The sequence below is a fragment of the Rhizobium sp. BK538 genome (genome assembly GCF_014197575.1).
Classification (GTDB): domain Bacteria; phylum Pseudomonadota; class Alphaproteobacteria; order Rhizobiales; family Rhizobiaceae; genus Rhizobium.
On sequence record NZ_JACIFT010000020.1, the window covers coordinates 57,672 to 114,430 of the forward strand.

A 56,759-nucleotide genomic window follows, 5' to 3' on the forward strand; every position below is an offset into this window, starting at 1 on the left:
ATCGTCGTCACCGTCACCGAGCGGGTGTCGACCGTGCTGTTGCCGTCCTCGTCGTCGGCGATGGTGATCGTCCTGTTGTCGGCGCTCGTCGTCGTCACTGTCTGAGAGAGCAACGTGCCGTTGATCGCCTTGGTGTCGACCATCTTCGTGCGGCTGCCGTCGGCGGCCACAACAGTCGTCGTCTCCGAGACGACCAGGTCGTTTGCACCGTCTCCGTTGATGTCGATGGTGCTGGTCTTGGAAAGACCGTCGGCTGTCGCCTCGACCACCACCTGCTGCTGCACCGTGCCGTTGAGGCTCAGCATCTCGGTCGTCGTCGTCGATGAGCCGTCGGCATGCTTCACAAACACCTGACGCTCATCGATCACGCCGTCGCCGTCCCTGTCGAGGCTCGTCGTCACCGTCTTCAGATCGGCGCTGGTCACTGTGGTCGTGCGGTCGGCCAGCGATCCGTCGGCATTGAAGTTGGAGATCGTCTTGGTCCGCACGCCATCGGCGGCAACCGAGACGACCACGCTCTGAGACCGGTCGAAGGTCCCGTTGCCGTCGTCGTCGAACTGCGTCGTCACCGTGTTTCCATCGGCACTTGTCGTCACCACCTCGTGAAAGGCCAGGCTACCGTCGGCGTTATATCCGAGGATGTCTTTCGAGATCGAGCCGTCCGCGCCAGTCGCACTCGTCGTGCGGATGATGTACTTGTTGCTGTCCACCGCCAACATTGCGTCGCCGGCAATCCCGGTCGTGCCGTTGGCCCGCGTGAATGTCGTCGTCCCCGTGATCGCCGACCCGTCGGCAAAGCTCTGGCCGCTGCCAGTTGGCGTCAGATCGATCGAGGTGATGCCGAGGCTGTCGAGCGAAACGAGTTGGCCATTCACTTCGACCTTGAACTCCGACCAGCGTGCATCGCCCGCGTCCAGCTTGCCGTTGCCATTGGTGTCGAAGACATGCTTGAGCGCTTCGAAGTCGGTCTTAGCCGTTTGGTCCCATTCGGTGAACACGAATTCGTTGGAGCGGCTAATTTTACCGTCGCCGTCAGCATCCAACACCAAGACGCCTACACCCCGCCCTGCCCACGCCGTGCGCGTCTCGTAGCCGCTGCCGTCGAGGTCCGCGAACCTCGATGACGAGGTAAGGTCGTCGAGGTCCAGGCCAGTGCCGGCAAGGTCAAGAAGGATAGGAGCACTTGGTCCTTTGCCGCTGGTACTTCTTGACGCCCCGCTCACCGCGCTCTTACCACTGGTGCTTCTTGACGCACCACTCAGGCTGCTTCCGCCCCAACTCCCATAGCCGCGTGTGTTTTGATTATCGCGAAGTCCGCCCGACGAGGATGAGGGATTGGATTTTGTCCCACCATTTGTGGAAGACGTGCTCTTGCCGCCGCTCGATGAGGATGTGTGACCACTGCCTCCTGAAGAGTAGCTCCCACCGCTCGAATATCCACCAGATGCCGAGCCGTGTCCACCGTCGTTGACTGAGCCACTCCGGCCAGACGAACTTGCTCCGGCGGAATCGTTCCACCGGGTTTGGGGGTCCTGGATCACTGGAACGGGAGCAGGAGAAGGAACAATGGGCGTTATCGTCGGAGTGGGAACGAACGTGTAGGGGGTTGCGATCGGCAAGTCCCACAGTTGGACCGATGGCGTCGTAGAAATATCGGCGGGAGTCGGGAGAGTCGGGGGAAGCGAGCCGGCATTGAGTTCACGCGGTGTGTCGAGGCCAGTATTAATTCCAGTATATCCGCTCGTAACGCTTCCAAAATCCGAATCGGTACGCCGATAAGAATTAAGATCACCTGCATCAGATAGTCGATCAAACGTCCATTTCTGTTCATAGAAATTTTGACGGAGATCGACAATGCCATGAAATACGTTGCCAATGGCGTAGCTAGCGACCCCATTTGCGATGACAACGCCATAAGGAACGGCCGGTGACATCGGCGGCACGGCAGTCCCCACAGCAGCTCCTCCAATCATTATTCCACCTTCGGTGAGTTTCGTCACGCCAAACTGCAGCGACGTAACGACACCGGAAGTAACTGGAGAGAGACCCTGCTGCCTATACTGATCGTAATCGTTGTACACGCCCAAAGCGGTCAGGGATCGGGAAAGATACGTTCCGAAGTTTGGAATAGCGTGCGGATCATCGCGCATCGCTTCTCGCGCCAAGTCGATAATCCCTTGGAAAAGTGAGATTCCATTCCCATTTTGCTCGTTTGTATTCACTTCATCATTGGCCATGATCGTCGTTATCCCCCATGTCTTCTGACCGGTTTAAATTGCTGTCAGTTTCGTCCTCGCTTCTCGTCCAGCGGGAAGTATAAATCTTGTCGGTTATCAGGGCCTGCCCGAGAACACCGAAGCCACAGACGAGTAGAATTATGAGCCACTCGGGAGGATTGAACGAAAAAACGATAAGCATCCCCAAGAAATAAATTAGTAACGTTATGTATATTCTAGGTTTTTTTAGCTCGTTTAAAATGAACGGCCTTTTGTCTGGATTTTTCAATTTCGCTCTGTCCTACATTTACTGCGAGTGCTTCACGTCCACATCGTATTGAAAAATGTCCCAGGGGAGTTTCAACTTTTCAAACAGATAGGTGAATCTCGCAAGGCTTGAATGCGCGTTAAATATCCACCGTTGTGTTTCTTGCAAAATAAAGGCGCGTACTTGGTAGTTTCGCGTACTATCAGCTGTCAATGAAAATTGACGCGCGCTATCAAAGAAATTCTCTTTTAAGGTGCATTTATTGCGTGATTTGGATACCTGCCCACCAGAATTAGTGCGTACTTTCGAAAATCGCTACGGAGCCTCTGCATGCCTGAATTGCGGTTACCGCGCCTCGCGGTTCTCATCGATGCTGACAATGCCTCGGCGAAGATCGTGGACGGTTTGTTTGAGGAGATAGCCAAAATTGGCGAAGCTAGCGTGCGGCGCATCTACGAGGACTTCGCGAGTGCTCGTTCGAAAGCATGGACCGACGTCCTCTCGAAGCACGCCATCATTCCGCAGCAGCAGTTCGCCTATACCACCGGCAAGAATGCTTCCGACATCACGCTCGTGATCGACGCAATGGATTTACTGCATAGTGGCCGCTTTGACGGCTTTTGCCTTGTGTCGTCCGACAGCGACTTCACCCGCCTCGCCTCACGCATCCGGGAGCAAGGCGTCGATGTGTTTGGTTTCGGCGAACAGAAGACGCCCGAGAGTTTTCGTCAGGCATGCCGACGCTTCATCTACACGGAGAACCTGCTCCCTTCTGTCGCTGCGAACGGCGCGGAGGCAGGACAAGCTGCCCCTTCACTAAAGCCGCCAAGCGCCGCCACGCCCATCATCAGAAAGGTGATTGCGCAGATGGAGACCGAGGATGGATGGGTGCCGCTTGGCGCAGTTGGAACGCAGCTCGCCAACCTGGCATCTGACTTCGATCCACGAACGTTCGGCTTCAAAAAACTAAGTGACTTGGTCAAGAAGACAAACTCGTTCCTATGCACAGGGGTTGCGATCACGCGACCACCAGGAGCGTAATTCATCCACCAAAGCACTCCCGTCGAAGGCAGCCAAGGCAATGGAAATTCCCCATCTCCGAAATCCAGGAACACCGAGCGGTTCCCTTCCCTCCAGCGTTCGATGATCGCGGAGGCACGATCAGACAGGAGCCACGCGCGTGCCTCGGTCTTAGCCGATGGAGCATAGAGCAACGCATCGCGGAATGAAGAAAGGTCGCGTTTCAGCCGATTGCCGTTCACGATCCACACCATGCGTCCGTAAAACGTGTCGCGAGACGGCCGCGATGGACCGCCCCTATAATCGTTCTATTGCGAGAGGCTGCTGATTTGAAGCTGGTACGGGTATCGAGCGAATCTGAATGGGAGGCGTATCATCAGATTCGACGGCATGTGCTGTTCGATCTGCGCGGATTGTCTGGATACGACGATCACCATCCTGACGACAGAAAGCCGGAGCATCTTCCGCTGGTTTTTGTCGATGGCAATGAGTGCATCCGTGCCGTCCGTCTTGATCTCACCGGGGACGGGAATGGGGTCGTTCGCACGGTTGCAATCGTTGCGGAGCGCCAGCGGCAAGGTATCGGCCGAGCCATGATGACCGCCGTTGAGAGACTAGCCGTGGCTCACGAGGCAGTCAGGCTAGAAGCCCACGCATCGCCCGACGCAGTGGGTTTCTATTGCAAAATTGGCTGGGAAATTGTCGATGCACACCGGCCTAATCCTCTTATGGCAAAGCTTTTGAAATGACCGCTTACGGGCCGACGGCGGCGAGGTTATCTTGACAGGTCCATTTGCTGAAACGTCACACCTAGACTGCGCCCGGTTCTGAACCGGGCTCAGGCATTGGGGGTTCCGACAGATAATCCAGGTCAACGGGCATGCTGAGTTCCCATTGCCTCGCAGTGATCTCGTCTCGGTTACTCGCGACGAAAAGAGGGGTCGCCTTGCTGAAAGCCGCAGGCCATTTGAACTTGGGAGCATCCTCCAAGGTCTTCAGCTCCGCGATGATCTCGGCTCTTGTCGCTTCCATGGCATCCTCGTCTTCGAGGACTGCGATGATCCGGATCGTAGGTTTCTCGACGTCGAAGTTCGGGCTGGCGGCGACACGGAAGCCGTAGATCGATCTGTAAATCCGGCCCTGGTCCGATTCCTTGTTATGTTTTGATTTGGACTGATCGCGGATTGCTCCCAGTGTCGGATTGAGTGCGCCAGGAAAGGCGAAGCGGCCGTACCTGCGCTCGAGACGACGGCCGAATTTCGCGCGCCCGATTTCCGTCCGGAAGCCGTCGTGGCGCTTGAGCTTCGCGAGGGTGGCTTTCTGGATGGTCGTAGCCATCGTGAGGTCTACGACATGTTGAGGCGACGGAGGATGCTCGAGCTGAGCCGTGGATGGGGTCGCGCCAACGTTGGTGTCTTCGAGCTTTTTCTCGTTTTCTAGTTTTACCAGTGGGGCTACCACAACATGATGACGGTCGCCTTTGCCGATATTAACGATGTCGCAGGTCTGGCTGATGACCACCCAGCCCGCGACTTCTTCCATCTCGGCGTCATAGCCCTTTTCGTCCAGTTGCCCTGACGGAAATGCGGGGAAATCTAAAGTATAATCCCCCTGTCTCCACTGGCGTACGGCCTCTATGGCTTCTTTCGAGAGACCGTTTTCAACTTCACTTTCCGCCATGCATCCTACTTCTTACGGTCTCTCAGCCTACCGACCACCTTACGGGCCGGAAAACCTTCGTTGTCTCCGAGTGGGCTGCCAGACAGCGCGTTGACGGTCTCGGTCCAATGGTCTTCTTGCCCCGGCAGCTTATTAACGACGCCCTTCCAGAAATTATCGATGTTGCCTGCCCCCTGTCCGGCCGTTTTCTTGGCCCTTTCGAAATCAAGGTTCTTTAGGAGCTTGAACACAGCACCGTCCTCTGCCTCGAGTACGGTTTTCGTGTCAGCCTGACTTCCTCTATCAATGTATGCAAGAGCGTCGTACATACGGCCGATATCTCGGATAGTCCTATCACCGGGCGCAACCCCGTTGATCCAGTTGTGAACCGATACTCGCGAGCAGCTCAACAGTTCGGAAATCCTAGTCCAGGAATAGCCCGTGATCCGCTTCAACTCGTGAAGCTGGGTGTAGGTACGCTTCTCTTCGGGGTTCGCCTGGCTCGGTACTATTTCCGAGCCCGTGCCCCCGCGCCAGAAGGATGCCGGAACTACGATGGTGTTTGTCGTACGAGAGTTTGCAAAGTTTCTCATCGGAAGCGTCATTGTTGTTCTTTCCCGTATTTGACAAGGAAGTCATCGGTCACCGACCACATGAAGATGGAGTAGGCCCGACCTGCAAGAGCGAGAACCTGCGACTTCACCGTCTCGGCACTATATTCCATCATTTCTGATTCCCGGAAGATGTAGGAATCCACATCTAGGAACCACGAAGGGTGTTGGATGGCCGGCATGATATCGGGATCGTGCGTGCCGTCCTTGGGCAGATGCCCCCATCGGACCTGCACCGCGCCCTCACGGGTATCGGCTTCGAATTCGGAAATGACGTGCTTCGTATTTCCGACTACGTCCTTGATCCCCGCCATTTCGGGACGCAGCATCCCTTTCATCGACTCACCGCCTTCTAGGGAGACCTGGTCGACATACCTGACGCCCACCCTGGCGATATGGCTTGGGTTAATCGTCTCTTCCAGCTGGGTGAGGATAAAGCCGAACCTCTCGACGAAATCCTTCCTCGAAACGTATTTCGTCGTTTCCAGGGAGAGAAACGTATCGGACATCGACACGCGCCAGTTCTTTTGCGGGTCGTAGTACCTCCATACGGTCGACGAGACCATTCGCTGCGGGCCGATTACGAACGTGTTGATTACGTCGCTTTGCGCCAGAGGATAGGTTCGCCTGATCCGCTCCTGAAACGGCGCGACAAATGCCTTGTCCTGCATAGACAGGATTTCGGGGAAGCGGATTTGCGCTACCACGCGGGCGAGCGGTGCATTCGCCAGAGGAACCTCGATGGGTTCATCTCCGTATAGCGGGTCGGTGACGTTTTGGCTCATGACGTACTCAAGTGATTGATGTGGCAATTGCTACTATAATAATGTAAAGCAAATCGTAAAGCGGCAAGTTCTAGCCGGCACGAAATTATATCCTGGACCATCGGAAGCGGTCACGATGCAGTCGGCGGCGTCGAGCCAGTGCGGGTGATCTCGACCAGTTTGCGCCGCGCGTATGCGCCGCAAGCCTGCCGCCGCATTGAATCAGGAATGGTAACAATTTACGCCTTCACGAACAGATGGGGACATTTCATGTATCAAAATTGGTTTTACGTCGGAGCGGTCATTGTTGCTGCTTCGATTGCTTGGTTGGCGTTGGAAGTCATCGGCAGCAGTCGGGCAAAGAAGTCCGGGGTACGAAAGACCGGCGTCGCCGTGCGTGTCGCTCTCATTGTTGTTCTCATCGCGACCGTCGGTACAACTTACTGCTATCTGAACATCTATCAGGACTACGGGCTGTCATCACGCGCTGAGCTTCCGGCCGCCATCAAGGCGATAGCCGACGCGAAAGCTGCCAAAATTGCCGCCGATGCCAAGGCAATGAAGGATGCCGAGGAAAAGGATGCTGCCGAAAGGGCTCGCCTTCTCGCGGAAGCGGATCGGCAGCAAAAGGTCGCCGCCGCGAAGAAGGAAGCTGAGGATAAGCGTTGCGGCATGGGCGCTGTTGTGTCAGCGAATTCTCGCTACGAACTGCGCCAGGAACCGAGGGACGACGCTGAAAAATTTCTGAACGTCGTGGCATAATTAAAGGTCAGTTGGTCCCGCTCTTCAGCGACGCGTCGAACTCGTCCATGTCTTCGCCAGCTAGAAACGCCCTTGCACGCATCATGTAGTATGATCGGACCGCATTTCTTGCTTCCGCGGAGATACCGTCGAAACCCGGGATTGTCGGGGTATTGCATGCGAAACATCATCAACGCGATCTCTTCGACCTGCTTCTCGTCAGGCGCTTCCTTCTTGATTGGCAGCTCCGCGTCCTGTCGAACTTTATCGCCCAGCTGAACGATCCAGCCATTCACCATCCTTTTGAACGATGGCACGAAAATGTAGAGCGCCCCAACGATGACGATCCAGCCGACAAGATTTTCCATTACGACCCCCCAGCCTGACAGAGATTCTCGTAGCAACCGAGAAACCCAACCGCAAGTAGATATCGAAATCGCGCCGGCAGCCGTGCCCTGTGAAGGAGGCCTTCCATTTTAACCGCATCACAGGCACCTTCGGCTCGTCATTGAAGATTCTACTTTCGGTACAGCTATGGACGTAAAATCGAACGAACACGCTACGTTAACCCAAACGTCGTTTTCTTTCTTATCGCGTAGAGTGCATAAAAATAGGCGCTAATAGCGGTTAGCATTAGCGGCAAAGGTCCTACCGCCAATGGCATTATCGCGCACCATTATCTGGTATTCTTCCGTCATACAGCCTCACCCCGCGTCTCTCCCGTCCTGTTCGCCACGGAACCCTTCCTGTTGCTAGTTTAACGCGAAAATGATTGTCAAGAGATGGATTGTAAGATTATTCTTATTCCCGTTTATATTGCACTTGCATGGATTTTGGTGCTCAATCCGCCCCGAGACCAACCCAGGGCCTGAGCATCTGCCCCCTTTGACCTTGTCTGCTGCATGCTGATGCGCCCGCACGATGCGCGACTGATAAGATGCGCGGCGCTGGCCAATTCTTGCTCAAACATTAGGCATTTGCCGCCGAGTGTACACAGTCGTGAATCGCCCTGGGCCCAGAAGTGATAAAAATCAATAATTTATAATTTGGCACACCTCTTGCTTCGAAAATGGTGAGTTGGTGGCTAGGGTTCCGGCGCTTCAAGAGCGTGCTGGTCCGAGAGCTGCCGTCGGCGGGGGAGAAATCCCGTCGGGTGCACGGCGGGACAAAAGCCCGGGAGACCTCGTAAGCCAAGGGATTGGCGGCACGATGGTCATTGCCGATCCCTTTTGAAGAAAAGCAAAAGGGGAATTTCAATGCAGACTTTTTCGAAGATCCTTTCCATCACCGCCCTCTCCGCTTCGTTGGCGCTGGGATTTGGCTCCATCGCCAAGGCCGCGCAGAAAACCGAATTCAAGGTGGCGTGGTCTATCTATGTCGGCTGGATGCCGTGGGGCTATGCCGCCGATCACGGCATCGTCAAGAAATGGGCCGACAAGTACGGCATCAAGATCGATGTCACGCAGTTCAACGACTACGTGGAGTCGATGAACCAGTATACGGCGGGCGCCTTTGATGCCGTGACGCTGACCAATATGGACGGACTGTCGATCCCGGCCGCCGGCGGCGTCGATACAACCGCCGTCATCGTCGGCGACTTCTCGAACGGCAATGACGCGGTCATCCTGAAGGACAAGGCAAGCCTTGCCGATATCAAGGGCCAGAACGTCAACCTCGTTGAATTCTCCGTCTCGCACTATCTCCTTGCCCGCGCACTCGAAGGCGTCAAGCTGACGGAGCGCGACGTGAAGGTGGTCAACACGTCCGATGCCGACATGGTTGCCGCCTACAAGACGCCCGATGTCACCGCCGTCGTCACCTGGAACCCGCTGGTGTCGACGATCCTGGAAGATCCGACCGCCAGGAAGGTCTTCGACAGCTCACAGGTGCCGGGCGAGATCATCGACCTGATGGTCGCCAATAGCGGCGTGCTGAAGGACAATCCGAATTTCGGCAAGGCGCTTGCCGGCATCTGGTATGAGACGGCCGCCCTACTGCGCGCCGATACCGCGGAAGGCAAGGCAGCCCGCGAGGCGATGGGCTCGGCGTCCGGCACCGATCTGGCCGGTTTCGAAACCCAGCTTGCCGCCACCAAGCTCTTCGACAAACCGGCTGACGCCGTTGCCTTCACCGCCTCGCCCAGCCTGCCGAAGACCATGGATCTGGTGCGCAACTTCCTCTTCGAGAAGGGCCTTCTCGGCAATGGCGCGCCGTCTGCCGACGTCATCGGCATCGAAATGCCCGACGGCAAGGTTCTGGGCGACAGCGGCAATGTGAAGCTGCGCTTCACGGAGACCTACATGAAGGCAGCCGCCGACGGTTCGCTCTGACCGCAACAGGAGGCGCGGTTTGCCGGCGCCTCCTCCCCTTTACCAGCGGAGCATTCCCATGCGTTGGATCAACACGAGGCCGAGCCGTGGCGCGCAGTTTGCCTTGATGCTGCTGCCCTTCGTGCTGCTGGCCCTTGCCTATGTCTTCGGCTCGGCCGCGCGACTGGCGCAAAACGCCAATGACAAGCTTTTGCCGAGCCTTGCCGGCTTTGCCGATGCGATCAACCGTCTGGCCTTCGTCGCCGACCAGCGCACCGGCGAATTTTTGCTATGGTCGGACACCGCAGCAAGCCTGATACGGCTGCTCTCAGGCCTCAGCATCTCGACGGCAATCGCGCTCCTGATTGGCATGCTGATCGGCATGCTTCCCTATCTCAGAGCACTGCTCGCGCCGTTCATCGCCGTCATTTCCATGGTACCGCCGCTCGCGCTCCTGCCGATCCTGTTCATCGTCCTGGGGCTCGGCGAAACGTCGAAGATCGCCCTGATCGTCATCGGTGTCGCGCCGACAATAATCCGCGATCTGGCGCTGAAGGCGCTGGAATTGCCTCGCGAGCAGATCGTCAAGGCCGAGACGCTCGGCGGCTCCTCGTGGCAGATCGGCCTGCGTGTCGTGCTGCCGCAGATCCTGCCGCGGCTGATCACCTGCCTCAGACTGCAGCTTGGTCCAGCCTGGCTCTTCCTGATCGCAGCCGAAGCGATCTCCTCGGATTCCGGCCTCGGCTACCGCATCTTCCTCGTCCGCCGCTATCTCTCGATGGACATCATCTTCCCTTATGTCGTCTGGATTACCCTGATTGCCGTTGTCATGAACGCGCTGCTCGATCGCCTGCGCATCGCCGTCTTCCCTTGGTCGGAACTGGAGAAGCAGGCATGAGCGAACTGAAGGTCGAAAGAGTCTGGAAGGAATACGGCGACCAGATCGTGCTCGAGGACGTATCCCTGACCGTCGCCTCGCGCGCCTTCGTTGCCCTTGTCGGCCCCTCCGGCTGCGGAAAGAGCACCTTCCTGCGCATGCTGCTCGGCCAGGAGCAGCCGACGAAGGGAAAAATCCTGCTCGACGGCGAGCCTCTACCAGCGGAACCGGGACCGGATCGTGGCGTCGTCTTCCAGCGCTATTCCGTCTTTCCGCATCTGACCGTGCTCGGCAATGTGTTGCTCGGCAAGGAATTTTCCGCCGCGCGATATAAGGCCAAACTCTTCGGCACCGCACGCCGCAACGTCATTGAGGAAGCACGCCAGCTGATCGCCGATGTCGGCCTCGCCGGCTGCGAAGGCAAATATCCAGCCCAGCTTTCCGGCGGTATGCAGCAGCGCCTCGCGCTTGCCCAGGCGCTCATCATGAAGCCGAAGGTGCTTTTGCTCGACGAGCCCTTCGGCGCACTCGATCCCGGCATCCGTCATGAAATCCACACGCTGATGAAGCGGCTCTGGCACGAAACGCAGATGACCGTGATCATGGTTACCCACGACATGCGCGAAGCCTTCACGCTTGCAAGCCGCGTCGTCGCCTTCGAGCGACGCCGCGACCGGCCGGAGGAGAAGGAGCGTTACGGCGCGACCATCACCAAAGATATTTCCATCTGGCCGCCGCGCCTTGCCGGACAGTCGCCAGTCTTCAGCCCCGACCGGGACGGCCCGGTCGCTTCCATGGGGCACCGCCGGGACGACCTGGCACCGCCAGGAGAGATGCAATGATGCATGTGAGACGCTCGCCCGTGGAAATCGCCGCAAATCGCGCGCGCTATGAGGAGCATCAGAAGAAGGGGCTGGAATTCGCCCCCAGGGCCCTGCCCGACCCGAGCCCGCTGCCGGCGCCGGCCATCGCCGCGGCCGCCGTTATCCACCAGGAGACTGTCCCGGGCGGCTGGTACTGGTCGACGAAGCTGTTGCGTGGGGAAGCGATCCGCATCGATCAGGCTGAAGGCAATTCCACAGTGGCGCTCGTCGCCTGGAATGCCGCCGACACCAGCGAGCGGATCAATCTCGTCGATACCGCCAAAGTCCAGTGGACGACGGCCCTCGGCAAGGGGCGTGTGATCTTCTCCGACATGGGCCGCGTCATGTTCTCGATCATAGAGGACAGTTCTGGCGCCCATGACTGCCTTATGGGCGGTTCGACGGCTGCCTCGAACGCGGCGAAATATCCGGGCGAAAAGACACGCAACACCCGCGATAACCTGATCCTCGCCGCCGTCAAGCTCGGCCTCGACCGCCGCGACATACCCGGCATCCTCAGTCTCTTCGCGCCGGTGCGCCTCGCCGAGGCCGGCGGCTTCGGCTGGCATGGCAAGCGCTCCAAGAGCGGCGACTATGTCGAGCTGCGCGCGGAGATGGACATGCTGGTCGGCTTTTCCAATTGCCCGCATCCGCTTGATCCCGATCTCACCTACCAGCCGAAGCCGGTTGTCATCACCCGCTACAAGGCCCCGGTCCCGGCTGCGGATGATCTTTGCCGCACGGCGACGGCCGAAGCCCTGCGCGGTTTTGAAAACAACGCCCTGATGCAGGCCTGAGGAGACGATGATGTCCGATTTCATCCAGACTTCTCCCGCCCGCAGCGTCGAAAGTGCCCTGCAGGATCACTTCATTGCGGCGGAAGCCCCATGGTCCGGCATCGTTCGCAAGGGTCAGACGATCCGGATCGAGGATAGCTACGGCCAACAGGCAATCGACACGCTCTTCTACCGGGCCGATGATTTCTCGGAGCGCTATTCCAACCAGGATACCATGCGCGTGCAGGGTAGCGCCTATGTCGGTATCGGCACGAAGATCATGTCGAATGAAGGTAATGTCATGCTGACCATGACGGCCGACAGCTGCGGCCGCCACGACACTTCGGCCGGTGCCTGCTCCTGCGAGAGCAACACCGTGCGCTTCGGTCACGGAACGAAATACCTGCATGCCTGCCGCGACAACTTCGTTCTCGAAGTCAGCAAACACGGGATGAGCAAGCGCGATATCGTACCGAACATCAACTTCTTCATGAATGTGCCGATCAAGCCCAATGGCGAGATGACGATCGTCGACGGCATTTCCGCACCGGGCGATCATGTCGAGCTCGTCGCCCAGATGGACGTGCTCTGCATCATCTCCAATTGCCCGCAGATCAACAACCCCTGTAACGGCTTCGATCCGACGCCGATCCGGGTCTTGATCTGGGATGGCGAGGACTGAGCATGTTCAAGAAAGTCCTGATTGCCAACCGGGGCGAAATCGCCATCCGGGTCATGAAGACCCTACGGCGGATGGGCATTGCCTCGGTCGCCGTCTATTCCGATGCCGACCGTTTCGCCAAGCCCGCGATGATGGCCGATGAAGCCGTTCGCCTCGGGCCGGCACCGGCCAGCGAAAGCTATCTCAATGTCGAGGCCGTCATCGCTGCCTGCAAGGCGACGGGGGCGGAGGCAGTGCATCCAGGCTACGGTTTCCTGTCGGAAAATATCGGCTTTGCCGAGCGCCTCGCCGCCGAAGGCATCGCCTTCATCGGCCCCCGACCCGAGCACCTTGCTGCTTTCGGTCTCAAGCATACAGCACGCGAACTCGCCGAAGCGAGCTGCGTACCGCTCCTGCCCGGCACCGGCCTACTCTCGAGCGCCGAAGAAGCGCTTTCGGCGGCAGAGACGATCGGCTATCCCGTCATGCTGAAGAGTACCGCTGGCGGCGGCGGCATCGGCATGCAGCTCTGCGCCGATCCAGCGGGCCTCAAGGCTTCGTTCGAAAGCGTGCAGCGCACCGCGCGGGCAAGCTTCGGCGATGCGCGCGTCTATATCGAACGCTTCGTGGCGAAGGCACGGCATGTCGAAGTACAGATCTTCGGCGATGGCAAGGGCAAGGTAATTGCACTTGGCGAGCGAGACTGCTCGTTGCAGCGGCGAAACCAGAAGGTGGTCGAGGAGACCCCTGCTCCCGGCCTTTCGGTCGAAACCCGCGCCAGTCTGCACAGGGCAGCCGTCAACCTTGGCACTGCCGTCTCCTACGAATCCGCGGGCACGGTCGAGTTCATCTACGATCCCCTGCGTGAGGAGTTCTATTTCCTCGAGGTCAATACCCGCCTGCAGGTCGAGCATCCCGTGACGGAGGCCGTTTTCGGTATCGACCTCGTCGAATGGATGATCCGCCAGGCCGCAGGCGAGGACCTGCTCTCGGGCGCCGAGGCTCTGCAGGCGAAGGGGGCGGCCATCGAAGTACGCGTCTATGCCGAGATGCCGCATGCCGATTTCCGCCCAAGTGCCGGCCTGCTAACCGAGGTCGCCTTTCCTGAGGATGCCCGCATCGACGCCTGGATCGAGACCGGGACGGAAGTGACGCCCTTCTACGATCCGATGCTCGCCAAGGTCATCGTCTGCGCCGAGGATCGTCGAACGGCAATCGAGAAGCTGAAGACGGCACTTGCCGGCACGTCGATATCGGGCATCGAGACCAATCTCGACTATCTTCGCGCCATTGCCAGCTCCGAGCTCCTCGCGAGCGGTAAGGTGGCGACGACGGCGCTGCGCGACTTTTCCTTCGTGCCTGACGTCGTCGAGGTGATCGCGCCCGGCGCACAGTCGAGCATTCAGGAACTGCCGGGCCGGCTTGGCCTCTGGCATGTCGGCGTGCCGCCGAGCGGCCCGATGGACGAGCGTTCGTTCCGTCATGCCAACCGTCTTGTCGGCAACGACGACATGGTCGCGGCGCTAGAGCTGACGGTCTCCGGTCCTGTCCTGAAATTCCATAAGGATACGCTGGTCGCGCTTGCCGGTGCCAGGATGGCGATGAGCGTCGATGGTGTAAGGCTGTCCCATGACGAAGCGGCGACCATCCGCGCCGGCCAGACACTCTCGATCGGTAGCATCTCCGGGCCGGGGCAGCGGGCTTATCTCGCTGTTGCAGGTGGTTTTGCTGCTCCCGTCGTTCTCGGCTCGCGCGCCACCTTCGGCCTCGGCCAGTTCGGCGGCAATGCCACCGGCACGCTGAAAGCCGGCCATGTGCTGCGCCTTGCCCGGCACGCCGCCGCCGAACCGTCGAAGCCGGCTACCGATCCGGTGGAGTTGACGCGCGAATGGGATGTCGGCGTTCTTTACGGTCCGCACGGCGCTCCTGATTTCTTTCAGGACGGCGATATCGAGACCTTGTTCTCGACGAGCTATGAGGTGCATTTCAACAGCGCCCGCACCGGTGTGCGCCTGATCGGTCCCGCACCGAAATGGGCGCGCAGCGATGGCGGCGAGGCCGGTCTTCATCCCTCCAACCTGCACGACAATGCCTATGCGGTCGGCGCGATCGATTTCACCGGTGACATGCCGATTATCCTCGGGCCTGACGGGCCGAGCCTTGGCGGCTTCGTCTGCCCAGCGGTGATTGCCCGTGACGAACAATGGAAGATGGGGCAGTTCAAACCCGGTGATCGCATCCGCTTCCATCCCGTCATGCGACCTGAAGATCCGATTGCCGGTCCAGCGGTGCATCGTGCGAAGGAAGAAACAGGATCGCCGATCGTCGGCCACCGCCACGACGGGCCTGTCTCGGTCGTCTACCGCCGCCAGGGCGATGACAATCTGCTGGTCGAATACGGGCCGATGACGCTCGATATCGCCCTGCGGCTGAGGGTGCATCTCTTAATGCAGGCCGTATCGCAGGCGCGCCTGCCCGGGATCATTGATCTCACGCCCGGCATCCGTTCGCTACAGATCCACTATGACGGCACGGCGCTGCCCCGCAACCGCCTCCTCGGCCTGCTGGCCGAGATCGAGGCGAGCCTGCCGGCGGCGCAAGACGTCAAAGTGCCGAGCCGCATCGTGCATCTGCCGCTCTCCTGGAACGATCCGGATGCCGAACTTGCCATGCGCAAGTATCAGGAGCTCGTCCGGCCAAATGCGCCCTGGTGCCCTGATAACATCGAGTTCATCCGCCGCATCAACGGGCTGGCGGACGAACAGGCGGTGCGCGACGTCGTCTTCGATGCCAGCTATCTCGTGCTCGGCCTCGGCGACGTCTATCTCGGCGCGCCGGTCGCCACACCGGTCGATCCGCGCCACAGGCTGGTGACGACGAAGTACAATCCAGCCCGCACCTGGACGCCGGAAAATGCCGTCGGTATCGGCGGGGCCTATATGTGCATCTATGGCATGGAAGGACCCGGCGGCTACCAGCTCTTCGGCCGCACCATCCAGGTGTGGAACACCTGGCGGCAGACGCCGGTTTTCGCGAAGGACAAGCCGTGGTTGCTCGATTTCTTCGATCAGATCCGCTTTTTCCCAGTCAGTCACCAGGAACTGGCGCAAGCCCGCAGCGCCTTCCCGCATGGCGGCTATCCCGTCAGGATCGAGGAGACGGAGTTCTCCTATGGCGCCTATGAGAGGGAGTTGCGGGCGAATGCCACTTCGATCGGGAGCTTCAAGGCAAGCCAGCAGGCTGCCTTTGATGCGGAGCGCGAGCGCTGGAAAGCGGCGGGCCTCGACAGCTTCGTCATGGACGAAGGAACCGGCGAAAGCCCGGATGGGGATATTCCCGAAGGCTGCTTCGGCGTTGCCAGCGCAGTGCCCGGCAATATCTGGAAACTTCTGGTCGAGCCGGGCGCGCCGGTCGCGGCCGGCGACACGCTCGCAATCATCGAATCCATGAAGATGGAAATCAACGTCACCGCACATGCACCGGGCCGCGTCCGCGACCTGCGCGCCGGGCCCGGACGAAACGTCAACGCGGGCGATATCATCGTTGTTTTGGAGGAGTGCTGATCCATGCTGCCGACCATTCTTGATCTGACAAGCCTTCGGTCAGCCTATGCGGCTGGTCAAAGCCCGCTCGACGTTATCGAGACCGTTATTGCCCGTCAGGCAGCTTCGACGGATCCGGCAATTTTCATCACGCCGACACCCGAGGAAGCATTGCGCACCGAAGCACGCGCTCTGATGGAACGGGCGCCGGCGCCAAACAGCCTGCCACTTTGGGGCATTCCCTTTGCCGTAAAGGACAATATCGACGTGGCGGGTCTGCCGACCACGGCCGCCTGCCCTGCCTTCGCCTATCAGCCTGACTATGACGCAACAGTCGTTGCAAGGCTGCGGGCGGCAGGCGCGATCGTGATCGGCAAGACCAATCTCGACCAGTTCGCGACCGGCCTGAACGGTACGCGCTCGCCGCATGGCGCGCCGCGCTCGGTCTTCGACAAGGATTATGTTTCGGGGGGATCGAGCTCGGGCTCGGCAGTTGCCGTCGCCTCGGGCCTGGCGAGCTTCGCGCTCGGCACCGACACGGCTGGCTCTGGCCGCATACCAGCTGCCTTCAATAACCTCGTCGGAATCAAGCCGACACCGGGGCTGGTGCCGAATGTCGGCGTGGTGCCTGCCTGCCGCAGCGTCGATGTCGTCACCGTCTTTGCCGCAACGGTCGGCGACGGCGTCACGATCCGCAAGGTGATGGAAGGGTACGATGCCGCCGATCCGTTCTCGCGTAAGGCGTCGCCCACCAACCTGCCCACCTCCGGTTTGCGCATCGGCGTGCTCGACACAGCCGAACGGGAATTCTTCGGCAACAGGCACGTCGAGGCTCTCTATGATGCGGCAATCGAAAGGGCGCGAGCACTGGGCGCCACCATCGTTCCCTTTGACTACGCGCCGTTCCGGGAGGCCGCCGAACTGCTCTACAACGGTCCTTGGGTTGCCGAACGGCTGGCTGCGGTCAAGGACTTTCTTGTCACCAACGCGAGTGACTTCGACCCGACGGTTCGCACAATCATCGAGGGCGCGAAAGCCTATGACGCGGTCGCTGCCTTCGGTGGCAGATATAAGCTCGAAGCATTGCGCCAAAAGACCGGAAAGGAGTGGGAGAAGGCTGATATCCTGATGTTGCCGACCTCGCCGACCACTTATACGGTTGAAGAAATGACGGCGGATCCGATCGCCAAGAACGGCCATTTCGGTCGGTACACCAACTTCGTCAATCTGCTCGACTGTGCGGCGATCGCCGTTCCGGCCGGCTTCGACGCAGACGGCCATCTGCCGGCCGGCGTGACACTGGTCGGGCCGGCGTTTACCGACGACGCCCTCGCCCCCTTCGCCGACGCTATGCATCGCACCTTGAACGCGGGGATGGGCAAGGATCGCCTGGCGCCAATCCCCGAGGCAAGCCGCGTGCCGCAGGCCGATGACGGCTTGGTGCCGATCGTCGTCGTCGGGGCGCATCTCACCGGCATGCCCCTCAACCACGAACTGACCCGACCAGGCGGCAAGCGCGTCAAATCCTGTCGTACTGCGCCGGATTACCGCCTGTTCGTCCTGCCCGATACCGTACCGCCGAAACCGGGCCTAATCCGCCAACCGGGCTTTGCCGGCAAAGGGCTCGAAGTTGAGGTCTGGAAAGTGACGCCGGAGGCTTTCGGGCGTTTTGTGCAGAACATCCCGGCCCCGCTCGGCATCGGCAAGGTAACTCTCGATGACGGTTCCCAAACTTCCGGTTTTCTCTGCGAAGCTCATGCCCTCGAAGGTGCGCGCGAGATAACGGAACTCGGAGGCTGGCGCGCCTACATCGCAAATCAAGGGATGGGTAAATGAAAAACAGCTTGAAGGATCGTCTCAAAAAGCTCCTGTTAGCGCTGCTGGCGGGGCTTGAGGCGGAAGTGCCTTTCGACGGTTCGGTCGCGGAATATGGTAATCGATTGTCGGGGCAGGCCTTCATCGCCACGACGAATCGCTTAGCGACGGCACTGGGCGTCGAAGCGTCGGATGTGCTGAAGCGATCGCCGCGGCAGCGACAGACGTGACCTGTCGAGACGAACGAATAGAGCAACTGATAAGCGGACTTCCAGACGTTGTGTCAGACAGTAGAAAACCCTCAAGTCAACGTCAGCTGATCGTGCATTTTCGGTGAGCGTCGAGGTCTAGTTGTCTTTGCGCGCCGCCGTAGCTCCCGCAGGTGGTGGTGGCGCGTCGACCAGCTCGGAGACAAAGTTCGTGAGAGGCACGATGTTTTCGTGCTGGCTCGCCTCCTTAAGGGCGTTCATGTACTCGTCACGGCGCGCGACAGGTATGACGGTCCACGGCGCTCCGCTTTCGGCCAGCAGGGCGTTCATCATGAAGCGCGCTATCCTCCCGTTTCCGTCCGGGAATGGATGAATGTAGGTGAATAGGAACGGGGCGAGGATTGCCTTCACGCGCGCATCGGATTCCTCCGAAATGCTCTCGAACAGTGCGTCCATGGCGTCGGCGATTGCACGCGGCGGTAAGGGGACATGCGAGGATCCCCGCAGATACACATTGTGCGATCGGTAACCCGCGAGTTGGTGCGCCTTGATGATACCCGCGTTTACCGAAGGGCTGAACATGGCTCGGAACCAATCCTGGTGCCGTGCCTCGAGCAGTTCGCCGGTAGGTGCTCCATCAAGGATCTTCCTGATGTCACCGCGCACCTCCTCAAAAGCCAGTCTGTATCCCTTGGCGGCGAGCGCGTTCTTGGTCTCGTGGTCCTGCGCGTCCTCGTCCGGTTTCCATTGACCGTCCTGTACCCTCTGGATCAGCTCTTCCGACACCTCGTAACCCTCGATCGAAAGCGAGTTCAGGGCGTCTGCCACATAACGCTCATCAATGTCCGCGATATATCCGTCACGGTCGTTAATACGCACTTGCTCGAATCCGATGTGATTGAGGGCGTCTTTCCCCATTTTCGCCCAGAGGTTCTTGATCCGGGTAGCGCACGGCGCCTGAGTTCGTCGCGCATCCAGCGTGACCAGATCGACTGCAGGGTCGAAAGGGTTGTCCTCGTGCGGGTTGTAGCCGGCCGATTCCAGCGTCTTGATGATCGTGTCCGCGTCCCTTGTCCTGCCGAGATGGCGCAGGGCTCCCGCGATGCGACCGCCAACGTGGCTCCGGCCGCCGTCCAGGAGGTATTGCAGCAGCGTGCTTGTTCCGCGGATTGAGCCAATGACGGCGACGACATCGGTCGCTGACGTTCTCCACGACTCCGGCGACAGGTTGCAGATCGCCTCCTCCATCGGCATCAATCTCAATCGCTGTCTCATCTCGGCGGGCTCGTTTTCCTTTGAGCGCAGCAGATAGAGCGACGTATTGCTCGGTAGTTTCACAAGTTGATTATTCGCCTTAGAGCTTCTGACGATGACCTGCCCGGGAATGGAATGATTTTCGGACCATAGAGCCACGGATGCCTCCGCGGACAACCGCCATTCACCCGCGAAGCGGTCGTCGAGATACCTGGCAACGAACTCCCAGTAGACTGTGCTCCAGGCCGCATCGATCCTGTTGTTGGCCGACGGTCGCGAGTTCACCGCAAGCCAGCCCTTCATAATTTCTTCGAGGAACCCATTGTCCTGTAGTCGTTCCCGGTGGACACGGCTGAGCTCTTCCGATTTCACCACCGATCGGGTGCCGTTCTGCGTCACTCCCCTCAGCTCAGCCAGGGATGCCGCGAGCAGTTCGTTGGGTTTCGCCATGTTGGCCTCCGGCGGTGTGCGAGTGGTAAACCACTACTTCCGTGCATTGCTGTTGCACTAATTTGATGTCCTTGACAAACACTAATATCTTGCATTTGAATCACACAAATTTCAAGTTATTGAACTACACTAGTTTTGCGAGTTTGAACTACACTAATTTCACGCCTTGGATTCAAACTAAAATTCGGCCTTGCCAAGAACCGTTTCGCAAGGCGCTTTGCGTCCCTCTTTTTCATGGTCATCGAATTTCGCGCCGCCATCCAAAAATCCTTTCAAAAACCGCTGCCTTACGATGGAGTATTGATTGTGAAGGGATTTTCACCTTGATTCGTCACGTGAGTCGGCGCGCTTGCGCAAACTTCCGTTTTTGAAAGGACCTCGATGCTGATCGGCTACGCCCGGGTGAGCAAGGGAGACCAGCAATCGAACAAGCAGGCACGTGCCCTGTCCGAGGCTGGCTGCAAGCGCCTGTTCGAGGAAAAGGCGTCCGGTGGGCGTTGGGATCGGCCAGAACTGCATCGTATGCTCGATCGGCTTGCGCGACGGCGACACCGTAAGCTCGACCCGACGAAACGCCGCGAGATCGCCGAAAGCGTCTTGTGCGGACGCAAGAGCGGCGCCGAAATGGCGAGGCTTTACGATATCAGCGAACCGACCGTTTCGCGCATCGTCGCCGAACACCGCAAGAAACTGGAGACCAGCCGTGCCGACCAGTCATGACCTCAAGGGACTGATGAAGTTCCTCACCCGCGACGAATGGCGCGAATGCTTCGATGAAGTACTTTCTGACCATTTCGGGCCGATCCTGGATGCCGGCGATATGGATTTCGAGGATATTGTCGAAATCCTCGGTGAGGTTTGGGCCATGACGCTCTGGGGCTGCGCCTTCGAGGATTTCCTCACCCAGGACTTCGAGGTCGAGGGCGGCAACATCGTCGATGAATATCTCAAACGCCGCGGCTGGAAGGAAAACGCACAGGCAAAGGCTTACATGAAAGCGCTGCGGACCTCCGTCATGAGCCTGTATGAGGTCAGGGAGATCGAGCCGGGGAAGTCGCTCATCGCGCGCGACCTTATTCGCGGCGGCGAGCCGATCGCCGTCAGCGAGGGAACGGCGACGAAGACGCTGAAACAGTGGGACCGGATCGCCGCCCGCATCGTACCTGTTATGGGAAAGAATGTCTTCGCCGGCGGTCTTCTGCCCTTCACGCCGCAGGCCACCGACGCGCTGTTCGACGGCCTGCGACAGATGTTCGGCAAAAAGAATGCGAAGAAGCTACCGGTCATCAAGGACGACGATCTACAGGCGGCAGCCTCCATATTCACCCTGTCGTGGCTGTTCGACACACTTGAGCGTGCCATGGGCCTGCCAGCGATCCAGAACGGCGATGGAGATGATCTCGTATTCCACGATGTCAGGTTTCCCCTGGCGTCCGGAACTGCGCAGAAGGATGTTGCAGCATCGGTGAACACCATTGCCGGCATGTCGCAGGAAAACGCAAAATTCTGGAATTGGCTTGAGCAAGAGCCGAAGAACAAGGCCCGGAAGCGCACGGGCCAGGCCTTCGACACCACGATGGACAACGGCGCGCGCGTGCTGGGCAATATCGAATTGAAGGGAAAATTCCTGCATCTGTCGACCAACTCGGCCGAACGCGCTCAAAAAGGAACAACTCTGATCCAGCAGGCTCTCGGTGCTCTCGTTCGCGCGCCGCTCACCGAAATCCGCACGGTCGAACAGATGATGACCGAGCGGCCGGCCCGCAAAAAGGAAAACCCCGCATCTGACATCCCGCCCGAAATTGCCGAGCAGGTCATTCACCAGTTCATGGATCGACAATATCGTGAAACTCTTGATCAGCCGGTTGGAATGCTCGGCAACAAGACGCCGCGTCAGGCCGCGAAATCAGCCTCGGGCCGCCATAAGGTCGCCGAATGGCTCAAATATCTCGAAAACCAGTCTTTAAAGCAGCCCGACGCCGCAGACCCGATGGCAACTTACAGTTTCGAGTGGATGTGGCACGAACTCGGTGTCCTTGATCTTCGCCAATAACCGCTACCGTAGTTCTGTGGCCCAATAATGTACTGCGGCCTGGGCTGATGCTACCTCCCGAGGAGCGCTAGTTTTGCTACTGGAGTCTTCTCTCAATAGGACCGTACCGCATGCCGTGTAGAGCGGTGGTTCGATTACCATCGATGCCGAGTAACGACCGTCAAGGCATCATCTTCGTTTGTCAGCCCGCCGCCCCTTCCGACGACGGACCAACGGTTCTGTGTTAGTCTCTCTCCCAAACGTTGTAGATGCGATCTGTGGGAGCTACTCGGAGGGCTAATGGCGAGCGTTCCTGTCAAGCGGCGGCTGGCGGCAATCATGGCCACGGATGTCGTTGGTTATTCCCGCCTCATGGAGAGTGACGAAGAGGCGACCCTTGCTCTGGTCAAGGCGATGCAGGCCGACGTAATCACGCCGAACATAGAGCGCAACGGCGGCAGGATATTCAAGCTGGTTGGGGACGGAACTTTGTCTGTGTTCGATTCCGTCACGGGGGCAGTCGAATGCGCAATGGCAATCCAAGGCGAACTAGTTCACCGAGAGCCGGACGGCGGTCGCCTAACTCTCAGAATTGGGGTCAATCTTGCCGACGTTTTGGTCGACGGCACAGACTTGTTCGGTGACGGAGTGAATGTCGCTTCACGCGTTGAAGCAAGTGCCTTGCCCGGCGGCATATGCATTACCGATGGTGTCTACCACCAAATCGCCGCGCGGATCGGCGCGGAGTTCGTGGAGGGTGGAGACAAACGTCTGAAGAATATCGAGCGACCCGTTCGCGTCTGGCATTGGCAACCGCGTCACTCGGCCACGGAGAAAGCGGTGCCCTGGCGTGGTGCCGAATCGGCAGCATCGCGGGCCTCGGGGAAAGTCCTAGTCAGAGTTGCGGTCACGTCCTCGGCGCTTCCCCATCAGCAGGAGGCTCTGGGTCTGATCACCTCCAGCCTCGAACAGTTCCTCTCGGATCGGCACTGGATCGACGTCGCCTCCGCCTCGACGGCTGAAATGGGCAGCCGTTCCCACGACTACACGGTCAGCGTCGGCGTTCATGGGGCGGGTCCGTTCCGGTTGAACTTCAGGTTCCAGCACACCTGCGCCACGTCCATCCTCTGGTCGAGGGCCTTCGAGCTTCCTGCGGATTGCGATATCGACGCCATCGAATCGGTGGCGGCGGCGATCGTCTCGCTGGTCGTGGACAAAGTACTGTCCACTGCATCACAGGCCATTGCGAAGAAGCCGGAGGCTTCCTGGTCGGCATACGAGAATTTTCTGTACGGCAGGATGCTCGACGCGAAACATCTGCTGCCCGAAGCAGAACGCTTCTTCCAGAAAGCGACGGAACTCGATCCGGCGCTCATCGACGCGCATGCCATGTATGCCATTGCACTGACTTATTCCTTCTCCTCGGAAGGCGTGATCGAGCGACTGCATCGCGCCGAAGAAATCTCTCGCATTGGCCTGCGGCTCGACAATAACCATGCCTTCTCCCACTACGCCGCGGCATTGGTTCAATTGGCGATGCGAAACTACGATGGCGCGGAATCCCACTATGTCAAAGCACGCGACCTGGCGCCAGGCGACGTGGAGATCCGCGCCGATCATGCTGAGTTGCTGCACTACATCGGTGATCTGGGAAAGGCTGTAACCGAAATCGAGGAATGCTTCAGGAAGTCGAAATATCCGCCTGTGTGGTTCTGGACAGTCAGGGGTATTATCCGGTTTCAGCAAGGCCGTGTGGCTGATGCGGTCGAGGATTTCGAGAATATTCCCAAAAAGTCGTGGCGGACCCTGATCCTGCTTGCCGCAGCTCATGCTCTGCGCGGTGACGAAGTACGACGGCGGTACAATGAGGTGGAGGCGCGCAGCCTCCAGCCGCGGCTGAGCCCAGAGTTGGTGCAACGAACATTTCCCTATCGCGACGAAGGTGCACTTGCGAAGATCCTTGCCGCGTTCGGAACCGCCACCTAGGTGTTTTGATACATTCACACCGAACGCCGATAACAGGCGCGACCCAATTGTCAGAGCTGGGTGAAATCGCGAGCCCGTCTGATATAATTTCGCGCTTGAGGGCCATCTCGTTTTTCAACCCGCCTTACGAGGAATTCGCCTTAGTTCCAGGAAAGTCTGTGCAACAGGAAATTGGGCAAGGCTCCATGCTGTTCGTAAAGAGCAGCTAGCAGTCCATGATCGGGATAGCCGTTCGGACATGCCTCGACGTGATGAACTCCGGTCATCACGAGCGCTGAGCGTATGCCGGCTCGATTGGCGCCGGAAATGTCGGTGGCGAGACTATCGCCAATCGCGATCACGGCGGTTGCCGGCAGATCGAGAACTCGTAGAGCGCTTTCATAGGCAAATGGTTCCGGCTTTCCGAAGCGGATCACCCTACCGCCGATTGCTTCGTATCGCGCAGCAAGCGAGCCAGCACAACGGATCCTTTGCTCGGCGAGCATGACCTCAAGGTCCGGGTTTGCGCAAACCATTGGCAATCCCTGCTGCCGCGCCTGCTGCAACAAAGAGTCGCTCTCCTCCATGTTGCCGGTCGCCAGGATGAAATCGGCTTCCTTGATCTCCGCGACACGCTCAAGCGCTAGCCCATCAAGAAGGTCTGCGAGATCGGGCGGCCCGGCGTGCCAATAGCGCCTGCCGCCAGGCGCTCGGGAGGTCCGCCCGCTACCACCAAGCGCCGCACGAGCCATCTCTCCCGAGGTGATAAGGCCCTGATAAAGATCAGGCCCGAGGCCCATGTTTAAAAGACGGGAGGCGACCGCAGCAGCGCGCCGCGGCGAATTGGACAGCAAGCATATGCGCATACCGGCCGCACGCATTCTGGTGAGCGCCTCGTGAACCGGTTCGTAAAGTGTTGCGCCGTCATGGATGACGCCGAAGATATCGAGTACCACGCCCCGAAAGGACTGAGCTATAGCCTTTATCGTTTGCTCATGCGGCAAGCGGCCAGTCTGCATCGGACTAATCCTCAAGATTGCGGCTGCGCTTAAGCGGCGCTGCAAGGTGAACAAGGACGGCCGTTAGAATAATACCTGCTCCGGCGATCGTTTCCGTTGCGGGCACGTCGGAAAACGCGAGCCACACCCACAGAGCCGATAGCGGCACTTCGGAAAGCGAGATCAGCGCGATTTCGGCAGGCTGCAACCCGCGTGACCCGATGGCGAAGAAGAGGAGCCCCAGCGTCATCTGCACAAGGGCGAAGCAGGCAAGGACAGCGCCCTGCCCTGCGGAAACCTCAAGTGAAGGGGCAAGCATCGCGCCGGCGATCCCGGCAAAGCCGTTGGACAGGGCCACCAGAAGCAGGCTCGATGATTGCGATCGCCCAAAAGCGATCGTCATCAACGCCATGAACGTCGTCATCAGAAGTGCAAGGCCGTCTCCCTCAATGCGCACACCGGATGATGCCGAGCCGGAAAAGATCACCGCAGTCCCAATTCCAGCCATCGCGCATAGGCCGGCAGTAGACAAGGATATAGGTTCCTTGATCGTCAGCCGCGCAAACAGTGTCGTCAGCAAGGGCAAGGAGCCGTGAATGACCGCGACGTTGGCGACGGAGGTCAGGCGCAGCGCCGGAATGAAGGCGAGCATCGCGGCGGCCGACAGCATGGCCGCAGCAAGACCAGCTCGATCGAGCTCCGTGACGCCTCGATTGGGCATGACCAGCATAAGTGCGCAGGTAAAAACGAGAGCAAAGAGGCTGCGCCAGAAGACGACCGCCCAGACGCCGGCCTCGATCAGGCCCATGAACAGGCCCGCGGTGCTGAAAAACACGGCGGACAACAGCGCGTGAAACTGGGCTCGTCGTTCTGCGCTCATGGGTGTCGTCCAGAAAGTGCCAAACGGTATCGGCGGGCGCATGAGGCACCGGTGCGGACCAGGATTTCCTGTGCCACGGTCGCGGCCGAGCGCGCCATATGTTCGGGCGGTGCCGTCGCACTGATGAAATCCACGAAGGCGCCGATGCGCGCGAGCTTGGCCGGTAGGTCGGTCAGGTCGATGGCGCAATATTCCATCGATACGCGTCCGATGACCGGCACGGAGCACCCGGCAAACTCAGCAGACAGGCGGTTCGCGACCTGCCAGGCGAGGCCATGCCTGTAGCCGATCGCGACGATACCGAGACAGGTCGGCCGATCTGCGAGAAATGTTCCCATATACCCGACGGGTTCGCCGCGCTGGACGTGTCGGATGTCGATCAGGCGGGCACTGAGCCGGACGACAGGTTTGAACGGATTTGGCTCGAGGCCGGCATTGTTGAGCCCGTAAAGTGCCGACCCAACGCGCACCCTGTCGAAATGATAGTCGACGCCGAGCGAAACACCTGCCGAGGCAACGAGACTGCGCGGTGTCGAAGGCGCCAGCATCGCGCACATGCCGACAAAACGGTCCTTCTGCAGTCGGTTGCGCGGGTTTCCAGCGTCATCGGCGCAGGCAAGATGGCTCATCACCAGTTCCGGCACCTGCAGCTTTGCGTGAAGGAGCGAACGAACCTCGTCAAACCTCAGGCCAAGCCGCCCAAAGCCGGTTTCGAGATTAAGAATATAGGGGATTGCCGCCGACGTGGCCTGAGCCACCTCGGCCAGCGTGTTGCAGACCGGTGTGAGGCGGCTTTCCCGATAAGCTTCGAGGCTGCCCTTTCGCAAGCCTTCGAGAATGGCAATGTCGGCCTGCGTCAGAAGACGGCGGACGCGGATTGCTTCCTTTATGCTCGCGACGAAGAAGCTCGTGCAACCGGCGTCCCAAAGCGGTCCGATCACCCGCTCAAGTCCCAGCCCATAGGCGTCACTCTTGACGACCGCGCTAACGCCCACAGCCGGCCCCACCAATGACCGCATCACCAAGAAATTGGTTTGGATCGCCGTCAGGTCGACGGATAAGACAGGCTTATATGATCGCATGAACAACTACCTGTGATGGTGCCGATGGCACGTCGTATCTAATGGTTGCAATCTACAGCGAACAAGCGCATGATGCAATCATTAGATGCGCAGACAATCATTTATCCGTTATGCGAGTATATGGAGACGACAGATGGCACGGACCGAGCATCGCAAGAAGATCCTGATTATCGGACAAGGCGTCCTTGGCGGGGACGTTCTCGACTTCCTGCTGCAGAGCGGGGCAGATCTCGAGGTCACCGTTGGCGCCCGCGATCCTGACAGGGCACTTCATCGCGTCAATCTGGCGCGCTACACAGCCATGAACCTTGGTTTCTCGAACGCCGTCGACATCGTTTCGATCGATCTCATGAACGTCGAAGCAACGGCCGAGCGTCTGTTGCGGATAAAGCCTGACATCGTCTTCAACGCCACGACCCTACATAGCTGGTGGGTGATTACGAAGCTCCCCCAGGACGCGTTCAAGCGCCTCGACGAGGCGCGCGGCGGTATTTGGACGCCGATGCATCAGGTTCTGATCCGCAGACTGATGAAAGCCGTTCGGCTGGCCAACTGCGATGCGGTTGTCGTCAATGCCTCCTATCCCGATGTTGTCAATGCTTCACTTGCCGCCGAAGGATTGGCCCCCGCCGTTGGCATCGGCAACATCGCCAATGCCGTTCCTGGCATCCGGCTTGCTGCCGCCCACATGCTGGCGCTGCCGCCGGCATCGATCGAGATCAGGTTCTTCGCGCATCATTATCTCAGCTATCGGATGCCGAGCACCGGAGGAACGGACGGCGCACCCTACCACTTGAGCGTTTATGCGAACGGGCTGGAGGTGCCCCGCGAAGAGATCGATCACGCCGCGCTTTTCTCACTGGTTGCCGGACGGTTTCGTCGGGTGAAAGGTCTCGCAGGACAGTCGGTCACGGCCTCGTCGGCCACCGCCATGCTTTTGGCGCTTGCGCGCCGATCGGGAGACGTCGTCCACGCCCCGGGACCCTTCGGCCTGGTCGGCGGATATCCGGTGAGGGTTTCTCCGGACGGCTTGCTCGTCGATCTTCCCGCCAATCTCAGTCTCGACGAAGCGATCGCGATCAATCGAGAATGCCAGCGCTACGACGGCATCGAGAGCGTTGACGACGATGGAACCGTTCGTTTTACCGACATGGCTGCCGGCGTTTTAAACGAGGTGCTCGGCTATGACCTTCAGGCCTACCGGCCGCAGGAATGCGAGATGCGTGCCGAGGAATTGGCGGCACACTTTGCGCAGTTTGCGCGCGCCAATGGAATGCTGGATGCAAGGGCAAGCTGAACAGGATCTAGACATCTGCCGGGTGCAGCATTCTGATAACGCGGTAATCTGTCTGGTCCGGCCGACCGATCGCGACCATCGCCTCTCGCCGGCCGCAGTCGAATATGACCGAGAAGGCTGTGGCGGTCGGTTCACGGACCGACGGCGATTTGCAGATCGCGTCAGGCGCGCCGGACCGATCTCTCAGCAGTGCCGCGAGGTCGTTGATATCAGCCAATTCGAATTGACGCGCGGCCCGAAGGCGAGAGCGGCTCGACGGATAATGGCGGGCGACCTCTTCCACGTCCTCCCACATGGCAGGTTTGGGGAAAAGCGGATGGTTCGTATGAACGACGCTGCGGAAAGCCCGGTCGGTTAATCCGGCCGAAGGCCCCACTTCGACCGCACGCAGACCGCCATGTGCGTCACCGAGCAGAAAGCATCGGCCGGACATGTGTGGATGTGCGCGAAGAATGGCAACCGCGCCGTCGACGCTGTTTTGCTCCAGCATCATGCGCCGGATCACCAGGCTCGGCAGACCGTCCTGCGATGTGTCGAGTATGAGATCGTTGTTGACCAAAGCGAGGCCATGCCCATTCATGCCAACCCAGCCAAGGGTGCCTGCCGACGCGATGGTTACAAGCGACTGTGCACCTTCGTGAATGAAGACCGCCAAATGGCGCTCGGCGCCGGCCGGGGCATCCCAGTTCTGGGCAACGACGGCACCGCCAGGCTGCACCAGTCCGACCGACGTGCATCCGCTCTGACCCTCGCCAAAATACTCGAAGGCCGAGAGCAGCAAAACGCTCTGCGTCGAGAGCTCAGTTGCCTCGGCAATGCCGTCCAGTTCGCCGACGATATTCATAGCAACGTTCGATAGCTGATCAAGGCAAACAGCCGCACGGGCCTGCGCCAGGTTCCAGCGTGCATCGTCCATCGACCGCCGCAGCGTCGTGACGGCCTCCAGGATCATGCCGCGCAATTTCAGGCCATGTTGGCGTCCGCGCTCTTTCGGCGATCCCCGGAGTGCAATAATGGGCATTTGATCCTGGGTCACCGCACAGCTCGGAATGGGTTAGGCTGGCATATCCATATTGTGGATCTTACCTTTGATCCAGTCGTTGCCCGTGTAGATTGTGCGAAACTTCAATGCAGCGTGGCGTGGCCTTGGTAGGGAGCGGCTGTTCGGGCCGCAGTAGCTGCTGCCCGCAAAGGGGATGGATTGACCAGAATGGACTGGATCGTCCCGATCCTGCCGACACGCAAGCAGACCAACCCGCACTCAGTGGATCGGCGCGAAGGCTGAGGGCACAACTCCCCAGCTTGTCCGCTCCATTCCTAAGCCACCAACAACGCTGGCTTGTCACTCATGTGATGCGGCGCCTATATTTCTGTCGCTATGGACAAAACGTTCGTCACAGCGCGTGAAGATCGGCCTGGAGAAGCGTGGCTGTCGCGGTTCGTCGCCGGGCGAGCGGAGGCCGAGAAATGGTATTTCGGCCAGGCTGTGGCGCAAACCCCAACAGTCAAAGACTGCCGCGCTGCCTTGCGCCATCATATGCCCGAGTTGATGCCTTTCTACGAGAGCGCGTGTGCCCTTGTTGGAGATAATGAGGTGGCGCATCGGATGCTCAGTCACTACCGGCCCGCGCCCGAACGCTTTGGCTGCAGTCAGGCTGTCTGGCTGGGACGCGAAGGTCCCGCACTCGTCCGGAACTTCGACTATCCCCCCGATATCGTTTCGGATCGCTTTGAGATGACCACCTGGTCGAACTTGCGGGTGATCTCCAAGGCACAGCGGCCATGGGGAGGTTGCGTGGACGGCATGAATGAGGATGGACTTGTAGCCAGCGTCACTCTCGGCGGGAGCCGCGCTCAGGGCGTCGGTTTCTCGATAATCCTGGTGATCCGTTACATCCTTGAGACCTGTCATCGGGTTGACCAGGCTGTGGAAGCGCTATGCCGAATACCGGTCGCACTTCCGCAGAACGTCACCGTCCTCGATCGTTCCGGCCGATATGCCACCCTGTTTGTCGGCCCTCACCAGCGGCCAATCATTTCGCGCTTGAAGGCATGCACCAACCATCAGCGGACAATCAGGCCGTCATTGTCTTCACTGGCACGTCAGATGGCCATTCATCAGGCACTCGAGGACCCGAGCATGTCCCTTTCGCGATTGACCGATTTATTTCTTCTGCCACCGCTATACTCCAGGAGTGCCTCATCGCCCACTCTCTACACGGCCATTTACCGGGCAGCGGAAGGACGGGTCGATTATATCTGGCCGGGCAAACGTTGGTCCCAAAGCTTCCTGGATTTCCACGAAGGTGCGTACACGCACAGCTTTGCGTAGGCTTTTGCAGCACAGGCAGCATAGGCCGCCCTCATCCGGCATCCAGGTTCCACGCGTGCAAGCAGGGTTGAAGATCTGCAACTCGACTATTGAAAGGGCCTTGTCGCAAGGAATGCCAGCGCGAGACGATCTCCAAGGCGCAAGGACAGGACCTCCGACTAGCCTCGACGATTGCTGGAGCGCTGTTGGGACAGCCGGTCAGGACGTCGTCGATCCGCCGAGATTTACGTCCCTGCCGCCAAGGTGTACAAGCATCAGTAGCATCCTGCGTATTGCAACCGCCTCACGTCGACATGTTGGTCAGTCCACCTGTTGATCCGAGATCAATTTGCGAGCGACTTTCGATGAGCCTCTTCCCGACAGCAATTTTGACCGATTTCTTGCAGGCATGTGAGGGAAATGTTGATAGAGGCCAGTTGATGGCCGCCGTTGAGGGGGCGACGTGTCAGCTTGGAGTAGAACACTTCGCGGCGGCATTCCTGCCCCTGGTCCATGAGCGGCTCGACTCCTACTTCATTTGGGAGAACTGGCCGAGCCCGTGGTTTGACCGCTATCTGAAATGCAACTATTTCCACTCCGATCCGGTCGTGCGGTTTGTCCGGCGATCCGGGCGCCCGATGATCTGGTCCCAATCGCTGAAGCTGCAACACCTGTCATCGAAGTCGAAGCGGATCATGGACGAGGCAAGCGATTTTGGTCTCGTCGACGGGGTCACCATCCCGCTTCACTCGCAACATGGAATAGCTGGCGTCTTCTCGGTTGCAGGCAGGCGCCCGAAGTTCACGCCGCAAGAAGTCACGCTGTTGGAATTCGTTGCGACACACGCTCACCGTCGTCTGCTTGACCTGGCTGCATCGCCCGTCCGGCCGTCGGAAGATCTCACAGTCACCAGAACCGAGAGCCAATGCCTGACGTTGTGCGCCTCTGGCAAGACCGATCGAGAAATTGGGACCCTGACCGGCCGATCTCCTCGCACGATCCAGGCGCATATTCATAACCTTCAGCGCAAGCTTGGCGCCACCAACCGCGCCCGACTTATTGCCGAAGCGTTTCGCAGGGGCTTGCTACGCTGAAAAATACGACTTTTTACGAATAGATTTTGCTTATCCGTGGTTGCATCCTTATCACGTGCACGCGGAGGCTTTGGAATGTTGAGGATTATTCGTGGAGCAGACGATCCTGAGCTTATGGAGCAGGTCTGGCTTTTCCGGCACAAAAGGTTCGTCGAGCAACTGGGCTGGGAAGAACTTCGCAGAGAAGATGGCCGCGAGCGGGATCAGTTCGATACTGCGGATGCCATACATGCTGTTTTGGTTCACCGCGGGAGAATAGTTGGATATTCAAGGCTCATTCCAACAACACGCCCTCATTTCGCGAGCAGCCTGCGTCGCAGTTTGTCGGCCAGACTGCCCTTCGGGCCTTCAATATTCGAGTGGAGCCGCTGCGCAACGGCTCTTGATGCGCCCCCGGTTGGCGGTCATGCTGCTTCTGATCTCTTGATGACCGGCGTCCTCGAATGCCTTGTGCAGATGAACGCCAGGGCGATCGTTTTCGTCACGTACACGCCCCTTGTCAAAATGATGCGGCGGCGCGGATATCCCGTGCAATGTCAGGACATCGTTTCGCTCAAGAACGGTGAGCGGGTTGAGATTGTCTCCTCGAGCTTGCCGCCGAAGCTCCTTTCCCTGCATCGCAAAAGGCACGGTATCAAGCAATCATTGCTCGTTTGGGGGCGTGAGGGCACGGCCACTCCGCAGCGTCCTCCGACGGCTGCGTAGCGCAGGTGCGAGGCGGTGGTCCGCCGCAGGAAGTCCCTGCTGGATGATGGCGATGCCCGCCGCTTCGCGATCGCGACCGTTCATGCGGAGACCTCACAACTGCTCAGAATCATCGAGGAGATCTGTCATCGCCATCCCCCGAATGATGACCTGCATTTCGTCCGATATCTGCTGCGCATGATTGTCGTTGAGACGAAACGGAGTATGGGTCCCGACGATCCTTGAGGACCATTGACGCCTGCCGGTGCGATGCATCCGCGAATGTTAGGACACCCTCCTAAAGTTCTTTGCAAACGTGAATCCTGTTGATAGACTACAACTCAGGCGATGTAATCGCCTTGGGGCGTGGAAACCCCATTCAAGCTTATTGCTCTTCATTTGAGCGTATTCTTCGCGACCAATTCGTCGGGGAGCCTATGGCGTATGCAAGAGGCGTTCGCGCTAAAGACCATGGGGCCGCCAGCTTGACGGTTTTTCCATCTCCCCGGCTTCTGGTTGCCAGCTTGTCTGGCCAGCGGGAGCGCTTTTCATGTTGCAGAAAACATTGGCTGATGCTGCATCGACCCTGACCGATGCCACAAATGAAACTACCGCCCAGCATATTGCTGATATCGAAGTCGGCAAACGCATCAAGAAACGAAGGCAGCAACTCAGGCTGTCTCAAACCGCGCTTGGCGCCGCTGTGGGCGTGTCGTTTCAGCAGATCCAGAAGTACGAGCGAGGCGCCAATCGCGTGAGCTCGTCGACCCTTTACGAGATCGCGCATGTGCTCGAGACACCAATCACCTATTTCTTTGAAAGCCTGACCCAACGTTTGACGCCGGCAAATTGTGAACTGGCCCGCAAGGCAGCCGTCAGGGAAGAGTTCGTCGCTACCGATGAGGGCCAGCGATTGGTGGACGCCTTTCTCGCAGTTCCAAAAAAAATGCGGCCCAAGTTCATTTCGCTGCTGGCAACGTTTTCAAAAGAGCTTTGATGGCGCCATATCGGATAGGCAATGATAAGGCGGTGAGGATTTTAGGGGACCCATTGCTGCCGGACGCAATGACCGGCAGCGCGCGATCCGCGTATCATCGCAATTTCGTCGACAAAGACCCTCTAAGCACCACCAGGGGCTTTTTGAAGCGCGAATATCGAATCCAGGATCGTTGCGACCGTGCGTAAGGTCTCAGGCGGAAGAGCCTGTATCATCCTCGTGATGCGCCGACGTTCCAGGGCTTCTTCCCTCGTATTACCCCAAAGATGGGGAGCAGCATCGAAAAGCAGATCATCTGGAAAAATGCCAAGCACTTCGCAAAGGTGTAGGACCTGCGTGGCGTGGAGCTTTGTCACCGCCCGCTCATAGCGTCCGTAGACCGCCTCGATCGAGCCGATAAGCATGGCGAGCTCGGCCCGCGACAAGTCTTTCTGTTTGCGAAACTTACTCAATGCTTCGGCGATGGTTTCATCCATCGCCTGTGTAGAGGCAATTCCGTCAAATCCGGGGCGGCGATAGACAGGTCGATCCACCTTCGCGTCGGCGGTTGGCTCGAGTCCTGCCTCGGTGATGTAGCTGTCAGTCCTTGCCGTCATGCATTCCCGCTCAAATCGATGGCTTGGTTTATAGCACTCATCCGGCGATTGGCCATCTGGTTTTGCCAACTTGTAACGGCGCTCGACGAGCTGCTTTTCCAGCTGGGTATTTCGATGAGGTGCGTTTCAAAGAAAGGGTAACGATGTGAGAGCCGAACTGTTGAGACGGATCAGGGCACACGAACGTTCTTTATTGCTGATGATCGAAATGAACGGAGGCTTCGCCGGCAGCAACGCCACACGCTTTCAACGAGACGAGGTGCTTGCGAGCGAAGCGGCCACAAGAAATGACCTGATCGACTGGGAAGCACCGACAGCCCCTCTTGCTGTCGAAAAATTACTTCACCTTCTTGCACATGTCCTCGTCGGGAAGATCGCATTCGACGAAGAGGCGCTGGCAAAAATACAGGCGCAATGCCGGGGCTTTCAACGCAAGGCTAAAAATTAACTCCAAGAGGCGAACGCCGCCTGGTCGATCGCGACTTTCGACGCCGGCCACCTTCAGGCAGACGTTGTGATCTTCTTATCTGGGAAAGGATGAGAGCATAGAAACTGGTAGCGCGAATAGTTTGTCGCCGAACACTAACACCTGGTCGCCCATATAAATTACCAAGCCAAGAAAGTCCCATTTTTTTGCGGGCCCCGCCTTAAAGGCGTGAAAATTCTTAAAGTCGCTTGATGAAATCGTCGATGAGGCTTTCATCTCGAAGCCCACCAGCATGTTTCCATTTTCCGCAACGATATCGACTTCTTTTCCACCGCGATCACGCCAGTGGAAAAGCCGCCATTCATCATGTTGAAGCGGCAGGGATTTTAGCAATTCGGTATACACGTAAGTTTCGAACAGTGAACCAAGTGGCGTTTGATCCTTTCCCAGACCAAAATCGCTGGCCGTCAATCCGCGTAGCGCGGCAGCGATTCCGGTATCGATAATGTGCGATTTTGGATGCCTTACATCGCGACCCGTCTCGCCTGACGACCAAGCGGGTAACCTCGCAACGAGCGAAAGGCGCTCGAGAATATCCAGATAGTCAGCGGCAGTATGGCGTTTGAGGCCGACCTTCTCCCCGAGTTCGACGAGGTTAAGCTCGCTCCCGGTCCTAATCGCTAGTTGGTCGACCAGTCTACGCATTGCGTCTGTTCTGCGTATCTTCATTACATCTGCGACGTCTCTGTCAACGATGGTATCAATATACTCCCTGTATCGGCGTTGACGCGAACGCTCGGGCAGCGGTCGAATTTCTGGATAGCCGCCGCGGATGATGCGATCGATAAGTTCATCCCTGGCTATCGGCTGGCAGTTTGGGAGTGATCCAGGTTCTCCGCTGGCCTTTGCCCAATCCAGCAATTGGCATGGTCCAGATTCGTTGATTTCGGCCGCGCTTAGAGGAAGCATTTTAATGGTCTGAACCCGGCCTGCCAGCGAGTCCATGATTTCCATCGAGACAAAAATATTGGATGAACCCGTAAGCACAAATTGGCCCATTCTCCGATTTTCATCGACAATTCTTTTCAATGTCAGGGCAATTTTTTTAGATCGCTGAACCTCATCGATAATTATTGGCTCGCCCTTTGCGGACGTGATCAGCGATTGAAGCTGGCCCTGTGGGTCCGCTTCAATCGCTGAGAGAATATTTTCATCATCGAATGTAACGAATTGACCGGTCCCTAACATGTCCCGCACCAAGGTCGTCTTTCCCGTCTGTCGAGGGCCAATCAAGTTGACGACGCGGGCACTTACCAGGGCATCTTCAAGCTCCGTTTTTAGGTGGCGATCGTAAAGACCGTGCGTCATGTTTGCCATTGCCGTCTTTCAAATTAGCTAGATCATCGGCCCGTCTGGATTTTAGCGAAATGGCCGATACATGTTAGACAAAATGGCCGATAGAGGCGTGCAAAATGGCCGTTATCATCTATGCGAAATGGCCGCTAGGCGTCAAGCGAAGTGGCCGTTAGGTATCAAGCGAAATGCGGATAAGTTGTTCAGGCTCCAAGGGCTGCCCTTGTGGCATTTGCATCCCCCTGTCATGGTTTTGTCCTCGGGTCAGCCCACATGCCGAAGCCCTGGCGGCCAATCCTTTCGGCCTCGGCGAGGTCGGGACGCATGAGTGAGCCATCCGCCTTCCTTGCCAAACGAAGCGCCCCTAAGGACAGCAAATCCTCTTCGAAATTGACGATGCTGTCGAGCGACCCCGGGAAGAAGTAGTAGCCGAAGCAGGTTACATCCTGCCTTGCCGCATTCTCCTCGGTAAGAAAGGCCCGGCAAAGGATGACCTTTGGGTATTTGAGAAGAATTTTCAGTTGCTGCTGGGCAAATTCTTCGCAGCTGCCGGAAAAGCCTTCCTTTTGGTTGACCATCTCTCCCTGGCAAGGCTCCACGCCATAAAGATGCAAGGTGGTCTTGCTGTCGACCATGATCTCGTTAGGCGAGCTGGCGCGAAACCCGATCGCTGAGGCGTATCCCTTTCGGGAAACGACGGTCCTGCCCCCGTCGTAATACTCAACCACCAGAACCATTTTTCCGGGAGCAGCAAGAGACTTGATGTAGGCGGGTTCGCCAGCAGCAAAGGCGCGAGAGCCGAGCGCCGCAAGCACCATCGCGGTCGCGATTACAGCGTCTCGAACCAACACAGTTTTCGCCATCCGCATATCCTCCCGACGATGTCCAATGCATTTCGCATCCATATTATAGACTATAACAGTTCATTTTTTGAATTGACAACAGGTCTTTTTTGGTGTCGTTTGACCCCAGACGGAACGCAGGGGTGAGCTGATGACCAACAAGTTCCAGGCATCTTTGATTGCGACGGCGGCATGCCTTCATTCGCTGGCAGATCAAGCCAAATCGGCAGATAACAACGATTTACCAGTCGCTTACGAGCAACATCTTGACGATGCATTCCCGCCGCCGCGCCTCGACAGGCCATGGACGGCGCAGCTCGGAATCAAGAGGGAAGGCCTTCTGGCACCAGCGCGGCCACTCGTCAGCGCCCATCAATATTCGAACTATTATAGTTCGTATCCAGCTGCCTTTGACGACAGTCGAGCAAAGGCGTCCCGTCGCGCATTCTCAATGGAGGAAGAAACCAAAGCAGTTCGGAAAGACCACACATTGGCTTCGCCGCCTTGCGGCACCTCGCCCGCATCGGTGGAAGAGATCAAGGCGCTGACGGTTGACAGCGCTGGCCGCCACGGCGTGGACCCGGATTTCGCCCTTGCCGTCGTCTGGACGGAAAGCCGCTTCGATCGAGTCCGCAACAGCCCCAAGGGTGCACGCGGGCCGATGCAATTGATGCCCGAGACCGCCAAGCGCTTCAACGTCACAAATGTCTGTGATCCTGCCGACAATATCGACGGCGGCATGCGTTATCTACGCACGCTTCTCGACGAATTCAAAAGCCCGATTGTCGCCGCCGCAGCCTATAACGCCGGCGAACAGGCAGTCTACGACAGCCGCGGCCTGCCAGCCTATCCCGAGACCCTCCATTACGTGGCCTCGGTGATCAACCGCCAGCTTGGGATCAGCTTCCCTGTCAAGCGAGACGGTCGCAGCCGCAATCAGACAACCGACCTCGACAACACATACATACGCGACGTTTTCGGGGCGCGAAGGCCGAAATTCATCGGCGGGGTCATGAAGTTCTGAACTGAAAGGAGATGGCCATGAAGCTTGTACTGTCTCATCATCAAAAGCGGCGGGCGCGTGGGGCTGCCGTTCTTGTCGCTCTTGCTCTTATGCAATTTGCCGCGGCGGATCTGGCCATGGCGCAGGCGACCAACCAGGCGTTTGCGCCCCTGCAGACGGTCGTGCAGGCCGTTGTCGATTTCATAACCGGGCCATTCGGACGTCTCGTCGCCATCATTGCGGTCATCGGTCTCGGGTTTCTTGCCTTCGCAGGTCGCCTCAGCTGGTTCACGGCCGGCGCGGTCGTTCTCGGCATCGGCCTGGTCTTCGGTGCACCAGCCATCGTCGACCAGTTGATCTCGACGGTCGGGAATTAGGCCATGGCTGCGCTGGACGATGAAAAACCTCACCTGACCCCGCTGGTGATTGCGCTGACCCGCTCACCGACCCTGTGGGGCGTACCCTATATGGCGGTCGTCATCGTCATCGGGCTCACAATTATCGCCTGGCTGATAACCAACGAGCTGTGGGCGCTCATGACGGCGCCATGCGCCTACGCCGTTCTTTTCACGCTCTGCAGCTGGGACGCGCGCGTCCTCGATGTGTTGCAGGTCTCCATGCGGCAGACGCCCCGGACGCCGAACAAGGCGTTCTGGGGCGCAAATTCCTACGGGCCATGATCATGCTCAACGTCATTCGCGAAGAACTCGGCTTCGGATCTGTCCACCATCGCGAACGGTCGATGGCCCGGCACATCCCCTACCTTCATCACGTCGCTGACACCGTCATCAAGCTCGAGGACGGCGCCCTGATGAGCGTCATAAAATTGGACGGACTGTTCTTTCAGACCGAGGACCAGGCCGAGATCAACATGCGCTCGGTGGTGCAGAATACGTTGATCCGGGCGCTCGGCTCCAGCCGCTTTTGCCTGTGGTCGACGGTGATCCGCCGGCAGGTCGACACCGCAATCGCCGGCGAGTTCGACGATCCGTTTTGCGCCGAGCTTGATCGCCGCTACGCCGCCTCGCTCGGCAGCAAGCGGATGTTTGCCAATGAGCTTTACCTGACCGTCTTGCGGTCGGGCATGCGCGGCGCGCTGGCCGCCGGTGACCGCGTCAGACGCCTCCTCGGGCAAGTCTTGGGTCGCGATGCTGCCGAAGATCAGCTCTTGGACGCAATTGGCGAGCTCGAAGAGGTTGTCGGCAATATCGTCCGCGACCTTGGCAAGCACGGCGCGACCGTCCTTGGTATTTCAAGCATCAACAACGAGCCCTACTCGCAGCCTTCGGCGTTCTTGAACACCATCCTGACCTGCGGCGTGCCGCGCAAGATGCGTCTTGCGCGCATGAGCCTGGCCAATTTCCTCGGGACCTCGCGACTTCATTTTGCACGGCGCACCATGCAGGCGCAGGGGCCGATCAGGCAAGAAGACCGCTTCGGGGCAATGCTGTCTATCAAGGAGTATCCGCCGTTCACGGGCCCCGGAATGCTGGATGGCCTGTTACAGGTGAACCACGAGTTTATCCTGACCCAGTCCTTTACGCTCGCCGACAAACCGGTCGCTCAGGAGCGCATTACCAGGCTCAAGCGGCAGGTCGGCGCGTCAGACGAAGCCGGCAGCGATTTCGAAACCGATATCGATTTGGCGCTCAACAGCCTGCTCAATCAGGAAGCTGTCTTCGGCTTCCATCATCTTTCGCTGCTCTGCCTGTCGCAGGACGTCGATGGCATCAACAAGTCGATCGCGGATCTTGGCGCCTGCCTCACGGACATGAACATCAATTGGCTGCGCGAGGACCTCAATCTTGAGGCAGCATTCTGGGCGCAACTGCCAGGCAATCACGCCTATATCGCCCGGCGGGCGATGCTTTCGAGCGCCAATTTCTCCGGCCTTTCATCGATGCACAATTTCGCGGCCGGCCAAAGCGACGGGCTGCATTGGGGAAGGCCGGTCACCATTCTGGAAACGTCCAGCCAGACACCATACTGGTTCAACTTCCACCAGCGTGACATCGGCCATTTTCTGGTAACCGGACCGACCGGATCCGGCAAGACAGTCACCCTTGCCTTTTTGCTGGCGCAGGCCTTCAGAGTGAAACCGTCGCCGCGCGCCGTCTTCTTCGACAAGGACCGGGGCGCGGAAATCTTCCTGCGGGCGATGAATGGTTCATACGAGATCCTCACCCCAGGCATGCGCACCGGCTTCAATCCCCTGCAGATCCAAAACACCGGTGAGAACCGGGATTTCCTTCTCCGCTTGCTCAAAACGATGCTGCGCAAGGACAAAGACGCAACGTTCGATCAGGAAGAAGAGGACACGCTTGAGCGCGCCATCGTTCGGCTCATGCGCGAACCTGCGGCCGAACGCACGCTGACCAACCTGGCCGGGCTGCTTGCCGGACGCTCGCGCGCCGGGCCGAACGATCTCCATGCGCGGCTGCGCCCCTGGATAGAGGGCGAGAAGGATTGGCTCTTCAACGCTTCCCACGACGCCTTGTCCTTTTGCGAAGGCCGCGTCTTCGGCTTCGACATGACGAACATCCTGGACAATGACGACGTCCGCACCCCGGCGCTGATGTACATTTTCCATCGGCTGGACGAGCTCTTCGACGGCAATCCGGTCATGATCTTCATGGACGAGGGCTGGCGCCTTTTGAAAGACCAGGCCTTCAGCGACTTCATCGTCGACAAGATGAAGACCATCCGCAAGCTGAACGGCATTGTCGGCTTCGGCACCCAGTCTGCTGCCGATATCGTCCGCTCGCCGGCCGCGCACACGCTGATCGAACAGTCCGCCACGAATATCCACTTTCCCAATCCGCGCGCGGACGAGGAAAGCTACATCCACCGTTTCGGGCTCACCGCCAAAGAATTCGGCTTCATCCGCAACACGCCGCCGGAAAAGCGGTCCTTCCTGATCAAGCACGGCAATGACAGCGTCATTGCCCGGCTCGATCTCGGCTCAATGCCGGACCTGATCAAGGTGCTCTCCGGGCGCAAGGAAACCATTGAGGAATGCGCCCTGCTGCGCAAACAGCACGGTGATGACCCCTCTGGCTGGCTGGCAAGGTTCTGCGGTTGGGAGAACCGCTTATGAAGAGCGGCGAAGCGCAAAGGCCACCATGCGTCGCCGTCCTCGTCCTCACAGCCTTCGCGATCGGCCTGAGCGCGCAGTTGACAAGGGCAGACGTTCCAACCTTCGACAACACCAATCTCGATCCGCATGATACGCGCGACAAGACGAGCGCCGCGATCGAGGAGGCCGATCACGATCGCTATACGATCCACACCTCGGTTGCCTGCTCGATGTACCGGCCAGGCCGGCACAATGATCCAATCGGCGCAGCGCAAGCCAATCCGGAAATTTCCGGCCTCGTGCGTCGCGTGGCCCGCGAATCTGGTGTCGACGAGAACCAGTTCCTCGCCCTCGTCTATCAGGAGAGCCGCTTCAATCCATGCGCCAAGTCTGCGGCCGGCGCAACCGGGCTCGCTCAATTGATGCCAGGCACAGCCGCGCTGCTTGGCGTCGACGAGAACAATATCGAAGACAACCTGCGTGGCGGCGCGCGCTATTACAGGCGACAACTATGCAAGTTCGGCGGTGACGTGAACCTCGCTCTTGCCGCCTATAACTCAGGCCCCGGCAACGTCAGCAAGTATGGTGGCATCCCTCCCTTCAAGGAAACCCAAGGCTATGTTGCTGCGATCACAAAGGACTGGCTGCCAGCCTTTGGCGGATCAGACAAGTCGGGGATTCCTCTGAATTTCGGGGGCGGAGAAACCGCCTATTCCAGCATGCGCACCTCTACCCTGAACGCCATCGGGATTACCACTTCGACGTCTGCCAGCCTTGGCAACGTCGCAAGCTGGTACCAGCAACTCTCCGCGTTGCAGCCGGGAACAATCCAGGACAGCTGGGATCACAATTCGACGGCCCGCAATGCCAATCTCGAAATGATGAACAACGTCACCAAGCTCGCCATTGCCATGGCGGATCTCATAAATTCGCGCAATGCCATGTCATCGACCGACCTCTCCGGCTCCTCGCAGACGACCGGCAGCAAGACTGATGACCCGGCACCACGAGACATAACAGGCCTGTGCGACCCGCGGCAAGATCTGGTTTGGAGCGCCGCCGACAAGGCCTGCATCGAAAAACGCCCCGATGTGAACCAGGTTCAGCTCATGCTGCAACCGCAATGATGGAGAACGACATGAGACTTGAAGTCCTGACAATTTCCGTCCTGCTTTCCATGCAGCAGGCGGCCCTTGGCGACGTGCCGGTCATCGACAAGACAAACTATCAGGTCGCCAGAAGGACCGCCGAAACCACGGACAGGATCCTGGACACCAACAAGCGCATCCTGGCGACGGTAGAGGATACGCTGAAGGCGGTGACCGGAGACCGTGGCAGCACCGCAGCGCCCCTCAACAATCTGGCGATCGGGAATGGCTTCAGCGTCTCTGAGATCCCATCGTTTGACAGCATCCTGAAGGAGGGGGCGCCGAACTTCGGCTCGATGAGCGCAGACATCGCCAAAACGGCGACCTTGTTCATCAATGGCCTGCAGCTGGTAAAAAACCTGTCAGGCAAAGAAAACAGCAGCTTTTCGGGCGACAAGTCCTATGAGCAGCTGGTCAACACCGTGCTTGGGGTCTCCGCCCTGACCAACGGTTCGCAAACGGCAACCGCGATGCGGCGCAGCGCCTTCGAAAAAGCCGGCGCGCGGATCGGGACGGCCCAGGATATCAAGGGTTCGATCGATCAGAACACCCAATTGCAGGTGCAGTCTGGACTGACGCTCAACGAGATGATCGGGGTGATGAACGGGGCAGTTTCGTCGCTGCAGGCCGAAAACCAACGCCGCCTCACCGATATTTCCAACACCAGGAAGACGCTGACCTACGGCAAGTAGCATGACGATCAGAAGAATGCTTGCCATTGCCGCCGTCGGGACCGCTTTGCTGTCGGGATGCGGCACCGTGAAGGAGAAGACGGCTCCGTGCAAACGACCCTTAAGCCTTGCGTCGTTTGCCAGCGACACCAGGCGGGACTGCGGCGTCATGCGGCGTGTCAATGATCCGGCAGCGGCCTTTGCCGCCATCGGCATCGTTTCACAAGACGAGCAATGAGGATCTCGGGGATGCACGATTTTCTAGGCGATCTGCTGCAGCGCATCGAAGACTCCGGCTCGAGCTTTTCGCAGCACGCTTACACCGTAGTCGGCAACGAACTGATGCCGCTGCTGCGGGTGATGTTCATGGCCTACGTGGCCTGGTACGGCCTGCAGCTGATCATGGCCACCTCGCGTCTTTCGCTTGGCGATATCATTGGCCGGATCGTCAGGATGATGATCATTCTCGCCCTGGTCGGCTCCTGGGCCAACTTCAACAATCTTTTCTACCATTGGCTCAACGACACGCCCGAAGACGTCGGCCGGGCGATTCTGGCCGCCTCGGGCACGGGGATTACCGAGCCGACGAACGGTCTGTCTGAGATATGGATGACGGCCAATGAGGCGGCCTCTGCCCTTGCGGAGCAGTCCGGCTACTTTTCGATCCTTCCGAGCATGATCGGCATCGTGATCCTGGTTGGCGCCGGCATCTTCATCGCAATCGCGCTTGCCGTCCTCATCCTTGCAAAGGTGATGCTTTGGGTCCTGATCGGCACCGCTCCGATCTTCGTTGCCTGCATGCTGTTTGATCGCACGCGGGGCTACGGCATGGGCTGGTTCAACCAGGTGCTGACCTATGCGCTCATTCCGCTGTTCATCTACGTCATCGCCGCCTTCCTGATTGCCGCGATGAACCCGGAGCTCAGCAAGATCGATGCCGCAAGCGGGTCACGGACACTAACGCTTGCCGACATCGCCGGCTTCCTGCTGCTTTGCATCGCCGGCGGGTTTGTGATGCTCTACATCCACTCGATCGGTCAGGGGATTGCCGGCGGCATTGCCATCGGCGTCGGAAATGTCGCGGCTGGAGTGACGCGCCGACTTGGCGTCCAATATCCAGTCGCCGTTGCCAGGGGCGGCGTACGGGTTGGCCTTGGGGCCCATCGCGCCGGTCGATCGCTCTCAAACCACCTCAGGGGTAGCGACGGTGTGGGCGGTAACGCCGCCGGCACACGCTCGGCCATGCAAACGAAAATCTCCCGCCAGAGCCTCCCAGGCTGATCAGGACACGAAGAGAGCAACGATGGCTGAGACAAAGGAACCCGAACTGCGCACCTATTACCAGAGCGGCGACCTCTGGGAGCAGGAAATCGTCAAGAAGGCGAAGCGGTCCCGCATGCTTGCATGGTTCGTGACCGCGATATTCGGCGGCACGACGCTGCTCAGCCTGGTCGCCCTCGTCATGCTGGTGCCGCTGAAGAGCTTCGAGCCATATATTGTCGAGGTCGACCGGAACACCGGCTATCTCGAAGTCAAGAGCGGCCTCACCCGTCCGGCCAATCTCACGGAGCAACAAGCCGTCACGCAGGCCAATATCGTTCGCTACATCAGATCCCGCGAAGGATATGACCCCTACGCGATCGAGCAGAACTTTGGAATTGCAGCACTCCTTTCGACCGGCAACGCGGCGCGCGATCTGCAGGACCTCTATAGCGCTGCCAATGCCAAAAACCCTGCGAAACTCTATGGGAAAGCCAAACGGGTGACGACCGAGATCGCCTCGGTAACCTTCCCGAACAGTTCAACCGGCATCGTCCGTTTTGCAACAAGCGAAGTCTCCGACACAGACGCAATCACCCGCCATTGGATTGCGGTTGTCCGCTATCGCTATACCGACACGCCCACAACCAACGAGTGGCGCTTTGAAAACCCGCTGGGGTTTCAGGTCTACGACTATCGACGCGATCAGGAGACGGTCACGGAGGGCAATCCGTGAGACGACGCATCTTGCTTCTTGCGACAATCGCTTCGATCCTGCCGGCATCATTGCACGCTGCCAAGACGCCTTTGGCCGGGCGTCTTGATCCGCGGGTGACGAGCGTCGTCTATCAACCGAACGATGTCGTGCGGGTATTTGCCACCTACGGCATCTCGACGATGATCATCTTTGATGAGGGTGAGGCGTTCGAGACGATCGCTGTTGGCGATACCGACAGCTGGGACATCGTCCCGGCGGACAAAGGAAACATCCTGTTCGTCAAGCCGAAGGCGAGGAACGCCGCGACCAACATGAACGTCGTGACGACGAAACGGATGTACTACCTCGAGCTCAACGATTATGCCCCGGAGGACAACAAAAAGGTCTTCGGTATCCGCTTCGTCTACCCCGACAAGGATTTGAACGCTTCCCTCAGGAGGCAGGCCGAGGCGCGGGTCGGCACCCCGAACATGTCCGGTATCGACAAGGCCAACGTCAACATCGACTACGCCTTTTCCGGTGATCCGGCCCTGAAACCCCTCATGGTTTTTGACGACGGGAAGAAGACCTTTTTCAAGTTTGGGCAAAAAGTGCCAGCAGTCTTTGCCGTCAACAGCGACTTCACCGAAACCCTTCGAAACTTCCGTCGAGAAGGAGACTATATCGTCCTCGATGGGACCGCGTCGCAATACACACTGCGTGACGGCAACCAGTGGACCTGCATCTTCAATCTGGGAAAGCCGGATTTCGGCCAGCCAGATCCCGCGCTCCTTGCTCCCTTTACCGATGACAAGACGGCAAACGGCAAAAGGAGTGGCAATTGATGCAGCGTTCGCCCGAACTCGAGGCCATGCTTGCGGCCGACGAAATTGCGGTGGGCGAGAAGCGTGCCCGTCAAAAGCGGCTGCTTGGCGGGGCTGCCTTGCTGCTCGGCGCTGCGGCCCTCGCCTATGTTCTTGTCTTCGCCCCCCAAAAGACGGCACGAGATACTCTGCAAGGCGACGAGGAGTTCGCGACAACGACCTTCAGGCCGCCGTCGTTCTTGCCGGATGAGCAGAAGCCTGAACCAAAGCCCGCTGACAACATTATCCAGATCCCCGATCCGCCCCCTGACCAGCCGGAAGCGCCCCCGGATACGACCGAATTCAATGTGCCACCTCCACCCGATATCGTCGAACCGGCCGCTACCGCCAACCCGGAACCCGAAGCATTCCCTGAGCGATATCGATCAAAGCAGCTCGTCGTCAATTCCGCCAAGATCAAAAGTGATACGGCCTCGCCAAACAGCATCGGTAGCGGGCCGACCGTTGCAGGCGAGGATCGCAGCAGCAAGTTCTTGGCGACGGCATCCGCGATTGGTGACCGGTCGGCAAAAGCCCGTCAGATTGACCGGATCGATGCGATAATACCCGAGGGCACGCTCATTTCGGGCATTCTCGAGACCGCGGTCAACAGTGATTTGCCGGGGCAGATCCGTGCCATTACGTCTCAGGATGTCTATTCCTTTGACGGACGCCGCCTCCTTATTCCGACCGGTACGCGGTTGATCGGCGAATACCAATCTGACGTGACGCGCGGGCAAAAGCGGATCTTCGTTATCTGGACCCGGCTGCTGCGCGACGACGGCGTCTCGGTGCGGCTCAATAGTATCGGCACGGATAGCCTTGGACGCTCCGGCCTTACCGGCATCGTCGACACCAAGTGGCGCGAGCGGTTCGGCTCGGCGATCCTGCTTTCCGTCGTCGGTGTGGGCTCGTCCTACCTGATCGGATACGGCCCCAACCAGTTTAGCTCTGGCGGCAACGGCGAGACCAACGCCGACCGGGCTGGCGAATTCGCTCGCCAGACCATCGCACAAACGTTCTCCGACATGGCCAATCAGGCGCTGTCGGAAAACCTCCGCATCCCCCCGACCATCAACGTTCCCCAGGGCGAGCGGATCTTTGTCTATGTCCGGCAGGACCTCGACTTCTCCGCCATCTACCCGGACCCGGTCGAGGAAGCACTGAAGGAGATCAAGAATGAGCGAGGCCTCGATCAAAGGCATACCCGATAGGGACGCCTATTATTTTCTGCGACGGGCGCTTGAGCCACTTGCGGATTTCCTCGCCGATTCCCGCGTCATCGAGATTTCCATAAACCGACCAGGTGAGGTCTTCGTGGAAAGGCTCGGAGCCTCCGCCATGGAGTTTCACGCCATCGCCGAACTGACCGCAAGAGAGATCGAGCATATCGGGGAGCGGGTTGCTGCCGCAAGCAGCCAGTTCATCAGCCCTGCCAATCCGCTCTTGAGCGCGGCACTTCCAACCGGCGAGCGGATCCAGATCGTCTTGCCGCCAGCAGCACCCGACGGCGGATCGATCTCGATAAGAAAGCAGGTCATCAACGACCTCACCTTGACGCAGTATCGCGATGCCGGTGGATTCGACAAAGTGTCGGTGACTGTCGACGGTCTGTCGGAGACCGAAGCACGTCTTAATGCCCTTCTTAAGGCCGGACGGGCGCACGAATTTATCGAAACGGCCATCCGCGAGCGGGTCTCGATCCTCGTCAGCGGCGGCACGTCGACGGGCAAGACGACATTCCTGAACGCTTGCCTGAAGAGCATCGATGAGCGCGAGCGCATCGTGACGCTCGAGGACACGCGTGAACTCTTTCCCCCACATCGCAACGCCGTGCATCTGTTGGCGTCGCGCGGCGACCAGGGCACGGCGCATGTGTCGATCCAGACCCTGCTGGAAGCATCGTTGCGCATGCGGCCTGACCGGCTGTTCGTCGGCGAGATTCGCGGCGCTGAGGCATTCACCTTCCTGCGGGCGATCAATACCGGTCATCCCGGCAGCATGTCGACCGTCCATGCAGACACGCCGATGGGCGCCTACGAGCAACTCGCGCTGATGATGATGCAGGCCGGCATGTCATCGGGCTACTCCAAGGGCGACCTCATGTCCTACATCCGAATGGTCATACCGATCGTCATCCAGCTGCGCCGTGATGGGGGGCTGAGGGGCGTTTCTGAAATCTACTACGCCCGGCGTGCCGCATGAGCCGGGGATACCTTGCCGTCTACCTGTTCTTTTGCGCGATCATCGCGGTCGCGGTGTGGATGCTTGCCTACGGCCTTATCCTGCACATCGTCTTTAAGGACGGGCGGGTCCTGCACTTAATGACGACGACCAATCCGCTCGCTCCGCTTGAGCAGTTTACAGCCTATTCTGGCAACAAATCGCTGAGGCTCGTGGCGCTGTCAGCGACCCTCCCCGCAATCGCAGCAGGTGCCTTCGCGGCTGTATTCGGTCTCAGGCGAAAAAGCAGTCCGCTTGGCGATGCCGCTTTCCAGGATCTGCCCGCATTGCGCCGCGGCGGCTGGTTCGGCAAAGGTGGTCATGTTTTCGGGCGTGCGGGTCGTCGCATCCTTCGACGACAGGACGATCGCCACCACCTGATTGTTGGGCCAACGCGCTCCGGCAAAGGCGTCGGTTATGTCATTCCCAATGCCCTGATGTTTGAGGGCTCGATGATTGTTACCGACCTGAAAGGCGAGATCTTCGACCTGACGGCGGGATATCGGCGAGCCAAGGGACACCAGGTCTTCCTGTTTTCGCCGGGCTCGCAAAAGACGCATCGCTGGAATCCCCTCGACTTCGTGCGTGCCGACCGCGGCAGCCGGACAATCGACATTCAGAACATTGCCGCGCTCCTGATCCCCGAGACCGTTGGTTCCGAAAACGCCGTCTGGCAAGGAACCGCGCAACAGCTAATCGCCGGCGTGATCAGCTATGTGCTCGAGAGCCGGCACTATCGCAACCGCCGCAATCTTGGCGAGGTCAATGCCTTCTTCAATACAGGCGTTGATCTGCAATCCATGATGAAGCTGATCAGGGAGAACGAAGGCGATCTCTCCCGCTTCACCATCGACAGCTTCAACGCCTTTATCTCCCTGAACGAACGCGCCGCCCGCTCCGCGCTTCTCGATATCCAGAAAGCCCTGGGTCCATTTCGCAACGAACGCGTGCTTGCGGCAACCGCGGTGACCGACATGGCTATTTCCTCGTTGCAACGGCGCCCGGTGACGATCTATCTCGCCCCGAACATCACGGACATGACGGTGCTTCGGCCATTGCTCACCCTCTTCGTGCAGCAGGTGATGGACTTGCTGACACGCGAGCACAACCCTGATGCCCTCCCCGTCTACTTTCTGCTCGACGAATTCCGACAGCTCAAGAAGATGGACGAAATCCTTAACAAGCTCCCCTACGTCGCAGGTTACAACATCAAGATGGCCTTCGTCGTTCAGGACCTGAAGAGCATCGACGAGATCTATGGGGAAACCGCCCGGCACTCGCTCCTGGGCAATTGCGGGCTTCAGCTCATCCTCGGCGCCAACGATCAGGTCACGGCAGAATACGCTTCACGGGCGCTGGGAAAGCGCACGATCCGCTATCAATCGGAAACAAGAACGCTCGAGCCTTTTGGTCGGGCACGGCGCTCGAAGGTCGAACAGATCCGAGAACGCGACCTGATGATGCCACAGGAGGTCCGGCAGATGCGGGAAGACAAGGCAATCCTGTTGGTCGAAGGGCAGCAGCCGATCCTCGCCAGCAAGCTTCGCTACCACGCTATCGAGCCGTTCAAGACTGCCGCTCTCGCTTCTCGCCGGAACACTGTACCAGTTCCAGACGTCGAAATGGCCCGAGCCTTGCCGGTGCCTGCCACATTGCCCGACTACGCGGACAATGGACCTGATCCGAGATCTGGTGGGATGGAACTCAATCGGCATGAGGTCATTGACGATGCTGCCTTTGAGGCCTCGTCTGCAGAAAACGTCGACGCTGCTGTCAGTTCGAAGGAAAGACTGGTTGTCACTGCACGCAAGTTGAAGTCTGTCATCGCTGCTTGCCTGTCAGCTGCGGACATGCCGATGAACCAAAGGATCAGCATCCAGGATGTTCTTGCCAAGACTATTCCGGATCCGGAAGAGGTCGGCCTGAATTGACATATCAAACCCATTATCGTCGCTGCGGCGACCTGCTCCGGATGCTTTCTAATCCTGGCTCGGGCGAACATAAGACTATGACGAGGAGGAGCAGTATGGCGACGACGTAGACTAAACGGCCCGCTCTCTTGCTCGCACGGTCCTCGAGCGTGCGCGGGGCTTGCTGAGGTTACTTGCTCAGACGACGAGATGTTGGACTGAAGTATGACCAAGCACGGTGCTGGTGCGGCGACGGCTGCCGACGAAACGACGGTAGAGCGCACATCAGCCACCGAGGCGCCCTTGGCGGGCCCGACGGCGGTCGGGTTGCTATTATAATTGTTTTGCAAAAACATTATAACTCGGCACAGTTGGGTTGGCGAGTTGCTATGCTCCCCTACGTCGCCGGTTACAACATCAAGATGGCCTTCGTCGTTCAGGACCTCAAAAGCATCGACGAGATCTATGGAGAGACTGCCCGGCATTCGCTCCTCGGCAGTGCCTGCCACATTGCCCGACTACGCGGTCGATGGACCTTCTCCGAGACCTGGTAGGATTGAGCTCGATCGGCATGAGGTCACTGACGATGCTGCCTTTGAGGCCTCGTCTGCAGAAAACGTCGACGCTGTCAGTTCGAAGGAAAGACTGGTTGTCACCGCACGCAAGTTGAAGTCTGTCATCGCTGCTTCCCTGTCAGCTGCGGACATGCCGATGAACCAAAGGATCAGTATCCAGGATGTTCTTGCCAAGACTGTGCCGGATCCGGAGGACCTTGGCCTGGATTGAATGTGGTGACTTTGGCGATCAGGCGAACCGGTTTCTGACGTCAAGCGTCACACCGAAAAGCGGTGATGGACGCCGACATCGGCCCGCTGGATGCGATCGGAAATGCCCACGCCGCCAATATTGCAAAGCACGTTAAATGCTATTATATTAGCATTTGTCACAAATTTTGCTACCTAGGTGCTAATATGTTCGCATTTAATATGTCTTCTCCTTCGGATGTCATCAAAGGCTTATCGGAAAGAATGAAGCGTCGGCGGATCGAGCATGGTCTGACCCAAAGGGAGCTGGCCACAAGATCGGACGTCTCCTACGGATCACTTAGGCTCTTTGAAGAATCTGGGAAAATCTCCCTCGAAAGTCTTGTAAAAATTGCCTTTATCCTTGAGGCAGAGGTCGAGTTCGAGCACTTGTTTCCAAATCGGCCACCGCGGACAATTGATGATGTCGTTGATCGTCCTCTTAAGCAGCGGGTGCGTAAAAAATGAAGTTCAGACCAGTTCAGCGAATGAGCGTTTATCTGGATCTCGAAGGGCACGAGAAGAAACTCGGCACCCTCGCATGGAGTGGTAAGGAACGCAGGGCATACTTCGAGTACGCGGCAGAATTTCTCGCTGCGCCCCTGTTAATTTCGCCCTTCCATATGAAGACCGCTCCAGGATTGATTGCGGCACCACGCGACCCCTTTGACGGTCTCCATGGCCTATTTAACGACAGCCTACCTGATGGTTGGGGCCGGCTGTTGTTGGACCGCCGCCTCCAGCGAGCTGGCATCGACTACACCCGACTCACCCCATTGGATCGCCTTTCGGCTGTCGGCAGAACGGGGATGGGGGCGCTAACATACATTCCTGATTTGCCAGACAACCAGAAACAACCAACCGAAGCCACTGATCTCGATTGGTTTGCTGATCAAGTAGATTTGGTACAGGCGGACATGGATGTTGCCGATATCGATAGCCTACAGGGCGCCCAAGGTGGCTCCGCGGGCGCACGGCCAAAGATAATGATAGGTTTCAACAAGGTCGAGAATACCTGTGTTCTGGACTACGGTCAGTCGTTGGAACCGGGATTTGAACGATGGATGGTGAAAGCTCCTGGTACTTCTGATCCGGCTGAGATCGGTGCGGAAGAGAAGGCTTACGCGCTTATGGCGACAGCCGCAGGGGTAGAGATGGCCGAGACTCGGCTCTTCGATACCCGCAAGGGAAAGCGGCTTTTCGCGACAAAACGTTTTGACAGAATCCCTGTTGGACGGGTCCACATGCACACTGCGAGTGGACTATTGAACGCTGACCATCGCGAGGCATCGCTGAACTACGAACAGCTTCACAAGCTTACGCTCATGATGACCCGTGACAGCGCGGATGTCCTGAAAATGTTTCGAAACATGGTATTCAATGTCTATGCCAAGAACCGTGACGACCATGTGAAGAACCACGCATTTCTTATGAACGGTAGTGGCCGGTGGTCGCTGGCACCGGCCTATGATCTTACTTTTTCCTCCGGACCGGGTGGGGAGCATAGCGCTGCTATCGCCGGTGAAGGCAGAGACCCTGGGATGTCTCACCTATTGACGGTCTCCAGAGGGGCATCGATCTCCGATCATGACGCAAAGGAAGTCATAGAGCAGGTTCGAACGGCGATCAGTCGCTGGCCACAGTTCGCTGAAAAGGTTCGGCTATCCAGATCCCGTACAGCCGAACTTGACAGAATCTTGAACGGTAGGAGGCCGGCTCAAACACTGCGTTTGCACGATGGTCGAAATGACCACAGCATTTCTGGGCCGTCACGGGCAACGGAAAGCATGAGCGATGTTAACGATCATGACGCAGACGGCTTCGGTCCCAAGCGTTGATCTCCAATCAGCCGTTGGTGGCAATTGCTACTGAATTGCGCAAATGCGGCGTTGAGATCGGGTCTCTTGAAATGAAAATGCCGCACAGGGCGGGCAAATCCCTCGTTACTGACAGCAAACCGAAGGCGAGATCCACATCGACGGCAAGTATGCTGGCGGACACCTGAAGCAGAAGAACAGACCTGAGGATCGGATCGATCGGCGAAAGAAAAAGTATCAGAATCTCAAACGGATGACGATCCTCGCCATGCGTGAGAAGACACTCTTCGGCCGCGGCCGAGAACGCACCCTCACTCGGGTCATTCGAACCGAGGACAGCAACGAGGCATGGCAATTCGCCAGGAGGAGTCTGGTGGTGGATCCTACATAACCACTCGCGGGCCGGTGTGTCGGGCGAAATTCTCGAGACCGCGCGGGTAGAGCCTGTCACGCTTACCAAGCGCGACAGGGAAAAGCTCATCATTCTCACCGCAGAACAATATCGCAGGCTGCTTGGTCGTACACACGGTGGCCGACGGCTTGGACGACGCACCTGACGAGCTCCATGATGAACTGATGAGCCGCCTCGATCAATTGCTTGACGACGACCGTGTTTGAGGCGGGACAAGTCCTCCGTCTCCACTATCTGTGGAGTGGCCAGGCACAAGCCGGCAAGAGGCTGGTCGCACGGGCGCCATTGTCACGTCACCTAGCTGGTTGTCATCGGCGCTCCTTCCGCTGGCCCGATGAGGCATGTCTGGGAGAGCGGCTTCGCCTCGATCGTCCTTAGCCGCCGCAGGCGGGATTGTGGTGGCGCCGTTGGAACGGCGAGCGGACACGAGCTTGATACGTGCAGGGCGCGGATCAAGGAGCGGGCTTAGACCGGAGGTTCAGAAGGCGAACTCTGACGCGCCATCAGTGCCTGCTCATCGTTGGAAGATCGTTGCCCCGCATCGTTCCCACGAGACCGGTGTGCAGAAGCCGCCCCATACGACCTCTCTTCAGGCGGGTCTGACGCCAATCTGTCCTGATCCTGCAACGGCTCCCCCGACCTTCTTCCCCTGCGGCTTCGCCGCATTCCTCGCGAGGCAACAAGCTCGGCTCTCGCCGTCCTGCGCTTAAGCTGCGGTCCCGTTGGGATGCAGTCGGCCCGATCGGCGCCTTGTGACCGCTATCGAGGCCGCATGGGGCGGCTTCGGCAACCCAGTCAGGAAAACGACAATGGCTACCATCGGAACCTTCCAACAATCCGGCAACGACTTCAGCGGCGAAATCGTCACCCTCTCCCTCCAGGCCAAAAACGTCCGCATCGTTTCCGATACGCGCTCCAGCGGCGAAAACGCTCCCAGCCACCGCGTCTTCGTCGGCCGGATCGAAATCGGAGCCGCCTGGTCCAAGCAGTCCAACGAGGGCCGCAACTACCTTGGTCTCAAGCTCGACGACCCGAGCTTCACCGCTCCGCTCTACGCCAACCTCGTCGAGGACGAAGAGGGCAAGAGCTTCAGCCTCATCTGGTCGCGGCCGGCCCGCCGTTCTGGCGACTGACCGCTCTGGATGTGACGCCCCGCACCTTCGGGGCGTCACGGAAAACCACCCACCCGTAGCTCCAAACAGCAGCTTGACGAGTGGCTCGTCATATGAGGCCGCGATGGGCGCGGCCCCGAGCATCTGAAAAGGAACAAGACAATGGCAACCATCGGCTCTTTCACCGCATCCGAAAATGGCTTCTCCGGCACCTTCAAGACACTCAACCTCAACGTCAATGCCAAGATCGTCCGCGTCGAACGCTCGTCAGAAGACGCTCGTGACTTCCGGGTTCTCGCCTGCAATGTCGAGTTCGGCGCCGGATGGCAGAAGCAGGCCCGCGAGAGCGAGTACGACCGGCATCCCTTAAGGGATGCATCTAATCGGCAATATCAGGCATCTCGTCCTTGCCGACACGCCAGATCCATGCCGCAAGATCGGGTCTTGCCTCCACGATCTCCTTGAGCCCCGCCTCAAAGTGAAAATCGGCGCCTGGCGAAACGATGTAAAGCGCTAACGGCTGAGGCCGTTCCGGCAAGATTGCTGTCGCATAAGGCTGCGCCCGCGGAAGATCGAAACGAAGTCCCTTGACCGTCTTCTCACGCTTGCGGGCAAGGGTCTCCAGCAATCGTTTTTCATAGATGCTTTCCACAGGCAGCCACTGTTCGGTTGCCGTCATCAAGGCGATTTCGTGAGCCGTGACCAGACCCGATGGACTACCGCCAATCGTTGCAATGACGATCAGGTGATGATCGTCGGCGCTCTGCCACAGCATCAGCTCGGTTTCGAAGCGTCGCTGGAGGCGGCGCCACGTCGCGTCCTCCAGATAGAGCCGGAAACCTGGCATGTGTTTGATTACGACCTGCTGTCCCATCCTCACCGGTGCCAGTTCCTTGATCTCGCCGACCAGGATCATCAGCGGCCTCGCTCCCCGCTTGTTTTCGAAAAGCGGCGCCAGGGCAAGGGCGCGCCGCTGCTCGATCGCGGCCTTGTCGTCCGTACGAAACGGCTCGGGCACAAGGACCCGTTCCGCGAGGCTTTCACCCCCGACCGACATGGTCCTCGCTGCCTCGACCAAATGGCTGTGGACCTGCCTCCAATGGCGCTTTCCCGCCCAACGCGCCGTCCACTCGGTCAGTCCACCTTCATGCCATAAAAAATGCAACAGACCCCGAAGCGATAGCTTTCTGCTGTCGTTTCTGACGCTCTCCAAGGTCTCCGTCCCCGCTGACGGCGCAGCGCCGACCCCCCTCTTCGACAACGAAAAATCCAGTCTGAGGGCTGCTCTACCATCATCATCGAGTTTGATCGCATGCCCCATCAGGGCAGCGAGCCCCGACAGCTCATAAGGTGGCTCGTAGGACGGGCAAGCCTGATGATGCGCACCACCTGTCAGCGGCATCCTTTTGATCGTGGGCTGATCGCCGATCATCGCAATGTACATCGGGATCCCCGGATTGCTGCACAGGCATATCGGGCGTGAGCGATTGCGATAAGCAAGCGCCAGCCGGTTGCCGAAATCTTCAGCTTCGTCGGAGACCGTTTCGCCGTCGATGAGAAACGCGCGCATCAGTCAGGCTGCCTTTGTTCCAGCCGCACCAAGGCCGCACGGCCCCTCCAATTTTCTCTCCACTTCGTTTTACTACGTTCCGACAAAATCGGGTCCTCCCAGCGCCGGCTCCGCCGGTCGTGGTCACGAGCCTTGACCTGTCTCTCCCCGCCCAGCTCGCCACCGTCATCTCTCACATCTCTCAAGGAGACGACGACCATGACCATCGAACAGTACATCGAGGAACTCCGCGCCGAGGCCAGAAACGCCGAGACACTTCAGGAACGTCGGGCGATCGAAGCTGAACTCGCGCTGATGATCGCCGAGCGCGAAGTCATCTGGGCGGAGCTCGACGGCCGCATCGATCCCGACCCGCCTTTCTAAGGCGGCTGATCATTGCCGCACGCTTCGACGGGTCAGGTGCAGGCACTGGCTCAATATCCATTGTCTTGCAAATAGGTGTCGATCGCCGCCTGCATGATGACCGTCATGCGGATATCGTTTTCATGGGCGGCGCGTAAAAGCCTTGCCTTGACGTCCTGTTCCAGCGGCACGTTGACATAGAACCTGATGTTCCGCTCTTTCGTGCGCTTCAGGTTCTTGAGCCTTCGTCTCGTTTCCTGCTGCTCGGCCGCGCGCCTGGCCGAATTACGCAGTCTTTCTTCTTCGGGAAGTCTCGGGAGCAGGGTCTTGGCTTCTGCCGATCGAGGAGGGTCGACGGCCGCAGCGTTCGAACCTTCGCCGGAAGACATGTCTTTCAGCATGTCACCCTGTTCAGGCTGCTTGCGTCTCGGAGCAAGTGAAAAATCAATGGTACTCCTGGTCATGCCGCAATCTCCGCCAAAGCCCTCGTCCGCCGAAGCTCGATCTCGTCCACCAGCGCCTTGACTTCAAAACGCGCCTTGCGAACCGGTTCTGTCGGCTCCTGCATTTGCAGTGTTCCGAGGCCATTTTGGATTTCCCGGTAGACATTGCGCTCATAAAGTTCGGCGTCGAGCAGCATCGTCTGGTAGTTGGCCTCAATCAGCCCCGCCACAAACGGCCTTATGTAGCGATAGGCCTCGAGGCTTCGACCCGTCAGTGTGATGCGGGTTCGCACATTCATATGAAGCACGAATAGACCCAGTTGATCGTTGACGTCGTTGACTTCTGCAATCGTCTGGCCGGCCGCCTCGATCTCCTTGATTCCAGGCTGCACCGGCGACAGGACGATGTTGGAGGAGCGGATGATGGTGGTCTGCAGGGCGCTGTCGACACCGGGCGCATCGATAATGACGACATCGAACGCCTGTGCATAGGTTCGAAGCACATCTTCGATCGCCCGCTGGTTGGCCGCAATTGCCACCTCGATATTGGCTGGCACGTTGCCCTTCTTGTGACACAGCTTCCACCAGCCGGCGAGATTTTGCCGGCTGTCGGCATCGATCATGAGAATGCTCTGTTTGGCCAGCGCATATTCGCCCGCAATCAGCGTCGCCATTGTCGTCTTCCCGGCGCCGCCCTTGTTGCTTACCACTGCATAAGTCCGTGTCATGAAAGCTCTCTCCAACGATTGTTGTCTCCAAAAGCCGCTCTTTCATGTTGAACTATATTAGTTCCTTTTTTCCTCTCGTCCAGTCCCC

At 58.6% G+C, this 56,759-nt stretch carries 54 protein-coding genes, 1 pseudogene and 1 riboswitch (1 of these 56 only partly in view); of the genes and pseudogenes, 39 read left to right on the plus strand and 16 right to left on the minus strand.

The annotated features are described in order from the left end of the window. On the minus strand, positions 1-1,223 hold the 5' end (the start) of the coding sequence (locus FHX09_RS22565) for an adhesin (RefSeq protein ID WP_184450683.1). It extends 5,518 nt beyond the left edge of the window; 1,223 of the gene's 6,741 nt are visible here — the first part of the coding sequence; it begins with the start codon at positions 1,221-1,223; its stop codon lies off the left edge, out of view. Between the two features lie 1,591 nt (positions 1,224-2,814). On the opposite strand from FHX09_RS22565, the gene FHX09_RS22570 reads away from it, so the two are divergent. Next, complete coding sequence (locus FHX09_RS22570; RefSeq protein WP_184450684.1) at positions 2,815-3,525, plus strand: NYN domain-containing protein; 711 nt, start codon at positions 2,815-2,817, stop codon at positions 3,523-3,525. A gap of 308 nt (positions 3,526-3,833) precedes the next feature. Continuing rightward, the gene (locus FHX09_RS22575; RefSeq protein ID WP_184450685.1) at positions 3,834-4,253 is read left to right on the plus strand and encodes a GNAT family N-acetyltransferase; all 420 of its coding nucleotides are present in this window, start codon (positions 3,834-3,836) and stop codon (positions 4,251-4,253) included. 61 nt (positions 4,254-4,314) lie between these two features. Here the strand turns inward: FHX09_RS22575 and FHX09_RS22580 are convergent, their stop codons facing one another. The 3 genes from FHX09_RS22580 to FHX09_RS22590 are packed head-to-tail and all read right to left on the minus strand — an operon-like array spanning position 4,315 to position 6,559. After that, entirely contained in the window at positions 4,315-5,184 is an 870-nt protein-coding gene (locus FHX09_RS22580) for a hypothetical protein (protein WP_184450686.1), read from the minus strand. A 5-nt stretch (positions 5,185-5,189) separates the two neighbouring features. Then, complete coding sequence (locus tag FHX09_RS22585) at positions 5,190-5,768, minus strand: hypothetical protein (protein WP_132593782.1); 579 nt, start codon at positions 5,766-5,768, stop codon at positions 5,190-5,192. Continuing rightward, positions 5,765-6,559, minus strand: a complete 795-nt coding sequence (locus FHX09_RS22590; protein WP_132593784.1) for a TIGR04255 family protein — start codon at positions 6,557-6,559, stop codon at positions 5,765-5,767. The genes FHX09_RS22585 and FHX09_RS22590 overlap by 4 nt, the downstream gene beginning before the upstream one ends. A 249-nt stretch (positions 6,560-6,808) precedes the next feature. Here FHX09_RS22590 and FHX09_RS22595 point away from each other — a divergent pair, with 249 nt between their 5' ends. From FHX09_RS22595 to FHX09_RS22635, 9 genes are all read left to right on the plus strand, one after another. Continuing rightward, the gene (locus FHX09_RS22595) at positions 6,809-7,300 is read left to right on the plus strand and encodes a hypothetical protein (protein WP_183721894.1); all 492 of its coding nucleotides are present in this window, start codon (positions 6,809-6,811) and stop codon (positions 7,298-7,300) included. A 1,052-nt stretch (positions 7,301-8,352) separates the two neighbouring features. Further along, a riboswitch (guanidine-I (ykkC/yxkD leader) is annotated at positions 8,353-8,461 on the plus strand. Positions 8,462-8,535: 74 nt separating this feature from the next. Beyond that, positions 8,536-9,609 carry a putative urea ABC transporter substrate-binding protein gene (locus FHX09_RS22600; protein ID WP_183721896.1) on the plus strand — a complete coding sequence of 358 codons (1,074 nt, stop codon included), beginning with the start codon at positions 8,536-8,538 and terminating at the stop codon, positions 9,607-9,609. A gap of 58 nt (positions 9,610-9,667) precedes the next feature. Continuing rightward, positions 9,668-10,486 (plus strand): ABC transporter permease subunit, encoded by an 819-nt coding sequence (locus tag FHX09_RS22605; RefSeq protein ID WP_132593798.1) that lies wholly within the window; start codon positions 9,668-9,670, stop codon positions 10,484-10,486. Then, entirely contained in the window at positions 10,483-11,307 is an 825-nt protein-coding gene (locus FHX09_RS22610; RefSeq protein WP_184450687.1) for an ABC transporter ATP-binding protein, read from the plus strand. The genes FHX09_RS22605 and FHX09_RS22610 overlap by 4 nt, the downstream gene beginning before the upstream one ends. Next, entirely contained in the window at positions 11,304-12,125 is an 822-nt protein-coding gene (locus FHX09_RS22615; protein WP_184450688.1) for an urea amidolyase associated protein UAAP1, read from the plus strand. Before FHX09_RS22610 ends, FHX09_RS22615 begins: the two co-directional genes overlap by 4 nt. Before the next feature lie 10 nt (positions 12,126-12,135). After that, positions 12,136-12,786, plus strand: a complete 651-nt coding sequence (locus FHX09_RS22620; RefSeq protein WP_184450689.1) for an urea amidolyase associated protein UAAP2 — start codon at positions 12,136-12,138, stop codon at positions 12,784-12,786. Positions 12,787-12,788: 2 nt separating this feature from the next. Then, on the plus strand, positions 12,789-16,328 hold the full coding sequence (gene uca / locus FHX09_RS22625) for an urea carboxylase (protein WP_184450690.1): 3,540 nt from the start codon (positions 12,789-12,791) through the stop codon (positions 16,326-16,328). Positions 16,329-16,331: 3 nt separating this feature from the next. Further along, positions 16,332-18,143 (plus strand): allophanate hydrolase, encoded by a 1,812-nt coding sequence (gene atzF / locus FHX09_RS22630; RefSeq protein ID WP_184450691.1) that lies wholly within the window; start codon positions 16,332-16,334, stop codon positions 18,141-18,143. An 8-nt stretch (positions 18,144-18,151) separates the two neighbouring features. Continuing rightward, entirely contained in the window at positions 18,152-18,352 is a 201-nt protein-coding gene (locus FHX09_RS22635) for a hypothetical protein (protein ID WP_184450692.1), read from the plus strand. A gap of 117 nt (positions 18,353-18,469) precedes the next feature. Here FHX09_RS22635 and FHX09_RS22640 read toward each other — a convergent pair whose 3' ends face one another. After that, entirely contained in the window at positions 18,470-20,035 is a 1,566-nt protein-coding gene (locus tag FHX09_RS22640; protein ID WP_184450693.1) for a Fic family protein, read from the minus strand. A 381-nt stretch (positions 20,036-20,416) separates the two neighbouring features. On the opposite strand from FHX09_RS22640, the gene FHX09_RS22645 reads away from it, so the two are divergent. The 3 genes from FHX09_RS22645 (at position 20,417) to FHX09_RS22655 (ending at position 24,053) form a co-directional block, all read left to right on the plus strand. Continuing rightward, positions 20,417-20,755: a recombinase family protein gene (locus tag FHX09_RS22645; RefSeq protein ID WP_184450694.1), complete on the plus strand. Its 339-nt coding sequence runs from the start codon at positions 20,417-20,419 to the stop codon at positions 20,753-20,755. Then, positions 20,739-22,088 (plus strand): hypothetical protein, encoded by a 1,350-nt coding sequence (locus FHX09_RS22650; protein ID WP_132593814.1) that lies wholly within the window; start codon positions 20,739-20,741, stop codon positions 22,086-22,088. The genes FHX09_RS22645 and FHX09_RS22650 overlap by 17 nt, the downstream gene beginning before the upstream one ends. A 279-nt stretch (positions 22,089-22,367) precedes the next feature. Next, positions 22,368-24,053, plus strand: coding sequence for an adenylate/guanylate cyclase domain-containing protein (locus tag FHX09_RS22655; RefSeq protein ID WP_184450695.1), 1,686 nt, complete (start codon positions 22,368-22,370; stop codon positions 24,051-24,053). A gap of 140 nt (positions 24,054-24,193) precedes the next feature. On the opposite strand, the gene FHX09_RS22660 is transcribed toward FHX09_RS22655, so the two are convergent. The 3 genes from FHX09_RS22660 to alr are packed head-to-tail and all read right to left on the minus strand — an operon-like array spanning position 24,194 to position 26,992. Continuing rightward, positions 24,194-25,051, minus strand: coding sequence for a TIGR01459 family HAD-type hydrolase (locus tag FHX09_RS22660; RefSeq protein ID WP_132593818.1), 858 nt, complete (start codon positions 25,049-25,051; stop codon positions 24,194-24,196). A gap of 4 nt (positions 25,052-25,055) precedes the next feature. Then, positions 25,056-25,910 (minus strand): DMT family transporter, encoded by an 855-nt coding sequence (locus tag FHX09_RS22665; protein ID WP_184450696.1) that lies wholly within the window; start codon positions 25,908-25,910, stop codon positions 25,056-25,058. Next, complete coding sequence (gene alr, locus FHX09_RS22670; protein ID WP_132593822.1) at positions 25,907-26,992, minus strand: alanine racemase; 1,086 nt, start codon at positions 26,990-26,992, stop codon at positions 25,907-25,909. Before alr ends, FHX09_RS22665 begins: the two co-directional genes overlap by 4 nt. Positions 26,993-27,125: 133 nt before the next feature. Between alr and FHX09_RS22675 the strand changes: the two genes are divergently transcribed. Continuing rightward, the gene (locus tag FHX09_RS22675) at positions 27,126-28,289 is read left to right on the plus strand and encodes a hypothetical protein (protein ID WP_183721917.1); all 1,164 of its coding nucleotides are present in this window, start codon (positions 27,126-27,128) and stop codon (positions 28,287-28,289) included. A gap of 7 nt (positions 28,290-28,296) precedes the next feature. On the opposite strand, the gene FHX09_RS22680 is transcribed toward FHX09_RS22675, so the two are convergent. Continuing rightward, positions 28,297-29,310 (minus strand): C45 family peptidase, encoded by a 1,014-nt coding sequence (locus FHX09_RS22680; protein ID WP_184450697.1) that lies wholly within the window; start codon positions 29,308-29,310, stop codon positions 28,297-28,299. A gap of 357 nt (positions 29,311-29,667) precedes the next feature. Between FHX09_RS22680 and FHX09_RS22685 the strand changes: the two genes are divergently transcribed. The 4 genes from FHX09_RS22685 to FHX09_RS22700 all read left to right on the plus strand — a co-directional run bounded on the left by FHX09_RS22685 (position 29,668) and on the right by FHX09_RS22700 (position 33,375). Then, positions 29,668-30,621 carry a C45 family autoproteolytic acyltransferase/hydolase gene (locus FHX09_RS22685; RefSeq protein WP_132593828.1) on the plus strand — a complete coding sequence of 318 codons (954 nt, stop codon included), beginning with the start codon at positions 29,668-29,670 and terminating at the stop codon, positions 30,619-30,621. Between the two features lie 419 nt (positions 30,622-31,040). Next, positions 31,041-31,694, plus strand: a complete 654-nt coding sequence (locus tag FHX09_RS22690) for a LuxR family transcriptional regulator (RefSeq protein WP_132593830.1) — start codon at positions 31,041-31,043, stop codon at positions 31,692-31,694. Between the two features lie 114 nt (positions 31,695-31,808). Beyond that, the gene (locus tag FHX09_RS22695; RefSeq protein ID WP_246699494.1) at positions 31,809-32,399 is read left to right on the plus strand and encodes an acyl-homoserine-lactone synthase; all 591 of its coding nucleotides are present in this window, start codon (positions 31,809-31,811) and stop codon (positions 32,397-32,399) included. A 529-nt stretch (positions 32,400-32,928) separates the two neighbouring features. Continuing rightward, positions 32,929-33,375: a helix-turn-helix transcriptional regulator gene (locus tag FHX09_RS22700; protein ID WP_132593832.1), complete on the plus strand. Its 447-nt coding sequence runs from the start codon at positions 32,929-32,931 to the stop codon at positions 33,373-33,375. A gap of 122 nt (positions 33,376-33,497) precedes the next feature. Here FHX09_RS22700 and FHX09_RS22705 read toward each other — a convergent pair whose 3' ends face one another. Further along, a complete protein-coding gene (locus tag FHX09_RS22705; protein ID WP_245505550.1) occupies positions 33,498-34,040 on the minus strand; it encodes a helix-turn-helix transcriptional regulator in 543 nt (180 codons plus the stop codon). A gap of 76 nt (positions 34,041-34,116) precedes the next feature. On the opposite strand from FHX09_RS22705, the gene FHX09_RS22710 reads away from it, so the two are divergent. Then, positions 34,117-34,419 carry a hypothetical protein gene (locus tag FHX09_RS22710; protein WP_132593834.1) on the plus strand — a complete coding sequence of 101 codons (303 nt, stop codon included), beginning with the start codon at positions 34,117-34,119 and terminating at the stop codon, positions 34,417-34,419. Between the two features lie 75 nt (positions 34,420-34,494). Here FHX09_RS22710 and FHX09_RS22715 read toward each other — a convergent pair whose 3' ends face one another. Continuing rightward, positions 34,495-35,775 carry an ATP-binding protein gene (locus FHX09_RS22715; RefSeq protein WP_245505551.1) on the minus strand — a complete coding sequence of 427 codons (1,281 nt, stop codon included), beginning with the start codon at positions 35,773-35,775 and terminating at the stop codon, positions 34,495-34,497. Positions 35,776-35,996: 221 nt separating this feature from the next. Continuing rightward, the gene (locus FHX09_RS22720) at positions 35,997-36,569 is read right to left on the minus strand and encodes a hypothetical protein (protein ID WP_165933185.1); all 573 of its coding nucleotides are present in this window, start codon (positions 36,567-36,569) and stop codon (positions 35,997-35,999) included. 514 nt (positions 36,570-37,083) lie between these two features. Between FHX09_RS22720 and FHX09_RS22725 the strand changes: the two genes are divergently transcribed. The 16 genes and pseudogenes from FHX09_RS22725 to FHX09_RS22800 all read left to right on the plus strand — a co-directional run bounded on the left by FHX09_RS22725 (position 37,084) and on the right by FHX09_RS22800 (position 52,085). Further along, a complete protein-coding gene (locus FHX09_RS22725) occupies positions 37,084-37,617 on the plus strand; it encodes a lytic transglycosylase domain-containing protein (RefSeq protein ID WP_245505552.1) in 534 nt (177 codons plus the stop codon). Between the two features lie 17 nt (positions 37,618-37,634). Beyond that, positions 37,635-37,973 (plus strand): TrbC/VirB2 family protein, encoded by a 339-nt coding sequence (locus tag FHX09_RS22730; protein WP_132594456.1) that lies wholly within the window; start codon positions 37,635-37,637, stop codon positions 37,971-37,973. Positions 37,974-37,976: 3 nt separating this feature from the next. Then, positions 37,977-38,276 (plus strand): VirB3 family type IV secretion system protein, encoded by a 300-nt coding sequence (locus FHX09_RS22735; RefSeq protein ID WP_184450698.1) that lies wholly within the window; start codon positions 37,977-37,979, stop codon positions 38,274-38,276. A gap of 2 nt (positions 38,277-38,278) precedes the next feature. Then, complete coding sequence (locus FHX09_RS22740) at positions 38,279-40,693, plus strand: VirB4 family type IV secretion/conjugal transfer ATPase (RefSeq protein ID WP_184450699.1); 2,415 nt, start codon at positions 38,279-38,281, stop codon at positions 40,691-40,693. After that, positions 40,690-41,799, plus strand: coding sequence for a lytic transglycosylase domain-containing protein (locus FHX09_RS22745; RefSeq protein WP_184450700.1), 1,110 nt, complete (start codon positions 40,690-40,692; stop codon positions 41,797-41,799). The genes FHX09_RS22740 and FHX09_RS22745 overlap by 4 nt, the downstream gene beginning before the upstream one ends. 11 nt (positions 41,800-41,810) lie before the next feature. Next, positions 41,811-42,512, plus strand: a complete 702-nt coding sequence (locus tag FHX09_RS22750) for a type IV secretion system protein (RefSeq protein WP_132594448.1) — start codon at positions 41,811-41,813, stop codon at positions 42,510-42,512. A gap of 1 nt (position 42,513) precedes the next feature. Then, positions 42,514-42,729 carry a hypothetical protein gene (locus FHX09_RS22755; protein WP_132594446.1) on the plus strand — a complete coding sequence of 72 codons (216 nt, stop codon included), beginning with the start codon at positions 42,514-42,516 and terminating at the stop codon, positions 42,727-42,729. Between the two features lie 11 nt (positions 42,730-42,740). Beyond that, complete coding sequence (locus tag FHX09_RS22760; RefSeq protein WP_184450701.1) at positions 42,741-43,772, plus strand: type IV secretion system protein; 1,032 nt, start codon at positions 42,741-42,743, stop codon at positions 43,770-43,772. 22 nt (positions 43,773-43,794) lie between these two features. Beyond that, positions 43,795-44,487 (plus strand): type IV secretion system protein, encoded by a 693-nt coding sequence (locus FHX09_RS22765; RefSeq protein ID WP_132594442.1) that lies wholly within the window; start codon positions 43,795-43,797, stop codon positions 44,485-44,487. Further along, positions 44,484-45,293 (plus strand): TrbG/VirB9 family P-type conjugative transfer protein, encoded by an 810-nt coding sequence (locus FHX09_RS22770; protein ID WP_184450702.1) that lies wholly within the window; start codon positions 44,484-44,486, stop codon positions 45,291-45,293. Before FHX09_RS22765 ends, FHX09_RS22770 begins: the two co-directional genes overlap by 4 nt. Beyond that, complete coding sequence (gene virB10 / locus FHX09_RS22775; protein WP_184450703.1) at positions 45,293-46,525, plus strand: type IV secretion system protein VirB10; 1,233 nt, start codon at positions 45,293-45,295, stop codon at positions 46,523-46,525. The genes FHX09_RS22770 and virB10 overlap by 1 nt, the downstream gene beginning before the upstream one ends. Then, positions 46,491-47,516, plus strand: a complete 1,026-nt coding sequence (gene virB11, locus FHX09_RS22780; protein WP_184450704.1) for a P-type DNA transfer ATPase VirB11 — start codon at positions 46,491-46,493, stop codon at positions 47,514-47,516. The genes virB10 and virB11 overlap by 35 nt, the downstream gene beginning before the upstream one ends. Beyond that, positions 47,513-49,465: a type IV secretory system conjugative DNA transfer family protein gene (locus FHX09_RS22785; protein ID WP_184450705.1), complete on the plus strand. Its 1,953-nt coding sequence runs from the start codon at positions 47,513-47,515 to the stop codon at positions 49,463-49,465. Before virB11 ends, FHX09_RS22785 begins: the two co-directional genes overlap by 4 nt. A 371-nt stretch (positions 49,466-49,836) precedes the next feature. Beyond that, positions 49,837-49,944, plus strand: a pseudogene (locus FHX09_RS22790) (type IV secretory system conjugative DNA transfer family protein); the annotation flags it as partial. 351 nt (positions 49,945-50,295) lie between these two features. After that, positions 50,296-50,715, plus strand: a complete 420-nt coding sequence (locus FHX09_RS30070; RefSeq protein WP_245505571.1) for a helix-turn-helix transcriptional regulator — start codon at positions 50,296-50,298, stop codon at positions 50,713-50,715. A 20-nt stretch (positions 50,716-50,735) separates the two neighbouring features. Continuing rightward, on the plus strand, positions 50,736-52,085 hold the full coding sequence (locus tag FHX09_RS22800; RefSeq protein ID WP_246699495.1) for a type II toxin-antitoxin system HipA family toxin: 1,350 nt from the start codon (positions 50,736-50,738) through the stop codon (positions 52,083-52,085). Between the two features lie 7 nt (positions 52,086-52,092). Here the strand turns inward: FHX09_RS22800 and FHX09_RS30075 are convergent, their stop codons facing one another. Further along, complete coding sequence (locus FHX09_RS30075) at positions 52,093-52,545, minus strand: hypothetical protein (RefSeq protein WP_246699496.1); 453 nt, start codon at positions 52,543-52,545, stop codon at positions 52,093-52,095. 740 nt (positions 52,546-53,285) lie between these two features. Here FHX09_RS30075 and FHX09_RS22810 point away from each other — a divergent pair. Then, complete coding sequence (locus FHX09_RS22810; RefSeq protein WP_132594430.1) at positions 53,286-53,609, plus strand: DUF736 domain-containing protein; 324 nt, start codon at positions 53,286-53,288, stop codon at positions 53,607-53,609. 141 nt (positions 53,610-53,750) lie between these two features. After that, entirely contained in the window at positions 53,751-54,053 is a 303-nt protein-coding gene (locus FHX09_RS22815; RefSeq protein WP_184450706.1) for a DUF736 family protein, read from the plus strand. Here FHX09_RS22815 and FHX09_RS22820 read toward each other — a convergent pair. Beyond that, positions 53,968-55,158, minus strand: a complete 1,191-nt coding sequence (locus tag FHX09_RS22820) for a DUF1173 domain-containing protein (protein WP_184450707.1) — start codon at positions 55,156-55,158, stop codon at positions 53,968-53,970. The genes FHX09_RS22815 and FHX09_RS22820 overlap by 86 nt on opposite strands. Positions 55,159-55,356: 198 nt before the next feature. Here FHX09_RS22820 and FHX09_RS22825 point away from each other — a divergent pair, with 198 nt between their 5' ends. Then, positions 55,357-55,521: a hypothetical protein gene (locus FHX09_RS22825; RefSeq protein ID WP_183721968.1), complete on the plus strand. Its 165-nt coding sequence runs from the start codon at positions 55,357-55,359 to the stop codon at positions 55,519-55,521. A 50-nt stretch (positions 55,522-55,571) separates the two neighbouring features. On the opposite strand, the gene FHX09_RS22830 is transcribed toward FHX09_RS22825, so the two are convergent. After that, positions 55,572-55,964 carry a hypothetical protein gene (locus FHX09_RS22830; protein WP_184450708.1) on the minus strand — a complete coding sequence of 131 codons (393 nt, stop codon included), beginning with the start codon at positions 55,962-55,964 and terminating at the stop codon, positions 55,572-55,574. After that, positions 55,961-56,671 (minus strand): ParA family protein, encoded by a 711-nt coding sequence (locus FHX09_RS22835; RefSeq protein WP_184450709.1) that lies wholly within the window; start codon positions 56,669-56,671, stop codon positions 55,961-55,963. The genes FHX09_RS22830 and FHX09_RS22835 overlap by 4 nt, the downstream gene beginning before the upstream one ends. Between the last annotated feature and the right edge of the window lie 88 nt (positions 56,672-56,759).

What these genes read in the sequence shown, in the direction of transcription:
- FHX09_RS22610 (WP_184450687.1), top strand. Translation starts at nt 10,483, where the DNA reads ATGAGCGAACTGAAGGTCGAAAGAGTCTGGAAGGAATACGGCGACCAG.
- uca (WP_184450690.1), top strand. Translation starts at nt 12,789, where the DNA reads ATGTTCAAGAAAGTCCTGATTGCCAACCGGGGCGAAATCGCCATCCGG.
- FHX09_RS22690 (WP_132593830.1), top strand. Translation starts at nt 31,041, where the DNA reads ATGGCCGCCGTTGAGGGGGCGACGTGTCAGCTTGGAGTAGAACACTTC.
- FHX09_RS22735 (WP_184450698.1), top strand. Translation starts at nt 37,977, where the DNA reads ATGGCTGCGCTGGACGATGAAAAACCTCACCTGACCCCGCTGGTGATT.
- FHX09_RS22810 (WP_132594430.1), top strand. Translation starts at nt 53,286, where the DNA reads ATGGCTACCATCGGAACCTTCCAACAATCCGGCAACGACTTCAGCGGC.
- FHX09_RS22680 (WP_184450697.1), bottom strand. Translation starts at nt 29,310, where the DNA reads ATGCCCATTATTGCACTCCGGGGATCGCCGAAAGAGCGCGGACGCCAA.
- virB10 (WP_184450703.1), top strand. Translation starts at nt 45,293, where the DNA reads ATGCAGCGTTCGCCCGAACTCGAGGCCATGCTTGCGGCCGACGAAATT.
- FHX09_RS22580 (WP_184450686.1), bottom strand. Translation starts at nt 5,184, where the DNA reads ATGGCGGAAAGTGAAGTTGAAAACGGTCTCTCGAAAGAAGCCATAGAG.
- FHX09_RS30075 (WP_246699496.1), bottom strand. Translation starts at nt 52,545, where the DNA reads ATGAGCTTTTCCCTGTCGCGCTTGGTAAGCGTGACAGGCTCTACCCGC.
- FHX09_RS22570 (WP_184450684.1), top strand. Translation starts at nt 2,815, where the DNA reads ATGCCTGAATTGCGGTTACCGCGCCTCGCGGTTCTCATCGATGCTGAC.
- FHX09_RS22600 (WP_183721896.1), top strand. Translation starts at nt 8,536, where the DNA reads ATGCAGACTTTTTCGAAGATCCTTTCCATCACCGCCCTCTCCGCTTCG.
- FHX09_RS22835 (WP_184450709.1), bottom strand. Translation starts at nt 56,671, where the DNA reads ATGACACGGACTTATGCAGTGGTAAGCAACAAGGGCGGCGCCGGGAAG.
- FHX09_RS22830 (WP_184450708.1), bottom strand. Translation starts at nt 55,964, where the DNA reads ATGACCAGGAGTACCATTGATTTTTCACTTGCTCCGAGACGCAAGCAG.
- FHX09_RS22620 (WP_184450689.1), top strand. Translation starts at nt 12,136, where the DNA reads ATGTCCGATTTCATCCAGACTTCTCCCGCCCGCAGCGTCGAAAGTGCC.
- FHX09_RS22730 (WP_132594456.1), top strand. Translation starts at nt 37,635, where the DNA reads ATGAAGCTTGTACTGTCTCATCATCAAAAGCGGCGGGCGCGTGGGGCT.
- FHX09_RS22640 (WP_184450693.1), bottom strand. Translation starts at nt 20,035, where the DNA reads ATGGCGAAACCCAACGAACTGCTCGCGGCATCCCTGGCTGAGCTGAGG.
- FHX09_RS22800 (WP_246699495.1), top strand. Translation starts at nt 50,736, where the DNA reads ATGAGCGTTTATCTGGATCTCGAAGGGCACGAGAAGAAACTCGGCACC.
- FHX09_RS22615 (WP_184450688.1), top strand. Translation starts at nt 11,304, where the DNA reads ATGATGCATGTGAGACGCTCGCCCGTGGAAATCGCCGCAAATCGCGCG.
- FHX09_RS22645 (WP_184450694.1), top strand. Translation starts at nt 20,417, where the DNA reads ATGCTGATCGGCTACGCCCGGGTGAGCAAGGGAGACCAGCAATCGAAC.
- FHX09_RS22740 (WP_184450699.1), top strand. Translation starts at nt 38,279, where the DNA reads ATGCTCAACGTCATTCGCGAAGAACTCGGCTTCGGATCTGTCCACCAT.
- FHX09_RS22755 (WP_132594446.1), top strand. Translation starts at nt 42,514, where the DNA reads ATGACGATCAGAAGAATGCTTGCCATTGCCGCCGTCGGGACCGCTTTG.
- FHX09_RS22700 (WP_132593832.1), top strand. Translation starts at nt 32,929, where the DNA reads ATGTTGCAGAAAACATTGGCTGATGCTGCATCGACCCTGACCGATGCC.
- FHX09_RS22660 (WP_132593818.1), bottom strand. Translation starts at nt 25,051, where the DNA reads ATGCAGACTGGCCGCTTGCCGCATGAGCAAACGATAAAGGCTATAGCT.
- FHX09_RS22685 (WP_132593828.1), top strand. Translation starts at nt 29,668, where the DNA reads ATGGACAAAACGTTCGTCACAGCGCGTGAAGATCGGCCTGGAGAAGCG.
- FHX09_RS22585 (WP_132593782.1), bottom strand. Translation starts at nt 5,768, where the DNA reads ATGACGCTTCCGATGAGAAACTTTGCAAACTCTCGTACGACAAACACC.
- FHX09_RS22760 (WP_184450701.1), top strand. Translation starts at nt 42,741, where the DNA reads ATGCACGATTTTCTAGGCGATCTGCTGCAGCGCATCGAAGACTCCGGC.
- FHX09_RS22765 (WP_132594442.1), top strand. Translation starts at nt 43,795, where the DNA reads ATGGCTGAGACAAAGGAACCCGAACTGCGCACCTATTACCAGAGCGGC.
- FHX09_RS22590 (WP_132593784.1), bottom strand. Translation starts at nt 6,559, where the DNA reads ATGAGCCAAAACGTCACCGACCCGCTATACGGAGATGAACCCATCGAG.
- FHX09_RS22750 (WP_132594448.1), top strand. Translation starts at nt 41,811, where the DNA reads ATGAGACTTGAAGTCCTGACAATTTCCGTCCTGCTTTCCATGCAGCAG.
- FHX09_RS22695 (WP_246699494.1), top strand. Translation starts at nt 31,809, where the DNA reads ATGGAGCAGGTCTGGCTTTTCCGGCACAAAAGGTTCGTCGAGCAACTG.
- alr (WP_132593822.1), bottom strand. Translation starts at nt 26,992, where the DNA reads ATGCGATCATATAAGCCTGTCTTATCCGTCGACCTGACGGCGATCCAA.
- virB11 (WP_184450704.1), top strand. Translation starts at nt 46,491, where the DNA reads ATGAGCGAGGCCTCGATCAAAGGCATACCCGATAGGGACGCCTATTAT.
- FHX09_RS22655 (WP_184450695.1), top strand. Translation starts at nt 22,368, where the DNA reads ATGGCGAGCGTTCCTGTCAAGCGGCGGCTGGCGGCAATCATGGCCACG.
- FHX09_RS22815 (WP_184450706.1), top strand. Translation starts at nt 53,751, where the DNA reads ATGGCAACCATCGGCTCTTTCACCGCATCCGAAAATGGCTTCTCCGGC.
- FHX09_RS22595 (WP_183721894.1), top strand. Translation starts at nt 6,809, where the DNA reads ATGTATCAAAATTGGTTTTACGTCGGAGCGGTCATTGTTGCTGCTTCG.
- FHX09_RS22665 (WP_184450696.1), bottom strand. Translation starts at nt 25,910, where the DNA reads ATGAGCGCAGAACGACGAGCCCAGTTTCACGCGCTGTTGTCCGCCGTG.
- FHX09_RS22825 (WP_183721968.1), top strand. Translation starts at nt 55,357, where the DNA reads ATGACCATCGAACAGTACATCGAGGAACTCCGCGCCGAGGCCAGAAAC.
- FHX09_RS22785 (WP_184450705.1), top strand. Translation starts at nt 47,513, where the DNA reads ATGAGCCGGGGATACCTTGCCGTCTACCTGTTCTTTTGCGCGATCATC.
- FHX09_RS22820 (WP_184450707.1), bottom strand. Translation starts at nt 55,158, where the DNA reads ATGCGCGCGTTTCTCATCGACGGCGAAACGGTCTCCGACGAAGCTGAA.
- FHX09_RS22675 (WP_183721917.1), top strand. Translation starts at nt 27,126, where the DNA reads ATGGCACGGACCGAGCATCGCAAGAAGATCCTGATTATCGGACAAGGC.
- FHX09_RS22720 (WP_165933185.1), bottom strand. Translation starts at nt 36,569, where the DNA reads ATGGTGCTTGCGGCGCTCGGCTCTCGCGCCTTTGCTGCTGGCGAACCC.
- atzF (WP_184450691.1), top strand. Translation starts at nt 16,332, where the DNA reads ATGCTGCCGACCATTCTTGATCTGACAAGCCTTCGGTCAGCCTATGCG.
- FHX09_RS22605 (WP_132593798.1), top strand. Translation starts at nt 9,668, where the DNA reads ATGCGTTGGATCAACACGAGGCCGAGCCGTGGCGCGCAGTTTGCCTTG.
- FHX09_RS22745 (WP_184450700.1), top strand. Translation starts at nt 40,690, where the DNA reads ATGAAGAGCGGCGAAGCGCAAAGGCCACCATGCGTCGCCGTCCTCGTC.
- FHX09_RS22715 (WP_245505551.1), bottom strand. Translation starts at nt 35,775, where the DNA reads ATGGCAAACATGACGCACGGTCTTTACGATCGCCACCTAAAAACGGAG.
- FHX09_RS30070 (WP_245505571.1), top strand. Translation starts at nt 50,296, where the DNA reads ATGGACGCCGACATCGGCCCGCTGGATGCGATCGGAAATGCCCACGCC.